The 57671-nt window shown below is 59.5% G+C and carries 49 protein-coding genes (2 of these 49 running past the window's edge); 25 read left to right on the forward strand and 24 right to left on the reverse strand.

All coding sequences use genetic code 11. The features are described from left to right. The 3 genes from ACE3NW_RS04105 to ACE3NW_RS04115 form a co-directional block, all read left to right on the forward strand. Nucleotides 1–492, forward strand: partial view of a sensor histidine kinase gene (locus ACE3NW_RS04105; protein WP_374280659.1) — the 3' portion only. Its footprint begins 174 nt before the window's first position; only the last 492 of its 666 coding nucleotides appear in the window; the start codon falls outside the window, past its left edge; the stop codon is at nt 490–492. A 39-nt stretch (nt 493–531) separates the two neighbouring features. Beyond that, nucleotides 532–1005, forward strand: a complete 474-nt coding sequence (locus ACE3NW_RS04110) for a response regulator (RefSeq protein WP_291332875.1) — start codon at nt 532–534, stop codon at nt 1003–1005. Nucleotides 1006–1115: 110 nt separating this feature from the next. Beyond that, nucleotides 1116–2342, forward strand: coding sequence for a response regulator (locus ACE3NW_RS04115; protein ID WP_374280662.1), 1227 nt, complete (start codon nt 1116–1118; stop codon nt 2340–2342). A 189-nt stretch (nt 2343–2531) separates the two neighbouring features. On the opposite strand, the gene ACE3NW_RS04120 is transcribed toward ACE3NW_RS04115, so the two are convergent. From ACE3NW_RS04120 to ACE3NW_RS04160, 9 genes are all read right to left on the reverse strand, one after another. Continuing rightward, nucleotides 2532–2927 (reverse strand): PaaI family thioesterase, encoded by a 396-nt coding sequence (locus ACE3NW_RS04120; RefSeq protein ID WP_374280664.1) that lies wholly within the window; start codon nt 2925–2927, stop codon nt 2532–2534. A gap of 78 nt (nt 2928–3005) precedes the next feature. Further along, nucleotides 3006–3938, reverse strand: a complete 933-nt coding sequence (locus tag ACE3NW_RS04125) for a Tim44 domain-containing protein (RefSeq protein WP_374280666.1) — start codon at nt 3936–3938, stop codon at nt 3006–3008. Nucleotides 3939–4149: 211 nt separating this feature from the next. Further along, nucleotides 4150–4905, reverse strand: coding sequence for a 4Fe-4S binding protein (locus tag ACE3NW_RS04130; protein WP_374280668.1), 756 nt, complete (start codon nt 4903–4905; stop codon nt 4150–4152). Between the two features lie 9 nt (nt 4906–4914). Continuing rightward, nucleotides 4915–6474, reverse strand: a complete 1560-nt coding sequence (locus tag ACE3NW_RS04135) for an NADH-quinone oxidoreductase subunit C (protein ID WP_374280670.1) — start codon at nt 6472–6474, stop codon at nt 4915–4917. Between the two features lie 61 nt (nt 6475–6535). Further along, nucleotides 6536–8032: a proton-conducting transporter membrane subunit gene (locus ACE3NW_RS04140; RefSeq protein ID WP_374280672.1), complete on the reverse strand. Its 1497-nt coding sequence runs from the start codon at nt 8030–8032 to the stop codon at nt 6536–6538. An 8-nt stretch (nt 8033–8040) separates the two neighbouring features. Beyond that, nucleotides 8041–8664, reverse strand: a complete 624-nt coding sequence (locus tag ACE3NW_RS04145) for a hydrogenase-4 component E (protein ID WP_374280675.1) — start codon at nt 8662–8664, stop codon at nt 8041–8043. A 2-nt stretch (nt 8665–8666) separates the two neighbouring features. Then, nucleotides 8667–9608, reverse strand: coding sequence for a respiratory chain complex I subunit 1 family protein (locus tag ACE3NW_RS04150; protein ID WP_374280677.1), 942 nt, complete (start codon nt 9606–9608; stop codon nt 8667–8669). Beyond that, nucleotides 9605–11662, reverse strand: coding sequence for a proton-conducting transporter membrane subunit (locus ACE3NW_RS04155; RefSeq protein WP_374280679.1), 2058 nt, complete (start codon nt 11660–11662; stop codon nt 9605–9607). The genes ACE3NW_RS04150 and ACE3NW_RS04155 overlap by 4 nt, the downstream gene beginning before the upstream one ends. A gap of 14 nt (nt 11663–11676) precedes the next feature. After that, nucleotides 11677–12633, reverse strand: a complete 957-nt coding sequence (locus ACE3NW_RS04160; RefSeq protein WP_374280681.1) for a UDP-glucuronic acid decarboxylase family protein — start codon at nt 12631–12633, stop codon at nt 11677–11679. Nucleotides 12634–12805: 172 nt separating this feature from the next. Here ACE3NW_RS04160 and ACE3NW_RS04165 point away from each other — a divergent pair, with 172 nt between their 5' ends. From ACE3NW_RS04165 to gcvPB, 5 genes are all read left to right on the forward strand, one after another. Continuing rightward, a complete protein-coding gene (locus ACE3NW_RS04165) occupies nt 12806–13627 on the forward strand; it encodes a TatD family hydrolase (RefSeq protein ID WP_374280683.1) in 822 nt (273 codons plus the stop codon). A gap of 248 nt (nt 13628–13875) precedes the next feature. Next, complete coding sequence (gcvT, locus tag ACE3NW_RS04170) at nt 13876–14958, forward strand: glycine cleavage system aminomethyltransferase GcvT (RefSeq protein WP_374280685.1); 1083 nt, start codon at nt 13876–13878, stop codon at nt 14956–14958. Between the two features lie 86 nt (nt 14959–15044). Continuing rightward, nucleotides 15045–15431, forward strand: a complete 387-nt coding sequence (gene gcvH, locus ACE3NW_RS04175) for a glycine cleavage system protein GcvH (protein WP_374280687.1) — start codon at nt 15045–15047, stop codon at nt 15429–15431. Nucleotides 15432–15720: 289 nt separating this feature from the next. Beyond that, a complete protein-coding gene (gcvPA, locus tag ACE3NW_RS04180; protein ID WP_374280689.1) occupies nt 15721–17052 on the forward strand; it encodes an aminomethyl-transferring glycine dehydrogenase subunit GcvPA in 1332 nt (443 codons plus the stop codon). Continuing rightward, a complete protein-coding gene (gene gcvPB / locus ACE3NW_RS04185) occupies nt 17049–18497 on the forward strand; it encodes an aminomethyl-transferring glycine dehydrogenase subunit GcvPB (protein ID WP_374280691.1) in 1449 nt (482 codons plus the stop codon). Before gcvPA ends, gcvPB begins: the two co-directional genes overlap by 4 nt. A 731-nt stretch (nt 18498–19228) precedes the next feature. On the opposite strand, the gene ACE3NW_RS04190 is transcribed toward gcvPB, so the two are convergent. From ACE3NW_RS04190 to ACE3NW_RS04215, 6 genes are all read right to left on the reverse strand, one after another. Next, nucleotides 19229–20362: a tRNA-specific 2-thiouridylase gene (locus ACE3NW_RS04190; protein ID WP_374280693.1), complete on the reverse strand. Its 1134-nt coding sequence runs from the start codon at nt 20360–20362 to the stop codon at nt 19229–19231. Between the two features lie 176 nt (nt 20363–20538). Beyond that, entirely contained in the window at nt 20539–21285 is a 747-nt protein-coding gene (locus ACE3NW_RS04195) for an amino acid ABC transporter ATP-binding protein (protein WP_374280695.1), read from the reverse strand. Beyond that, a complete protein-coding gene (locus ACE3NW_RS04200; protein ID WP_374280697.1) occupies nt 21272–22072 on the reverse strand; it encodes an amino acid ABC transporter permease in 801 nt (266 codons plus the stop codon). The genes ACE3NW_RS04195 and ACE3NW_RS04200 overlap by 14 nt, the downstream gene beginning before the upstream one ends. A gap of 179 nt (nt 22073–22251) precedes the next feature. Then, nucleotides 22252–22995 (reverse strand): basic amino acid ABC transporter substrate-binding protein, encoded by a 744-nt coding sequence (locus ACE3NW_RS04205; protein ID WP_374280699.1) that lies wholly within the window; start codon nt 22993–22995, stop codon nt 22252–22254. Nucleotides 22996–23066: 71 nt separating this feature from the next. Further along, entirely contained in the window at nt 23067–23804 is a 738-nt protein-coding gene (locus tag ACE3NW_RS04210) for a basic amino acid ABC transporter substrate-binding protein (protein WP_374280701.1), read from the reverse strand. Nucleotides 23805–24053: 249 nt separating this feature from the next. Continuing rightward, on the reverse strand, nt 24054–24809 hold the full coding sequence (locus tag ACE3NW_RS04215) for an NYN domain-containing protein (protein ID WP_374280703.1): 756 nt from the start codon (nt 24807–24809) through the stop codon (nt 24054–24056). Between the two features lie 105 nt (nt 24810–24914). Here ACE3NW_RS04215 and ACE3NW_RS04220 point away from each other — a divergent pair, with 105 nt between their 5' ends. Next, entirely contained in the window at nt 24915–26306 is a 1392-nt protein-coding gene (locus tag ACE3NW_RS04220; protein WP_374280705.1) for an O-antigen ligase family protein, read from the forward strand. 80 nt (nt 26307–26386) lie between these two features. Here ACE3NW_RS04220 and ACE3NW_RS04225 read toward each other — a convergent pair whose 3' ends face one another. After that, complete coding sequence (locus tag ACE3NW_RS04225) at nt 26387–27181, reverse strand: FAD-dependent thymidylate synthase (RefSeq protein WP_374280707.1); 795 nt, start codon at nt 27179–27181, stop codon at nt 26387–26389. Nucleotides 27182–27442: 261 nt separating this feature from the next. Here ACE3NW_RS04225 and trpB point away from each other — a divergent pair, with 261 nt between their 5' ends. Continuing rightward, nucleotides 27443–28654: a tryptophan synthase subunit beta gene (gene trpB, locus ACE3NW_RS04230; RefSeq protein ID WP_374280710.1), complete on the forward strand. Its 1212-nt coding sequence runs from the start codon at nt 27443–27445 to the stop codon at nt 28652–28654. 164 nt (nt 28655–28818) lie between these two features. After that, a complete protein-coding gene (gene uvrC / locus ACE3NW_RS04235; protein WP_374280712.1) occupies nt 28819–30729 on the forward strand; it encodes an excinuclease ABC subunit UvrC in 1911 nt (636 codons plus the stop codon). A 64-nt stretch (nt 30730–30793) separates the two neighbouring features. Here uvrC and ACE3NW_RS04240 read toward each other — a convergent pair whose 3' ends face one another. After that, nucleotides 30794–31840 carry an RsiV family protein gene (locus ACE3NW_RS04240; protein WP_374280714.1) on the reverse strand — a complete coding sequence of 349 codons (1047 nt, stop codon included), beginning with the start codon at nt 31838–31840 and terminating at the stop codon, nt 30794–30796. Nucleotides 31841–31937: 97 nt separating this feature from the next. Beyond that, entirely contained in the window at nt 31938–33158 is a 1221-nt protein-coding gene (locus ACE3NW_RS04245) for a sodium:calcium antiporter (protein ID WP_374280717.1), read from the reverse strand. Nucleotides 33159–33478: 320 nt separating this feature from the next. Between ACE3NW_RS04245 and ACE3NW_RS04250 the strand changes: the two genes are divergently transcribed. The 5 genes from ACE3NW_RS04250 to ACE3NW_RS04270 all read left to right on the forward strand — a co-directional run bounded on the left by ACE3NW_RS04250 (nt 33479) and on the right by ACE3NW_RS04270 (nt 41167). Then, the gene (locus tag ACE3NW_RS04250; RefSeq protein WP_374280719.1) at nt 33479–34825 is read left to right on the forward strand and encodes a YIP1 family protein; all 1347 of its coding nucleotides are present in this window, start codon (nt 33479–33481) and stop codon (nt 34823–34825) included. A gap of 8 nt (nt 34826–34833) precedes the next feature. Continuing rightward, a complete protein-coding gene (locus tag ACE3NW_RS04255; protein ID WP_374280721.1) occupies nt 34834–35178 on the forward strand; it encodes a hypothetical protein in 345 nt (114 codons plus the stop codon). Further along, a complete protein-coding gene (locus ACE3NW_RS04260; protein WP_374280723.1) occupies nt 35175–35936 on the forward strand; it encodes a hypothetical protein in 762 nt (253 codons plus the stop codon). The genes ACE3NW_RS04255 and ACE3NW_RS04260 overlap by 4 nt, the downstream gene beginning before the upstream one ends. A gap of 482 nt (nt 35937–36418) precedes the next feature. Beyond that, nucleotides 36419–39415, forward strand: coding sequence for a hypothetical protein (locus ACE3NW_RS04265; RefSeq protein ID WP_374280725.1), 2997 nt, complete (start codon nt 36419–36421; stop codon nt 39413–39415). A gap of 552 nt (nt 39416–39967) precedes the next feature. Beyond that, the gene (locus ACE3NW_RS04270; protein WP_374280727.1) at nt 39968–41167 is read left to right on the forward strand and encodes an iron-containing alcohol dehydrogenase; all 1200 of its coding nucleotides are present in this window, start codon (nt 39968–39970) and stop codon (nt 41165–41167) included. A gap of 146 nt (nt 41168–41313) precedes the next feature. Here ACE3NW_RS04270 and yedF read toward each other — a convergent pair whose 3' ends face one another. Continuing rightward, complete coding sequence (gene yedF / locus ACE3NW_RS04275) at nt 41314–41916, reverse strand: sulfurtransferase-like selenium metabolism protein YedF (protein WP_374280729.1); 603 nt, start codon at nt 41914–41916, stop codon at nt 41314–41316. A gap of 97 nt (nt 41917–42013) precedes the next feature. On the opposite strand from yedF, the gene ACE3NW_RS04280 reads away from it, so the two are divergent. After that, nucleotides 42014–43714 carry a bacteriohemerythrin gene (locus ACE3NW_RS04280; protein ID WP_374280731.1) on the forward strand — a complete coding sequence of 567 codons (1701 nt, stop codon included), beginning with the start codon at nt 42014–42016 and terminating at the stop codon, nt 43712–43714. Nucleotides 43715–43888: 174 nt separating this feature from the next. Here the strand turns inward: ACE3NW_RS04280 and ACE3NW_RS04285 are convergent, their stop codons facing one another. The 4 genes from ACE3NW_RS04285 to pdxS all read right to left on the reverse strand — a co-directional run bounded on the left by ACE3NW_RS04285 (nt 43889) and on the right by pdxS (nt 47836). Continuing rightward, nucleotides 43889–45643, reverse strand: a complete 1755-nt coding sequence (locus tag ACE3NW_RS04285) for a lysophospholipid acyltransferase family protein (RefSeq protein ID WP_374280734.1) — start codon at nt 45641–45643, stop codon at nt 43889–43891. Between the two features lie 102 nt (nt 45644–45745). After that, entirely contained in the window at nt 45746–46141 is a 396-nt protein-coding gene (locus ACE3NW_RS04290) for a TraR/DksA C4-type zinc finger protein (RefSeq protein ID WP_374280736.1), read from the reverse strand. A gap of 235 nt (nt 46142–46376) precedes the next feature. Beyond that, the gene (pdxT, locus tag ACE3NW_RS04295) at nt 46377–46955 is read right to left on the reverse strand and encodes a pyridoxal 5'-phosphate synthase glutaminase subunit PdxT (protein ID WP_374280738.1); all 579 of its coding nucleotides are present in this window, start codon (nt 46953–46955) and stop codon (nt 46377–46379) included. Continuing rightward, nucleotides 46955–47836 carry a pyridoxal 5'-phosphate synthase lyase subunit PdxS gene (pdxS, locus tag ACE3NW_RS04300; RefSeq protein WP_192113958.1) on the reverse strand — a complete coding sequence of 294 codons (882 nt, stop codon included), beginning with the start codon at nt 47834–47836 and terminating at the stop codon, nt 46955–46957. The genes pdxT and pdxS overlap by 1 nt, the downstream gene beginning before the upstream one ends. Nucleotides 47837–48066: 230 nt before the next feature. Here pdxS and ACE3NW_RS04305 point away from each other — a divergent pair, with 230 nt between their 5' ends. The 8 genes from ACE3NW_RS04305 (at nt 48067) to ACE3NW_RS04340 (ending at nt 56533) form a co-directional block, all read left to right on the forward strand. Beyond that, nucleotides 48067–48966, forward strand: a complete 900-nt coding sequence (locus ACE3NW_RS04305; RefSeq protein WP_374280740.1) for a hypothetical protein — start codon at nt 48067–48069, stop codon at nt 48964–48966. Continuing rightward, nucleotides 48963–49652: an HAD family hydrolase gene (locus ACE3NW_RS04310; protein WP_374280742.1), complete on the forward strand. Its 690-nt coding sequence runs from the start codon at nt 48963–48965 to the stop codon at nt 49650–49652. Before ACE3NW_RS04305 ends, ACE3NW_RS04310 begins: the two co-directional genes overlap by 4 nt. A 43-nt stretch (nt 49653–49695) precedes the next feature. Continuing rightward, a complete protein-coding gene (locus ACE3NW_RS04315) occupies nt 49696–49998 on the forward strand; it encodes a YggT family protein (protein ID WP_374280744.1) in 303 nt (100 codons plus the stop codon). 187 nt (nt 49999–50185) lie between these two features. After that, nucleotides 50186–50413 carry a DUF465 domain-containing protein gene (locus ACE3NW_RS04320; RefSeq protein ID WP_374280747.1) on the forward strand — a complete coding sequence of 76 codons (228 nt, stop codon included), beginning with the start codon at nt 50186–50188 and terminating at the stop codon, nt 50411–50413. A 26-nt stretch (nt 50414–50439) separates the two neighbouring features. Continuing rightward, nucleotides 50440–52131 (forward strand): biosynthetic-type acetolactate synthase large subunit, encoded by a 1692-nt coding sequence (gene ilvB / locus ACE3NW_RS04325; protein ID WP_374280749.1) that lies wholly within the window; start codon nt 50440–50442, stop codon nt 52129–52131. An 11-nt stretch (nt 52132–52142) separates the two neighbouring features. Next, complete coding sequence (ilvN, locus tag ACE3NW_RS04330) at nt 52143–52631, forward strand: acetolactate synthase small subunit (RefSeq protein ID WP_374280751.1); 489 nt, start codon at nt 52143–52145, stop codon at nt 52629–52631. A gap of 498 nt (nt 52632–53129) precedes the next feature. Then, the gene (ilvC, locus tag ACE3NW_RS04335; protein WP_374280753.1) at nt 53130–54131 is read left to right on the forward strand and encodes a ketol-acid reductoisomerase; all 1002 of its coding nucleotides are present in this window, start codon (nt 53130–53132) and stop codon (nt 54129–54131) included. A 602-nt stretch (nt 54132–54733) separates the two neighbouring features. Beyond that, the gene (locus ACE3NW_RS04340; protein WP_374280755.1) at nt 54734–56533 is read left to right on the forward strand and encodes a methyl-accepting chemotaxis protein; all 1800 of its coding nucleotides are present in this window, start codon (nt 54734–54736) and stop codon (nt 56531–56533) included. Between the two features lie 89 nt (nt 56534–56622). Here ACE3NW_RS04340 and ACE3NW_RS04345 read toward each other — a convergent pair whose 3' ends face one another. Next, nucleotides 56623–57671, reverse strand: partial view of a PLP-dependent aminotransferase family protein gene (locus tag ACE3NW_RS04345; RefSeq protein WP_374280757.1) — the 3' portion only. The gene runs 409 nt beyond the window's last position; only the last 1049 of its 1458 coding nucleotides appear in the window; the start codon falls outside the window, past its right edge; its stop codon occupies nt 56623–56625.

Consider the following 57671-nt stretch of genomic DNA (forward strand, 5'->3'; position numbering starts at 1 on the left):
GTGCAACGCTCCATCATTCAGGGAGCGGCCCTTTCCGAAGCCATGGACTACATGGCGCAGGCGGGCGGCATGGAACCGGGCGGCGCGGGGCCCTGCGATCTTGCGCGGGTGTGCCGCAGCTTTTGCCTGCTGGCGGCCCGTCAGGCGCGCGCCGCGCAGATACACCTGACCAGCGGCGAAACCGACGAACCCGTTTGGGCCAATGTACCCCCGCTGGCCGTATTGCGCTCGCTGCTAGAGGTTTTTGATCTCTGCGCTTCTGTGGGGGGGCAGGTAAATCTGCGCCTTACTGCGGGGCGGCGGCAAAAAGAAGAAGGCATCATTGTTGAAGCACAGGAAGGCGCCAACCGCGAAATGGCCCTTGCGGCCATGACTGGCAGCCCCATGCTCGACGGCATACGCCCTGGCTGGCGTGCCGTGCTCATGCCCTGGCGCGATGCCGGGCCAAGATTTTTCCTTTCCATTTCGGCCTGCGATAGCGAAGGCGAATAACCGGCACCGGCATGTGGCCGGGCCTTCAAGGAGTATTCCATGACCAAGGAAGACATCAAAATCCTGCTGGTGGACGACGAAAAGCAATTTGTGGACACTCTTTCCGAGCGTCTGGCCATGCGCGGCTTTGAAGCGCGGGTTGCCTACGACGGCCCGGAAGCCCTCAAGGCAGTGGAGCAGCCCACCGACGTTATCGTGCTCGACCTGCGCATGCCCGGCATGGACGGTTTTGAAGTGCTGCGCAATGTCAAAAAGAGCAATCCGCAGGTTCAGGTCATCATTCTTACGGGCCACGGCGGCGACGCCGAGGAACAGACCGCCTACCGCATGGGCGCGTACAACTTTCTCAGAAAGCCCATGGATATTGACGAACTGCTCAACAGCATCCGCATGGCCTACCGCGACAAGCTCGAAAACGCCATGGTGGCAGTTTCGCTGGCCGAAGGCGGCGACTTTGACGCAGCGCGTGACGTTATGAACGAAAAAGACGTGCTTGAAGAGCACGGCAAGTAAATCATGGTGCAGTGCAGGCCGTAAGGGCCGGATGAACGCATCCGGCCTGCGGCCTGAAAAGTGGCCTTCATGGCCCGTGTTTCGGCAGCGGTTCGTTCTAGGAGTTCGCCATGCGTGTGCTTGTTGTGGATGACGAACCCGCCTTTTCGGAACCATTGGCAGAGCGTTTGGCCTTGCGCGGTTACGATACCGCCACCGCGCAGGATGCAGATGCCGCCCTGGCCGAACTGGCGCGCAGCCCCCGCGACCTCATATTTCTTGATGTGGGGCTGCCGGGCATGGACGGCGTGGATTTGCTGAAAATCCTGCGCGAGCGTTATCCGCAGATTGATGTGGTGATGCTCTCTGGCGCTGGCGACATGGGCAAGGCCGTGCAGGCCATGAGGCGCGGGGCCTTGAACTGGTTGTCAAAGCCCGTGGGCATGGATGGCATCTTGGCAGAATGCCGCAAGGCCGCAGAGCGCGCTGGCGCACGGCAAGAAGCGGCACGGCTGGCCGAGGCCGCCCGCTGGCGCAGCTTTGGTCGGGTGGCCGAGGGGGTGGCCCACGAGGTCAACAATCCGCTGAACATCATGGTTCAGGCTGCGGGCCTCATACGCGACTGCCTTGAAGAGCCCGAAGCCGACGCCCTGCCAGATATTGATGAAGTGCGCGACGCCGTGGACACCATAAGAACGCAGAGCCTGCGGGTGCGCGAAATAACGCGCAAACTGCTTATGGTGGGGCACGGGCTTGATCCCCGCCTGGGCGCGCTGGACGTACCAGCCGAGGTGGGGCAAGTGCTGCGGCTGCTGGCCGAACGCATGGAAGCCGCGCAGATTCGCTGTGATGTGCAGCTTCCGCAGGGGCCGGGCGCACCGCGCCCATTGGGTTCTGCCCCGGAATTGCAGCAGATATGCCTGCATCTGCTTGAAAACGCGCTGGACGCCCTGAGCGATGTGGAAGCGGCCCCAACCCTTGGCGCAACTGATGGCGTACCGGCCCGCACGGGCATAGTTACTGTTGCTGCATCCACACGACGTGATGCGCAAGGGCGTGACTGGTACGATCTGGTTGTGAGCGACAACGGCCCAGGCATTGCTCCAGATATTATGCCGCACATTTTTGAGCCATTTTTCAGCACCCGCGCACTGCAAAGCCCCGTGGCCGCGCACGCAGCCGGTGGAAAAACCCTTGGCCGTTATGTGGGGCTGGGGCTGGCAGTGGCCCGCTCTCTGGCCCATGCTCGCGGTGGTGAGCTTGTGGCTGCCAACAGGCCGCAGGGTGGGGCAGAATTTTGCCTCAGTCTGCCACTTGCCGAGGGGCAATGCGCACTGCCAGAGGCGGCGCAGGCCTGACTGGATAAAGAAATTTTATGAATTGCGTGGCGTTATTTGCGTTAGCGCTACGTCCATCACCTCCTCGCCCCAAGCGTTTACGGTGGAAGCCCCTTGCCAAGGGTTCGGCAAGGGGCAATTTTTTTGCGTCCGGCAAAAAAAAAAGCCCCTGCTCAGGGCAGGGGCCGATAAAATGCAATGTGTGGCGGCCTAATCAGGCAGCGGCACATCGGTCTGAAAGCCGGCGGCAACGCACTTTGCTATCAGATCGCCGGAACCGTCATAGATTTTGACGTCATAATTCAAAATGTGCTTGCCGTTGCGCACCACAAAGGCTTCTGCCGTAAGGGGCGAAACCCTGCCGGGACGCAGATATTCAATGGTGGTATTGAGGCTCACAACGCCATAATCCTTGCCAGCATTGGCGGCAGAGCCAAAGGCCACATCGGCGAGGGCAAAGATTGCGCCGCCGTGGGCCATACCCATGCCGTTCTTGTGGTTATCGGTAATGGGCATGGTGACCTTGGAATACTCAGGCGTGGCCTCCACAATATCCATGTCGAGGTAACGCACCAGTTTGTCGTGCTTTTTAACGTAATTTTTCATGTCATCCCCGCACTATTAAAAAAGGCTGAAAGCCAAAGCTCTCAGCCCGGGCGTGATCGGAGCAAGGCGAGGGCAGGCTTATTCCACCTGCTGAATGCCATCCAGTTTCCAGTTGCCGCCTGTGGCGGGGCGCATAAAGTGCCACACTTCGCGGGCGGAAGAAGGGGTTTCCTGCGCCGGGGTTTCCCGCAGCAACACATCAAAGAACACCTGGGCGTACTGTTCTTCACCTTCGTTGGTCACACCCAGCAGCTGGGCATTGACCAGCAGAATTTCTGTGGTGCTGGGCTTGGGGTCGGCTTCCATCTGTTCGCGCACAGATTTTTGCACGGCCTCGGTGGTAAACTGCGCAATATCATTCATATCGCGTTTGTCCCACGAGGCTTGCAGGCGGGTGTAGGCCATCTTGGCACCGCGCAAAAATTCTTCGGCGTCAAAGCCGGGAGGCATGGGAATTTGCGGGCCGGGGGTTTCAGCCTGGGCAGCACCCTGACCGCGCAGAGCATCCCAGCCGTTGCTGCTGGTTTCTTCGCGCATCATGCCCGCCTGGGGCTGGGCTTCCTGCGCGTTTTGCGGGCCTTCTGCACCGGCTGCCGCCTGGGCGGGCCTTTGCGAACCCCGAAAGGCGGCAAAAAGCTTGAGACCGACAAAAATCACCAGGCCAAAAAGCAGAATATCCATAAAGCCGCCGCCAGAAAAACCGTGGCCGCCAAACAGCGATCCTATGAGTGTGCCTGCCAGCAGACCGCCCATGAGGCCGCCCATGCCGCCAAAAAGGCCGCCGGGACGGCTGGGGGCCGCAGATGGCTGGGCCTGGGGCTGGCTGGGGCTGGGCTTGCTCTGGAACGAAGGCTGCTGAGGCCGGGGCGCTGGTGCAGGCGTGCTCATAAAGGGCTTGCTCCCAAATGAGCTGCCGCCGCCAAGGCGGGCCGCCAGTGCGTCATCAGACAGGGTAAGCATGAGCGAACAGCAGAGCAGGACAAGAATCGACAAAAAAGCTTTTATTTGCATGAACATCTCCCATAAGGGCGGTGTTTGGTCATCTCCTTGATCGGCAGATATGACCGGAATGTACGTTCTGTACGGGCCTTATCTACTATAATCATTGTGCAGATTAAGGCAAGTCGGCCCTCGCGGCGGTGGGTGAGCAACACAGGTGCCCCTGCCGCTTTGCAGATTATTGTTGCGCGGCAAGGGTACAAGAGGTGCGGTGGCCAGTGAGCTATTTTTGCAGCGAGGTCAGGCCGTCCAGAATTGTCCACGGGTTGGGCGGGCAGCCGGGAATAAAAAGATCAACGGGCAGCAGATCGGTGACGCCCCTGTTGCACTGATCGCTGCCGCGAAACAGCCCGCCAGAAATGGCGCATGCGCCCACGGCCACCACCAGACGCGGTTGCGGTACAGCCTTGTAGGTATCAAGCAGCGCCAGGCGCATGTTTTCCGAAACCGGGCCGGTCACGGCAATGCCGTCTGCATGGCGGGGCGAGGCCACAAAGTCGATGCCAAAACGGCCCAGATCGAAAACCAGGGTGGTCAGCACGTTGCTGTCGGCCTCGCAGGCATTGCAGCCAGCGGCGCTGACCTGCCGCAGCTTGAGCGAGCGGCGAAACATGGAAAAACGGGCCGGAGTAGGTTGCGGCACGGGGGATTGACCGGGAACCACCAGCAGCCCCTCGCGCGTAAACGAGGCCATGCGGTGCTCGCCGGTAAAGGTAAATGCCCCCTTGGGGCAGGCCGTACGGCACGCGCCGCAAAAAGTGCAGCGGCCCATGTCGAGGGTTGGCGTGCAGTCTTCGCAGCCCGCCGTGGGCAGCAGCGCGCCCGCCGGGCAGGCCTCAAAACAGGCGCGGCAGGCCCCGCAGGCAACCGGCGCAAGCTGCGGGCGGCCCATATAGCGGGGCGAAAGCGCAGGCTGGCGGGTGGGATAATCCAGCGTGCGGTACTGTTGGTGCAGGCGTTCCTTGATGATGCGCAGCATGTCAAAGCCTCACAGGTCGTATCCGCAATACGAGAGGTTGAAACTCTTGTTGCAGAGCGGAAAGTCGGAAATCTGGTTGCCGCGCAGGGCCATGGCAAGGCCGGACCAGTTGTGGAACGAGGGGTCAACAGCCTTGTAGGCCAAAAAACCGCCGTCAGGCCCGGTAACGGCCACGTGGCATATTTCGCCGCGCCAGCCCTCTACCTGTGATACAGCAAGGGTATCGGGCGGCAGGGAGGCCGCGTCCAGCGCCTGGGTTTCTTCGGCCAGGGGCGGAATACTCGCCAGGGTTGTCAGGTCGGCTTCAAGCAGCCGCAGCGAGTCATCTATTTCATTGCTGCGCACAAGGGTGCGGGCCAGCACGTCGCCGGTGGATTCCAGACGTGGGGCGCAATCGCGGGTGGGCAGGTCTGCAAGGGGAAAATGAAAACGCGCGTCCAGCTTAAGACCGCAAGCGCGTGCGGGCATGCCCACAAGGCCCAGATTCTGCGCTGTTTCGCGGCTCACAAATCCTGTGCCGGTGAGGCGTTCAAGCACGCTCTGGCTGTGCAGCATCACGTCCACAGCGCCGCGCACGTCTCGCCCTGCGGCCTTGATGCGGGCCAGCATGTCGGCGCATTCACCGGCATTGAGGTCGTATGCCGTGCCGCCAAACCGCAGCAGGCCCCGGCCAAAACGGTTGCCGCACAGGCAGGCCGTGGTGTTGAGAAAATCGCCGCGAATACGGCCATTCCACGATGCCGTGGGCAAAAAGCCCGTATCGCCCGCAATGGCCCCAAGGTCGCCCGTATGGTTGGCAAGGCGCTCCAGCTCAAGGCCTACGCGGCGCAGGCGGTGGGCGCGCGGCGCAACCACACATCCGGCAAGGCGTTCGAGCAGCACACAATGGGCCGTGGCGTGCCCCACAGTGGTGTCGCCAGCGGCGCACTCCAGCAGGGGCAGGCAGCGCGAGAGCGGGCCGTGGAGCAGCATGTTTTCGATGCCACGGTGCTGGTAGCCAAGGGCTATCTCAAGGTGCATCACGTTTTCGCCGTGGCACTGAAAGCGGAAATGGCCGGGCTCGATCACGCCCGCATGTACCGGGCCGACGGCAACCTCGTGGACTTCTTCGCCTTCAATCTTAAAAAAAGAGTAGGGTTTTGGCCCGCTAGCCGGGGCCTCGCCCGTGGCTGTGGCCAGCGAGCCGCCTTCAGCGAGCGTTCTGGCGTGGGCCTCGGCGGCGTCGGGAATGCGGCGCACACTTTTGAGCCACGGATGTCCCAGGGGTTCGATGCCCCACTGCTCAAAAATCTCGCGTTCAAAAAGATGGGCCTGTGGCGCTGCGGGCGTCATGGAAGCGTAGGATTGCAGGGGCGCGGTGCGCAGGGCGGCAAGGTAGTGCGAACTGTCTTGCGCAAGCACGCAGCACAGACCGGCTGGGGCGTTTTTTTCGGACGACTGCGGCAGGCCAAACAGGGCCAGCAGCCGCCAGCCTTCAGCAATGTACCGGCGCAAAAAATCGCCCATTTCTTCGGCAGAAACCGGGGGCATGCCCGAAAGCGGCACGGTATCGCGGTAATCGAATAGCATCGGCCCTCTCACCGTTAGCGGCGTAAAACCCGTTGTGCGGGCTTTGCATCAGCCTTTGGCGCTACGCGCCTATGAGCGCGGCGGCGCGGTTAAGAAAACTCCACAGCCAGTCGGGAATCCACACGCCCAGTGTCAGCACGCCCAGCCCCAGGGCCAGCGGCGGCAAGATACTCAGGGCCGGTTCGGAATTTGAAGGCGGCAGATCCACAGGGCGGTTGCCCTGCACCATGCGCAGCACAGCCACCGACAGGCCCACAAAAATAACGGCCAGCAGCACCAGATACCCGGCAGAAATCCAGGGCTGACCAGCGGCCAGCAGGCCCTTGAAGATCAGCAGCTCGCTCACGAATATGCCAAAGGGCGGCGAACCGGCCACGGCCAGAAAGCCCGCAGTCCACAGGGCGGCAGTGGCGGGCATGGTCCAGCGCATGCCGTGTACGTCGTAGCTGGAATAGGTGTGGTAGCGGGCCAGAATATTGCCCGAAAGCAAAAAGAGCATGCACTTGGTAAGCGAGTGGCATACCGCGTGCAGCATGGCACCGGGCACGGCCACGCCGCCCACGCCAATGCCCAGGGCCAGAATGCCCATGTGCTCAACGCTCGAATAGGCCAGCATGCGCTTGTAGTGGCCCTGGCCGACAATAAAGATGGCAGCGATCAGCAGCGAAAGCAGGCCAAAAAATATCAGCATGCCGCCAGAAAGTTCGCCAAGCCCGGCAGCCAGCATGATCTGGTGGCCGCGCAGCATGCCCAGCATGGCGCAGTTGAGCAGCGCCCCGGAAAGCAGTGCCGAAACAAGCGAAGGGGCCTGGCTGTGCGCGTCGGGCAGCCAGTTGTGCAGCGGGGCAAGCCCCATCTTTGTGCCGTAGCCAACCAGCAGAAAAACAAAGGCCGCCTTGAGCCACGTGGGCTCGGCAAGGGCCGCATTGCGCACAAACCAGCCCACCTGATCCATGCCTTCGGCTGCGCCCTTGGCCCCTTCTGCCCCGTGAAAGGCCACGGCCAGCAGAATATTGCCCAGCAGCGCAAGGGCAATGCCCACAGAACAGATGATCAGGTACTTCCACGTTGCCTCAAGCGAACGCTTGTGCTGGTGAAAATAGATGAGCTGGGCGCTGGAAAGCGTGGTGGCCTCAATGCCCACCCACTGCGCGCCCATGTGCGGCGTGATGGTAACCAGGGTCATGGCACTGAGAAAAAAGCAGAGGCAGGCTGTAAAGCGGCGTTCCGGCGCGTTGGTGAAGCGCCCGTGATCCAGAATATTGGTATGTACGCCAATGCGTTCTTCTTCGCGCAGATAGTGCATGGCGTAGAACGAGGCCGCCAGAAACAGCAGGCTGGCCAGCACGAGAAAGAGCACGCCAAGAGCGTCGGGGGCCAGCAGGCCATCAAGTTCGGCCGGTTTTTCACCCCTGCCCACCCGCACGGCGGTCATGACTGCCAGAGCGGTGTGCGCCAGGGCCGTAAGGGGCAGGCCCACACGGCAGAGCACGGCGCGGCCCCACAGCAGCATGATGCAGCCCGCACACAGGGGAATGAGAATAAGCGCTGTAAGCATGGCGTTTCCTAATCTCGAAGGCTGCGGAACCGGGCCACGTCAATGGAGGCAAAGGAATCGCTGATGCGGTTGATGGCAATACCCATAACAAACACCGCCACAAAAACGTCCAGCAGCAGGGCCAGTTCAAACCATACCGTGCCCCCTGTCATGAGCGGCACGCCCAGCAGAAAGATGCCGTTTTCTGCCACCAGATAGCCAATTACCTGGGTAATGGCCTTGATGCGGCCAACAATGAGAATCAGCCCGCAAAACAGGGTGGCCAGCCCGGTAGGCAGCAGCAACGTGGGGTAAAGCCCCAGGGGCATGACCAGCTTGCCCTCAAGCCAGATGGAAAAAATCAGCCCGGCCATACCGGCCAGCACGCCCAGGCTCACCCGGCGGGCGGGGCACACAAGCGCATCGGCTGGCAGTCTTTTTTGCGTGCGCCAGAGCATGCCGGGCAGCAGCATGCCCTTGATAAGCAACACCGCTCCGGCCAGCAGGGCGTGGTCGAGGCTCAGCAGCAGAGCCGCCAGCAGCAGGCCTTGCAGGGCCGTCAGCCGGGTCATGCCCGGAACGCGCCGTGTGGCCAGCAGCAAAAAATTGCTCAGAACAAGCAAAAACAGACAGGATTGCAAAAGCGTGGTCATGGCTACCTCGCCTGGGTGAGAATGAGCGTCAGCATGCCCATGACTGCGGCAGCGCCCAGCAGATAGGCAATCCGCTCCATGCGCAAGCGCGCCATAACCGATTCCACAATACCCACCACCACGGCCAGCAGCAGCACAATAGCCACGCGCAGGCCCATCTGCTGCCACAGGGGCAGCGCAGGGGTAATCAGACCCGCAATAAGGGCGGCAAAAAACCACAGCTTGAGGGCCGCACCGTACAAGATCAGGGCCATGTTGGGGCCGGAGTGGTCGAGCACCATGACCTCATGGATCATGGTCAGCTCCAGGTGCGTGTTGGGGTCGTCCACCGGAATACGGCAGTTTTCCACCAGCAGCAGCACAAAAAAGATCACGGGCAAAAGCAGCAGTTCGCCCTTGCCTGTCAGCCACGCCCCGGCGGTTTGCCCGCTAAACATGGTGGAAAGGCTGAATGCCGTATCCGTGCCGTGCCCAAGGCCCAGGCACAGGCTGGTAAGCACCATGAGTGCCAGAAAAAATACTGGTTCTGCCAGGGCAGAGAACGTGGCCTCGCGGCTTGCGCCCATGCCTTCAAAGGCAGAGCCCGTATCCAGAGCGCCAAGCATGATGGCAAAGCGCCCCACGCCCAGCAGATAGGCCGCCAGCACAAAATCGCCCGCAAAGGCCAGTGGAGAAACCGCGCCCCCCAAGGGCAGCAGGGCCAGTGCGCACAGCGTGGCCGCCAGCGCAACAGAGGGCGCAGCGGCAAATGTCCAGGTGGTGGTGCGGCTGATGACCTCGCCCTTGCGCAGCAGCTTGGCGATGTCATAGTAGGTTTGCAGCACGGGTTTGCCGTGGCGGCCTGCGAATTTGGCCTTTACCCGGTTGATGATGCCGGGCAGCAGGGGGGCAAGCACCAGCGCAAGGGCAAACTGCGCCAGATAAACGGCGAGTTCGGCGTTCATGAGCGCAGCCCCCATACAAGCAGGCCCACCACGGTGGCCAGAATGTAAAGAATGTAGAAATGTATCTTGCCGTGCTGTATCACCTTGCAGGCATTGCAGATATTCTCCACAGCCATAAACAGCGGCGTAAAGAGGCCGCTTCGCAGACGGTCGGGGGCGGTAACGCTCAGCTGGCCGCCTTTGGAAAAAAGACCTTCGTCCATCTGTAGCCGGGTTTTAAGGCCCATGACCGGGGCAAATATCTTTGCCGTGGGTTCAGAGAAACCCACGTCGGTGTACTGAATGCGGGCAGAGCCCCCCTGAAAGCCGCAGCCCCAGGTGGGCATGGATTCCACCGCGCGGTTTTTGAGCAGCAGGCGGCGCACAAGCAGAATTACCAGCGCCAGCCCAAGACCGGCCCCGCCGATGTTTGCCACAGAGGCAAGGCTTGCGTGCGCCTGCGCCAGACCGGCCATCCCCGCCTGTTGCAGGGATTGCTGCACGGGCAGGGCACTTTGCGCGGCACTGGCGGCCAGATCAAAAACCCAGGGGGCGGCAAGGCCGCCAACAAGGCAGGCTGCGGCGGGCAGGGCGAGGGGCCAGAGTGTGCGCCACGAGAGCGGGTGTACGTTGGCGGCCTGGCTGGAACGGGGCTCACCCAAAAAGGCGATGCCGTAGGCCTTGGCGTACAGGGCAGCCGCAAGGCCGCTGATGCAGGCAAGGCCCGCCAGGGCAAGCAGCAGGCCCACCTGCCGTTCAACCCCAAAAAGGGCAGGGCCGTCCAGCAGCGAAAGGCCGAGCACCAGCTCGCCCGTGAATCCGTTAAAGGGCGGCAGGCAGGCTATGGCCGCAGCGCCCACGGCAAAAAAAGCGCCCAGCAGGGGCAGGCGTTTTTGCAGGCCGCCCAGATATTGCATACGCACGGTTCCTGTGGCGTGCAGTACCTCGCCCGCGCACAAAAACAGCAGCCCCTTGAAGGCCGAATGGTTGAGCATGTGCAGCAGTGCGCCAGAAAAACCCAGCACGGCAATCCAGGCATTGCCGCAGCTCTGGCCGATCAGGCCAGCGCCCAGGCCCATGACCATCAGGCCCATGTTTTCCACGCTTGAATAGGCGAGCAGGCGCTTGAGATTGCTTTGGGCAGTGGCCTTTAAAATGCCCATAAGGCCGGTGGCAAGGCCCAGCAGCAGCAAGGCCCAGCCCCACCATTCGGGTGCAGTACCCGCTGGGGCCAGCATGCCCACGCTGCGGATTATTCCGTAAAAACCGGCGTTGATCATTGCGCCGGAAAGCAGCGCAGAAACATGGCTGGGGGCTGCGGGGTGGGCTTCTGGCAGCCAGATGTGCAGGGGGGCAAGCCCGGCCTTGGCTCCAAAGCCGGCCACCGCCAGCAAAAACAGGGTGGTGAGCACGCCGGGGCCGGAATGGCCCATCTGTTCAAGCGCCCGCGCAAGCACCGTGCCGCCGTGCAGGGCATCAAGCGAGGTGTCGCCCGTGGTCTGCCACAGCAGGGTAAAGAAAGCCATAAGGGCCACAGCGCCCAGATGCGCGGCCACCAGATACACCCACGAGGCGTCGCGTACCTTGCTGTCGCCGTCGTTGAAATCAATAAGAAAGAAGGGCGCCAGCGACATGATTTCCCATGCCAGCATGAACAGCACGGCATCGCGGGCAGTCATGACCAGGGCAAGACCAATGAGCAGCATATGAAAAAAGAACCAGTGCGCCCCAAGATTGTGGCGTTCTGGTTCTTCGTGCCGCAGGGCAATGCCCCCTGCTGCTGCGCACACAAGGCCCAGCCCAAAAACTGGCAGCAGAAAAAGGCGGCTCAGGGCATCCATGCCCAGGGCGCACGAGCCTATGGGCAGAGCCAGGGGCAGTCGCAGACTTTCGTAGCCAGCCCAGGGGCCGGTCGCCACGGCGCACAGCCCGGCAAGGCAGCCCGCAAAGGCACCAGCAACACCAACCAGGCTGGCCGCGCGTCCGGTGGCCTTTGAGGGCGGGCGCACAGCCAGCAGGGCGCACAGGGCGGCCGAAGCCGCCAGAATGCCGATGGCCGTGATAAACAGAAGCATGACTGTCGAAAAACCTACGCCATGCCGTTTTTCAGCTGTGTTTCAAAGTAGGCGATGGTGTCGACCAGGCCCTGTTCCAGCGCAACCTTGGGTTCCCAGCCAAGCTTTTCACGCGCAAGGGTAATGTCGGGCTTGCGCTGCTTGGGATCATCGCCGGGCAGGGGTTCGTAAGAAATCACCGACTTGCTGCCGGTCATTTCCACAACCTTTTCGGCCAGTTCGCGAATGGTGAATTCGCCGGGGTTGCCCATGTTCATGGGGCCGATAAAATCAACCGGCGAGGCCATGAAGCGGATCATGCACTCCACCAGATCGTCCACATAGCAGAACGAGCGGGTCTGCGAGCCATCGCCGTAAATGGTGATGGGCTGGCCCTTGAGCGCCTGAATGATGAAGTTTGACACCACGCGGCCATCGTTGGGATGCATCTTGGGGCCGTAGGTGTTGAAGATACGGCCAACCTTGATGGGCAGGCCACCCTGACGCCAGTAGGCGAAAAACAGGGCTTCGGCGCAACGCTTGCCTTCATCGTAGCACGAGCGGATGCCGTTGGGGTTCACATGCCCCCAGTAGCTTTCCGGCTGCGGATGTATTTCGGGGTCGCCGTACACTTCGCTGGTAGAAGCCTGATAAATGCGTGCCCCAAGCCTTTTTGCCAGCCCCAGCATGTTGATGGCGCCGTGTACGCAGGTCTTGATGGTCTGCACGGGGTCGTGCTGATAATGTATGGGCGAGGCCGGGCAGGCCAGATTGTAAATTTCATCCACCTCTACATAGAGGGGAAAAGTCACGTCGTGGCGGATAAGCTCAAACCGGCGGTTATCCATAAGCGCTTCCACGTTGGCGCGGGCGCTGGAAAAAAAGTTGTCCACGCAGAGCACTTCGTGCCCTTCGTTGAGCAGGCGCTCGCACAGATGAGAGCCCAAAAAGCCGGAACCGCCGGTGACCATGATGCGTTTGCGGAGATGCATGATTCCCCCGAAAAAAGTATAGGAAGCCGGGATAAATCCGGCAAATCCCCCAAAGCATAGCCCCATTGTCCGGGCTTTGCAATGGCGGGTGCTGCCATTGCTGGCGGCAACGGCGCAGTTGCCTCTTGCAATCCGGCTGTGCCGGTTGCTATGTATCGGCGCGAGGTAAACAATGTCGAAAAAATCAGCCGACCGTATTGATCCCCTTACCCTGGCGCTGCCGCCGGTTGGTGTGGACAGCCACGCCCATCTTGACGGGCAGGAATTTGATGCGGACAGGGATGCCGTGCTTGAACGCGCCCGCGCGGCGGGCATAGCCCAGGTGGGCAATGTTTTTCTGGGGCCGGACGATTACCACGCGCGTCGCTGTCTTTTTGATGCGCACCCCGATGTTTTTTTTCTTATGGGCATACACCCTTGCGATGGGCAAAACTGCACGGCCGACCGCCTCGCTGCCATGCGCGCCGCATTTGCCGCCGATACGCGTCTCAAGGCCGTGGGCGAAATAGGGCTGGATTTTTACTGGCCCGACTGTCCAAGGGAAATACAGCATCAGGCCCTGCGTGACCAGCTGGCGCTGGCCCGGGCGGTGCAGCGGCCAGTGGTCATCCACTGCCGCGAGGCAGAAGAAGAAACGCTTATGACCCTTGAGGCCCAGGGCTTCGCCGGGTATCCGCTTTTGTGGCACTGCTTTGGCCAGGGGCCGGAAACAGCCCGGCGTATTTTGCGCAACGGCTGGCACATTTCCATTCCCGGCCCTGTAACCTACAAGGCCAACGAGGCCCTGCGCGAGGCTGTGGCGCTTGTGCCCGCCGACCGCCTGTTGCTCGAAACAGATGCCCCCTACCTTGCGCCCCTGCCGTGGCGCGGCAAGCGCAACGAACCCGCCTATACGGTATTTACCGTGCGGGCCATGGCCGAGGCGCGGGGCGAAAATCCCGAAGACCTGTGGCGCACCTGTGGCGAAAACGCCCGCCGGTTCTTCGGCCTTTAGCCATCTGCATAAAGGCCGTGATGGTGCTGCGCGAACCGTTTTGGCCGGGTCAGTTCTTGTGTCCATATTGCAGAAGTGATACCATGCCCAAAGCCACTCGGAACGGTGGTTTGAAGGTGTTTTTTTATAAATACTTCCGGGTTGATCCGTGCTTTTTGCCTTGTTTGTGCAAGGCGGCGGCATGGCTGACCCGGTGCGTCCTCTATAGCGCCAGCGCAAGCTGTTTGCCCAAATTCTAAGGAGATTCCATGTCGGATCTGCGTACCCCCCTCACCGCCTGGCACGAGGCGCATGGCGCAAAAATGGCCCCCTTTGCCGGGTGGCTCATGCCCATTCAGTACGAGGGTATCATTGTAGAGCATCAGCACACCCGCCAGCATGCGGGCCTTTTTGATATCTGCCACATGGGCGAATTTCTTATTTCCGGCCCCGGTGCTGATGAAGCCCTGGCAAAGGCCGTGAGCCACAACCTCCAGACCCTCGCCCCCGGCAAATGCCGCTATGGTTTTTTGCTCAACGACAAGGGCGGCGTGCTCGACGACGGCATCATCTACCGCTTTGGCCCCGACTCCTTCATGGCCGTGGTCAACGCGGCCTGCGCCGCCAACGATTTTGCCGTGCTGCGTTCGCGCCTGCCTGAAAGCGTAAAGATGGTCGATATCTCTGCCGATACGGGCAAAATCGATCTTCAGGGCCCTGAATCGCTGGACGTGCTCGAAAAGCTGCTGGGCCAGAATTTTCACGATCTCGGCTACTTTGGTTTTCGCGAAACCACCTGGCAGGGCACGCCCCTGTTGGTGAGCCGCACCGGCTACACCGGCGAACTGGGCTACGAACTGTACATCGCCTCTTCTGAAACCGAAGCTTTCTGGAATGCCCTGATGGCCGACGAGCGCGTAAAGCCCATTGGCCTTGGTGCGCGCGACACCCTGCGCCTTGAAGCCGGTTTGCCCCTGTACGGCCACGACCTTGACGAAAACCACAGCCCCGCCGAAGCCGGTATGGGCCGCATGATGACCAGCACCGCCGACTACGTGGGCCGCGAAGGCGCGCAGAAGATCGCCGAAGTGCTGGTTGCCCTGCGCATCGATGGCCGCCGCGCCGCCCGCCACGGCGATGTGGTTGCCGCCGCCAACGGCACCGAAGTTGGCCATGTGACCAGCGGTTCGTTTGCGCCCTCTCTGGGCTACGTTATCGCCTTTTCCTGGGTTGCCGCCGCCCACGCCACCGCCGAAAATTTTGTGGTACGCGCCGCAAGAACAGAGCTGCCCGCCACGCGGGTTGAAGCGCCGTTTTACACTCAGGGTACAGCGCGCAAAAAGCTTGCCTGATCTGGTCGCCGCCTTTGCGGGCAGCCCCCGCAGCCGGACGGCGTAATTTTTATAACGATTGAACCCAATTTTTCAGGAGTTTGCACATGGCTACCAATCCCGCCGATATTCTGTACAGCACCAGCCACGAATGGGCGCGCATTGAAGGCGACGAAGCCGTCATCGGCATCACCAGCTTTGCCCAGGAATCCCTTGGCGATATCACCTATGTGGAACTGCCCCCCGTGGGCGACCAGCTTTCTGAAGACAAGGAATTCGGCTCTGTGGAGTCGGTGAAGGCCGCCAGCGACCTTATTTCGCCCGTGGCAGGCGAGGTCATCGCCGTCAACGAAGCCCTGGAAAGCACCCCCGAGCTCTGCAACAGCGATCCCTTTGGCGAGGGCTGGATTGTGCGCGTCAAGCTTTCGCACAAGCCCGGCGGCCTCATGGACGCTGCGGCTTATGAGGCGCATTGCGCCACCGAAAAGCATTAGTCCGGCATGCGTGTCTTTTCGCTTCCGGCAGCGTCAGACAATTTTTTTATTTCGGTCGAGTACCTAAGAGTACACTCCCTGCATAAAAAAATCGTCTTCCTTGCCGGAACCGAAAATCCCCGGCATGCCGTTTGACACGGGCTGTGCATCTGTAATTGTTGCCCGCCTGTTTGTTCCCTTTCGCACCGGCTGGAGCAGCGTCGTACAACGGCGGGCTCCAGCCGGAGTCCCTTTCACAGAGGCTGCCGTCGCACACGCGATACAAATCGCCCGGCGGCAAGGAGCCAATATGCCATACATTCCTCATACGCCGGAAGAGTTGCATGAAATGCTCTCCGTAGTGGGCGTGCGCAGTCTGGATGAGCTTTTTTCCGACATTCCCTCCAGCATGCGCCCCCAGAGCTTTGATCTGCCCAAGGGGCAGGGCGAGGCCGAAGTTTGCGGCCATTTTGAAGAGCTGGCAGCCAAAAACTGCCCCGGTCATGTCTCCTTTCTCGGTGCTGGTTTTTACAACCACGATATTCCCAAGGCTGTGGACGCCCTTTCTGGCCGCAGCGAATTTTATACCGCCTACACGCCCTATCAGGCAGAATGCTCGCAGGGCACGCTTCAGGCCATTTTTGAATTTCAGACAGCCGTGAGCCGCCTGATGGAAATGGACTGCGGCAATGCCTCGGTTTACGATGGCGGAACCGCCATCTTTGAAGCCGCCATGATGGCCGTGCGCGCCACCCGCCGCCGCGTGCTGGTGGTTGACGAGGCCGTTAACCCCATCTGGCGCGACATGCTTGCCGCCTACACATCGAGCCTCGACCTCGAAATAAAGACCGTGCCGCAGCACAACGGTTGCAGCGACATGGACGCCCTCATGGCCGCCACAGACAATACCTGCGCCGCCGTTATGGTGCAGAATCCCAACTTTTTTGGCGCGGTGGCCGACTATACGGCGCTTTTTGCCAAGGCCCGTTCGCAAAAGGCCTTTGGCGTCATCTCCGTGTACCCGGTCATGCAGTCTGTGCTCAAAACCCCCGGCGAAATGGGTGCGGATGTGGCCGTGGCCGAAGGCCAGAGCCTGGGCATGAACCTTTCGTTCGGCGGCCCCTACCTGGGCCTCATGACCTGCCGCAAGGAACATATCCGCCAGTTCCCCGGCCGCATTGTGGGCCGCACCACAGATGTGGACGGTAAAACCGGCTATGTGCTTACCCTTCAGGCCCGCGAGCAGCATATCCGCCGCGCCAAGGCCACCTCAAACATCTGCTCCAATCAGGCTCTCTGCGCCCTGCGTTCGCTCATCCACATGAGCCTGCTTGGCCCCGAAGGCCTCACCCGCGTGGCAGAAAACAACATGGCCCTGGCCCGCTACGCTGTCGAGCGCCTCACCGCCCTCAAGGGTGTGGAACTGCTCAACAACGCGCCCTTTGGCTCAGAAGTGGCCCTGCGCCTGCCCAAGCCCGCCGCCGAGGTGGTCAAGGCCATGACGCCCAAGGGCGTTGTGCCGGGGTATCCGCTGGGCAAACACTATCCCGGCATGGAAAACGTGCTGCTGCTCTCGTGTACCGAGGCCAACAACCGCACCCAGATAGACAAGCTGGCCGAAATCCTGGGAGGTCTGCTGTGAAAACCATTTTCGCCAAATCCGTTGCCGGGCGTACCGCCTACTGCCTGAACAGCTCTGCACCCAAGGCTTCGGCCATGCTGCCCGCAGACCTTTTGCGCAAAAACGCCCCCCGCCTGCCCGAATGCTCCGAGCTTGAAGTGGTGCGCCACTTTACCCAGCTTTCGCAGCTCAACTACAGTGTGGATGCCAACTTCTACCCCCTTGGCTCCTGCACCATGAAGTACAACCCCAAGTTTATGGAATACGTGGCGGCGTTGCCGGGATTTACCCGTCTGCACCCCATGATGGCCCAGCTTGAGGGCGGTGCGGACTGCGCACAGGGCGCGCTGCAATGCCTGTACGAAGCAGAAACCCTGCTCTGCGAACTCACCGGCATGAAGGCCTTTACCTTCCAGCCCATGGCCGGGGCCAACGGCGAATTTACGGGCGTCAAGCTCATTGCCGCCTACCACGCCGCCAAGGGCCGCAACCGTAAAAAGATGCTCATTCCCGATGCGGCCCACGGTACCAACCCCGCCTCTGCCGCCCTTGCCGGGTTTGACACCATCAACATCGAATCGCGTGACGGCATGGTGGACCCCGAAGCCATCGTGGCCGCCATTGCCGAGCACGGCGAAGATGTGGCGGGCCTCATGATGACCTGCCCCAACACCCTGGGCCTCATGGAAGTGCATCTGCCCCGCATTGTGGCCGAACTGCGCAAGGTCGACGCCCTGCTGTACTACGACGGCGCCAACATGAACGCCATCATGGGCAAGATGCGCATGGGCGATGTGGGCTTTGACGTGGTACACCTCAATGTACACAAAACCCTGGCTACCCCCCACGGTGGCGGCGGCCCCGGCGCTGGCCCTGTGGGTGTGACCGACCGCCTGATGCCCTTCATGCCCGCCCCGCGCGTGGCAAAGCATCCCGATGGCCGCTTCTTCCTTGATTACAATCTGCCGCAGAGCATCGGCCCCATCGGCCCCTTCTACGGCAGCTTTGGCGTGGTTATCAAAGCCCTGGCCTACATGCTGCGCCTCGGCGGTGAGGGCCTCACCCGTGCCTCTGAATACGCTGTGCTGAACGCCAACTACCTCAAGAAAAAGCTTGAGAACGTGCTGGAAATTCCCTTCAAGGACCGTTTCTGCGCGCACGAATTCGTGGCTTCCGCACCCCAGGGCCTGCGCGCCCTCGATATTGCCAAGGCCCTTTTGCAGCGCGGCATCCATGCGCCCACCATCTATTTTCCGCTCATCGTCCACGAATGCCTCATGGCCGAGCCCACGGAAACGGAAGACAAGGCAACCCTGGACGGCTACGTTGAAGCCCTTCAGGAAATCATCCTTACTGGCAAGGCTGATCCGCAGTCCCTTCAGGATCTGCCCACCAATCTGCCTGTGCGCCGCCTGGACGAAACCGCCGCAGCACGCCAGATGGTGCTGACGGAAGATATGGGGTAGAAATAATTGGGGAAAGGGGCGCTCTCGCCCCTTCCCCCAAACCCCCTTCCCCGCAAAAACTTTTATTACGGGCCTTGGCTGATGCCGAGGCTCGTTTTTTTGTTTGCGGTTGGGGAAACATTTTTGGGTATACGGCCCGGCGGGCATGGTGTTTCGCCTTATGGCGAGGTTGGGACGCCTTCCCGGCGTGGGGCAAAGGGGGCCTGTTAGGGGCTGCGCCCCTCCTTGGCCCCCTCTGCACTCCCCCCGGAGCACCCCCTAAGAGAGTTTTCAGCTTCCGCAAAACAGCGAGGGCACGCGTCTTGTGCTGCGGGAGCTTCCTTCCCTCGCTACGCTCGCTCAGGTGATCTCCCTCCGCGACGCGTAAATGCCAAAGTACGCTCGCACCTTGATCAAAATCCGCTTCAGCCGAATATGACCTGCTACAGTGGCTTCGCAGTGTGTCCTCAGCATCTGAGTGTATTGAAATTCAGGGATCGGTGATGAGGCAGACAATTCGTGTTTAGCAGAAACACTAGCCCTTCATCAGAAGCGGGTCGTGACTTCGCCTTCCTTAAATTCGCCGGAGCAGAGCGGAGGCGATGGGTGGTGTTGGGCGAATTTGCAAAATACTTTTTTCGTGGACTGAGAAGGAAAAAACCGGTTTCAGACGCATTCAGGTCGTAAAAGCCGGGTTTGCGTAAATCAGCCTGACAGGCTCATCCAAACCCAAGGTGCATAGTGTTATGTCCCTACGCCATTTCTTCCACCACGCCAGCTGCCAGCACGCGGCCATCTTCATCATAAACCGCAGCCACCTGACCGGGAGCCGTGGGAAACTGTGGCTCGTCAGCCAGTATGTGCAGGTAGCCGTCTTCAACCCGCACGGCGGCAGGGCAGGGACGTTGGCGATGGCGCAGGCGTACCAGCAGTTTTGCAGGCCAGAGGGGCTGCGGCAGGGCAATGTTGGCTGGCCCTGTAACGCAACGGCGTATGCCAAGCAGGGCACGCGGCCCCACCACCAGCGTATTGGCGGTACTGTCCTTGGCAAGCACAAAGAGTGGTTCCGAATGGGCAATGCCCAGGCCCTTGCGCTGCCCCTCGGTATAGCGCCACAGACCTTTGTGGCGGGCGATCTCCCGCAGGTGGCCCTGCGCATCACGCAGCAGCACTGGCCCTGGGCCGGGCGCTACGGTTCCCGCCGTCAGCCAGTGGCGCTCCAGAAATGGCCGGTAGGCCTCGGCGGCTGACATGCCCGGCTGCACAACGGGCGGTGCAAAGCAGATGTCCTGACTCTCTGAAGGCAGAGGCACGGCCAGACCTGCCGCCGCCACAAGGGCGCGGGTGTGATCCTTTGTTTGCCCATGCAGGGGAAACAGGGCACGGCCAAGGCGTTGGCGCGGCACGAGGCTGAGAAAATAGCTCTGATCCTTGGCGGAATCCGTGGCAGATGCCAGCAGGGGTAAGGTTTGCGCAGCGTCGCCTGCCTCCATGGCAGGGCCGGGAACAAGGCGGGCATAGTGGCCGGTGGCAAGTTTGTCTGCCCCCAGTTGCAGTGCCGTGTCGAGCAGCACGCCAAACTTGATGGCCCGGTTGCAGTAGGCGCAGGGATTGGGCGTGCGTCCCTGGGCATAGGCGGCGGCAAAGGGGGCAAGCACCTCGCGCTGAAATTCGGCGCGCAGGTCAGCCACATGCAGGGGTACGCCAAGAGAGGCACAGGCTTCGGCCAGCCCCGCCGGTGCGCTCGTGGGGCCATCGGGCAAAAAAAGGCCGTGCAGAGCCAGCACGCGATAACCAGCGTTGCGCAGCATGACCAGAGCGCACAGGCTGTCTACGCCGCCGCTCACAGCAACTGCCACTGTAGTGGAAAAAGTGGGGGTGTTCATGAATGATTCTCCCTTGCCGAAACGCGTAAGGGACAGCAAACAGTGGGCAAGTGTAACGAGTGAATCAGGCTGCTATGGCAGAGCGCAGAAAAGCGCGGAGGGGCCGAAAAAAAGCTGGTTTGCAGCCATGCAGACAGGGAATCCGTGGGCGGATTCCCTGTCTGCATGCAAAGGATTTACAGAATCTGGTTCAGGAACTGGCGCAGGCGCGGATGCCGGGGGGCCGTGAACAGGGTTTCCGGCTTGCCCATTTCCACAATCTGACCCTGATCCATAAAGATCAGGCGGTCGGCCACGGTGCGTGCAAAACCCATTTCGTGGGTCACGCAAACCATGGTCATGCCTTCTTCGGCCAGTTTTACCATAACGTCCAGCACTTCGCCCACCATTTCGGGATCAAGGGCCGAGGTGGGTTCGTCAAACAGCATGATGGAAGGCTGCATGGCCAGGGCGCGGGCAATGGCCACGCGCTGCTGCTGCCCGCCAGAAAGCATGGCAGGATACACATTGGCCTTGTCGCTGATGCCCACCTTTTTTAGCAGGGTTAGGGCACGGGCATTGGCCTCTTCGCGCGAGAGCTTGCGCAGATGGCGCGGTGCGAGGGTGAGGTTTTCAAGCACTGTTTTGTGCGGAAACAGGTTGAACTGCTGAAAAACCATGCCCAGGTTCTGACGCATATCGTTGATGTTGTTCTCATCGCTCTGAATGTCTTGCCCCTGAACGATGATGCTGCCCTGGTCGATCTGCTCGAGCCGGTTGATGGAGCGCAGCAGGGTAGACTTGCCGGAACCGGAAGGCCCGATAATGACCACCCGTTCGCCGGGCGCAATATCCAGACACACATCCTGCAAGGCAGGCAGTGAGCCAAAGTACTTCCAGACGTGATCAATGGAGATAATGGGGGCGGCGCTATTTTCCGTCATAGTAGTTCAGCCTGGATTCCATGATGCTCACGGCCTTGGAGAGCACAAGGGTGATGATGAGATAAATAATGGCCACCAGAGTGTACGTTTCAAAGTACAGGTAGGTGGTACCCACAAAGCTGCGCGCGCGCTGCATGATATCGGGCACGGCCATGATGGAGACCAGCGAGGTATCCTTGAGCATGGCGATACATTCGTTGCCTACGGGCGGCAGAATGGTGCGCATGGCCTGGGGCAGCACCACAAGACGCATGGTCTGGTAGCGGTTGAAGCCCAGCGAGCGCGCCGCTTCTGTCTGGCCCTTGCTGATGGCCGTGATGCCCGCGCGAAATACTTCGCCCATGTATGCGCCGTAGCAAAAGCTGATGGCAACAACCGCAGATGTTACACCGCTGACCTGCACAAAGCGCGAAAGTGCGTAGTAGATATAAAATATCTGCACAAGCAGGGGGATACCGCGTATCACTTCTACATAGGTAGAAGCAATAAGATTGATGATGCGGTTGTCTGATATGCGGCCAAGACCCGTGAGCAGGCCCAAAGGAACAGCACAACAGATGGAAAGCATGGTGATTCGGAATGTGATCAGCACACCATCCGGCAGATACAGCAAAATGCGCAGGTAGGGCTCGGGCCAGAGAGTGCAAAGGGCAAACAGGGTTCCGATAGCGCCCACCAGGGCAATCGACCAGGCATTGATCAGGCGCCATTCGCGCGGATCAGGGATGGACGCTCCATCCGTGACCATAATGATGTTGCCTTTGCTTCCATCTTTTTTGTCGTGCATCGCAGTCCTTCATGGCAACGCGTTTGAGGCTGGCGGCTGCATTTTGGCAAGGGCCAAAGATGTGCAAGCCGCTTTTTGATGTGGGCAAGGCCTCTGTTACAACAGCGTTGCCCCGGTTTACGCCAAAGGCTTCCGGGCTATTGCCCGGAAGCCTTAACAAAAAAACGCTAAAAAAAAGGCTACTTGGAAACACCCATCCACTTTTTGAGCAGCTGGGCTTCCACGCCGGAAGCTTTGACTTCCTTGATGCCCTTGTTCAGCTTTTCCACCAGATCCTTGCGGCCCTGGCGCACGGTAAAGCCGTAGTATTCTTTTTCTTCAGTCTTGAAAGAAATATTGAGCTTGCCAGCGGTGTCGGCCTTCTTGTTCACATAGTACAAGGCAACCGGGTCATCGCAGATAACGGCGTCGAGGCGGCCGCCCAGCATGTCCTGAATGGCCAGGCCCACATCGTCGTATTCCTTGAGGTCAACTTCCACGCCAGCCTTGCGGATAACAAACACGCCGGTGGTGCCGATCTGGCCGCCAACCTTCTTGCCCTTGAGCTCTGCCAGGGTCTTGATGCTCTTGCCGGTGGGCAGCACCACAGCCTGGGCAACTTCGTAGTAGGGATCAGAGAAGTCGAACTGCTTCTGGCGTTCTTCGGTAATGGTGGTGGCAGAGGCCACAATGTCGTACTGGCCGGTGGCCACGCCGCCGAAAATGCCGTCCCAGGCGATGTTGCGCACATCAACCTCAAAACCGGCAGCCTTGGCAACGGCCTTGATGAAGTCCACATCAAAACCTTCAGGCTGCTTTTGGTCGTTCAGCATTTCCATGGGGGGCCAAGTGCAGTCTGTGGCCACAACAAATTTTTCCGCAGCCATGGCCTGGCTGCAAAGCAGGGAAACGGCAACCAGGGCCAGCAGTATGCGACGAATCATGTCCACTCCTTAAAAAAATACGGCGGGGCGCTCAGGACAAGCCCGAACGCCCCGCGAAAACGGAACGTTAGTTATTTACCAAGCCACTTTTCGGCAATCTTGCGGTCTTCGCCAGAGGCCTTGACAGCGGCAATGCCCTTGTTCAGCTTTTCAACCAGGTCTTTGCGGCCCTTGCGGACGGTAAAGCCGTAGTATTCCTTTTCGTCGGCCTTGAACGAGATGTTCAGCTTGCCAGCGGTGTCGGGCTTTTTGTTGACATAGTACATGGCAACGGGATCATCGCAGATAACGGCGTCAAGACGGCCGCCCACGAGGTCCTGAATGGCCAGACCCACATCGTCGTATTCCTTGATGTCAGCGCCAGCATTGGCCTTGCGCATAACAAAAATGCCGGTGGTGCCGATCTGGCCGCCGACCTTCTTGCCCTTGAGCTCGGTCAGCGACTTGATGGACTTGCCAGCGGGCAGCACAACGGCCTGCACCACTTCATAATAAGGGGCAGAGAAGTCGAACTGCTGTTGGCGCTCGGGGGTGATGGTCACCGAGGAGGCCACGATGTCGTACTGGCCAGTGGCCACGCCGCCAAAAATGCCGTCCCACGCGATGTTGCGCACTTCTACTTCAAAGCCAGCGGCTTTGCCCATGGCGCGGAGGTAGTCGGTGGAGAAGCCCTCGGGCTGCTTGTTGGCGTCAAGCATTTCCATGGGGGGCCAGGTGCAGTCGCTGGCCACAATAAACTTTTCGGCGGCAGCCGCGGGCCCGCAAAGCAGGGCGAGGGAAACCAGAGCAAGAATTACACGGCGAAACATAGGACCTCCTAACCAGGTTTTTTATGATTCAGGCCCGCCGCTGTATGCATCGTGGGGGACGCTGCGCCACAGCACACCAGCCGTAATCACTGAAAACGGCAGCAGGCTGCAACGGTCCGTGGTTCGCCGGAAAGCGCGGTGTGCACCAGTAGGGCGGGCTACCAACCAGAAAAGAGCGTCTCACTTTTTAGCGTTGGCGGCCCCCGGCGTCAAGCGCTTCTGGCCATTGGGCCGACAGTTATCGCGTATTTACCACGCATTGCCCGGCGAGGGGCCTTCGTCTTCTTCGTCAATGGCCGGTGCAGCCGGAGCTGCCGGAGCCGCCTGATGGCCGCGCGCGGCAGAAGGCGTGGGCGTAATGGCCGAAACCGGCGCGCTCGATGCAGATGCGGCCGGGGCCGAAGCCGTAAGCGGGGGCGTGTGTGGCACAGGCACAGGCTGGTCGTCCACATCGTCTGTGCGTTCGTCGCGCAGGGCCTGCTGCAAGAACCAGTCTTCGCGGATACGCCAAGAGGCGGCAGCCGTGTAGGCGGGTGACGAATAGCCTACCGAAAGCACCAGGGTGCGGCGGGCGTGTTCCTGCAAGCGTATGAGCAGGGGCGTAAAATCGGCATCGCCAGAAAGGATGATGAATTCGTCAAAATGTGTGGAGTGCGAAAGGTCGTCCATGCAGTCCATGACAAGGTGAATATCTGTGCTTGTTTTGCCGCGAGTGGTCAGCGGCGGGCAGTCTACCACCTGAAAGGCGCTGCGGATAAAGGGATTGCGGTATTCCTGATATCTTTGCGGGTTGAGGTAGCACATGCGCTTGAGAATGCGGCGGCGCACACCTTCTCCATAAAGAATGCGCAGTGCGTGATTTTCTATCCAGCGCACCCACCTGTAGGGCACAGAACCAAATGCCCGCGCAGCCTCCGGGTCGATCTCAAGAAAACGGGTGTAAATATTGTCAAAATCAACGTATAGCGCACTGAATACTTCGTCAAAACCGGTAAATCTGGCCATATGTACCTCAATGGTGAATAATTTATCGCAAAAGTATATTTTGCATGTTCCGCTAATGCAAGGAATTTGCTGCCCCTTGAAATAATGCCCGCCTACGGATACATCTTGCGCCGTAATCCACACTCAAACAAGGGTGAAAGCGTTGTGCTGAACATATTTGCCGAAATAAAAAAATACGGTCTGCTGATGAGGCAGGTGTTGCGTTATGCAGTGCGCGACCCTGCAACTGTGCCGTGGGGCCGCTGGCTATATTGGTCATTCTGGGTTTCGCTGGCGACCTTTCCCATCGGCTATGGTGCGCGCGAAGTTTTGCCTGTGGTCAGCTTTATATTCCTTTTATTTTACTACCGCTACAGCTGGCACAAGAGCGTGCTGCACAGGCTTGATGCTCGTCCCCTTTTTTACTGCCTGTGGGGCATGATCGCCATTGGCGTTGTTTTTTCGGAACATGTCTGGGTTTCGGTGCTCCATGCGGGTACTGGCATCAACAAGGGTTTTATCCTGCCCTTCATTGCCATGGAATGTGTGCAGGGCGAAAAAGATCTGCGCCGCCTTGTGTGGGCTTGCGTACTGGCCTGTTTCTGGCAAGGGCTCGATGGCCTGCATCAGGCGCTCACCGGCGTGGATTTTATATTGGGTTATGCCTGTAATGCGGGCAGGCTCACCGGCAGCCTTGGTGACTACACCGTGGGCAACTATATAGCACTGGCCCTTATTCCTTCCTTTGCCATGTGGTTTATCCTGCGGCGAGGCCTGGCCCCTCTTGCCTCGGCCCTGCTGTGTTTTGCAACACTGTGGCCCGCGTTTTTTCTGCTGGTGGGGGCGGCCAGCCGCAGTGGGGCACTGGCGGTTGCCGCATCGTTTGGCCTGTGGATACTGCTGCGCGGCGGGCGTGCCCGCTGGAAGCTTGCCGCTGCCTCGCTGGGCATTCTGCTTTGCGTGCTGCTGTTGCAGGGCCGGGCCGGTATTGGCGCGGTAGAGCACGATGGCCGGTGGAGCCTGTGGCGCATGGCATGGCAGGTTTTTAGCGAGCACCCCTGGCTGGGAGCCGGGGCTGGCCGGTATAACGAGGCATTTCGCGCTTTGGGGCTCGCGCCGCAGAATGATCCGATCACCATCAGCCACCCGCACAATCTGTATCTCGACATGCTCTATGCCCACGGCAGTATCGGCTTTGCGCTGGGCATGGTTTTTTTGCTGGGTTTTGTATGGTGGGGCTACAAACGCATCCGCCCCCGGCTGCTGGCCGAAATTGAGAGCAACAGCCCAAGAATCTACTGGCGTATGACGGCGTGGTTCTGGATCGGTTTTGGCGGCTGGCTGGTCAACGGCATATTCGGGCACGATTTTTACCGCATCTGGTGGCTGGCCCTTGCCATGAGCCACCTTGGCGTCATGATCGGCGCGGTGGTAAACGGGCTGGATGCCAGCCCCGAAGACCTTGCGGATCAGGCCCGGCGGGGCGATGCGCCAGCCGCTGGCTCTGCCGCCCCCTAGAATTTTTTTGTCCTTGCGATAAAAAAACGGTTCCGCGCGCCACGCACACGGAACCGTTTTTATATGCGGCCAACCAGAGGCTACTGGTCGGTAAAGTCTTCGGCGCTGGCCTGCTGGCTGCCGTGGGAGCGCAGAACTTCCATGGCCTGTTCCTTGGTGAGCACGCGGCCCACGCAGCGCGAATGCTGGCGCTTGTTTTCGGGGCAATAGCCCATCTGCACACAGCTTGGGCCAGCCCCTGCAAACAGGTCGGGCGCGGCCTTGCGGCTGAGGCGCAGCATCTGCCATGCCAGATGGCGTATTTCGTGCTGGGCATTGCGGCAGCAGCGTATGGCAAACCAGTCGAGCAGGGCGTGGGCGTTCATGCCTATGATGGCCTTGAATTCCGTGGCCTGGGGCTTGAGGTAGCGCAGGTCTTCTTCCGGTAGGCCCGCATTGAGCCCTTCATCGTACCACTGGCGCGAAATTTCGGCCAGATCATGCCCGCTCAGGCGCGTGGTGTGTCCGTCCGGCAGGGTTACGGGCGCGGTAAATGCTGCCACGCTGCGCGGGTACACCACAGAATAGCTGCGTTTGCCGTTCAGCTCTGCCCGGCCAGACTTGATGAGGTACGAGGCGAGGCGCTTGCGCACCAGCTGGGTTTCGGTAACGCGCGAATAGCCCTCTACGCCAAACAGAAAAAAGTCGAATTCAAGCGCAGCCCTGTGGCCAGAATCGAGTATGTTCTGCACGATCTGGCGTGAGTAGGGCGAGGCCACAATTTCTTCCAGATCGCGCTCGCTGCGCACAAAGCGGGCGGCAATATCCGTATAGATTTTTCCGCCACCTGCCAGCAGCACAACTTTGCCGTTGCCGGTGAATTTTTCTTCAAGCATGGTACTCCGCCTGTTTGTTATTGAGAGGGCACTATAGGGCAAAGAGCCCGGACGGGCAAGGCAGCCTGCCAGCTTGTGCCAGCCCTCTGGTTGTCGTAAAAGGCGCATTCCGTGCGGGTTTTTGGGGGTAGGTGTCTTGACATGCCGCAGGCAAAACGACAGAGTTACAGAGTTTTTTACGCTACCTGTGTTTTGCTCTGCCAAGGCAGAAAACCGCAGGCCGCAGACTTTGCAGAACCCCAGCACCACGAAGGAGATCGCATGAGCCAGCATTCCGCCCCTTACGGCAAACCCGACAGCAACGGATTTTTTGGGGCTTACGGCGGGCAGTTTGTACCTGAGCCCCTCAAGACCCGTCTGGACGAAGTGGCGGAAGCCATGAAGGCCGCCGAGGCGGATCCCTCCTTTCAGAAAGAGCTGGATTATTTGTGCTCGCACTACACGGGGCGGCCCAATCCCGTATTCCACTGTGCCAATCTGAGCCGCACCCTTGGCGGCGCGCAGATATGGCTCAAGCGCGAAGACCTCAACCATCTGGGCGCGCACAAGATCAACAATACCCTTGGGCAGTGCCTGCTGGCAAAGCGCATGGGCAAAAAGCGCGTTATCGCCGAAACCGGCGCGGGCCAGCACGGTGTGGCCACTGCCGCCACCGCCGCCCTCATGGGGCTTGAATGCACCATCTGCATGGGCGAAGTGGACATGGAACGCCAGCACCTCAACGTGATCCGCATGGAAATGTTGGGCTCACGCGTGGTTGCCGCCAAAAGCGGCCAGCGTACCCTCAAGGAAGCGGTGGACGAAGCCCTTGGCATGTGGATTGAAGACCCCAAAATGTTCTACGTGCTCGGCTCTGCCGTGGGGCCGCACCCCTACCCCTACATGGTGCGCGTGTTCCAGTCTGTGGTGGGGCGCGAAGCCCGCGCCCAGATGCTGGCCGAAACCGGGCGTCTGCCCAGCGCCTGCCTTGGCTGCGTGGGTGGCGGCTCCAACGCCATCGGCCTGTTCGCGGGCTTTCTGGACGATGCCGACGTGCGCCTGCTGGGTGTGGAACCCGGTGGCCGTGGCAACTGCTACGGGCAGCACGCGGCCTCGCTGTGCCTGGGCGAACCCGGCGTCATGCACGGTTTCAATTCCTACATGATCAAAGACCCGACCGGCGATGCGGGCGAGGTGTATTCCATCTCTGCCGGGCTTGATTACCCCTCTGTGGGGCCGGAACACGCCCTGCTGAAGGATATGGGCCGCGCCGAATATGTCAGCGTGACCGACAAGGAAGCTCTGGACGCATTTTTCTCCCTTTCGCGTCACGAGGGCATCATTCCGGCACTGGAATCTTCGCACGCTCTTGCCCACGCCATGAAGATGGCCCCCGACATGCCCAAGGACGACATCCTGCTGGTGAACCTCTCTGGCCGTGGCGACAAGGACGTGGCCCAGGTGGCCGAAATGATGCAGAAGGGGCAGATATAGGGGATTACCCCGTAGTTGACTGATTGATTTACGGCCAGCCGGGGTTTGACCCCTTGCGCATGCGCCGTAGCGTACATAGTTTGCAGGAGGAGCGCGGGGGATGAGGTCTTTTGGCCTCTTCCCCCGCACATTCCTTTGTATCCCCTTTCACCCCTCATGCATCCATGCAGAAGCCCGAATCTTCCAGTATTCCCCTCACGCCCGGCGTATACCTTTATAAGGATGCCAAGGGCCGCATCATCTATGTGGGCAAGGCACGCGTGCTGCGCCGCAGGGTGCTTTCGTACTTTCGTGCAGAGGGTCTGCCTGCCAAGACCCGCGCCATGCTCTCGCATGCCGTGAGCATCGAGTATCTGACCACCACCACTGAAAAAGAAGCCCTGCTGCTCGAAGCCAGCTGCATCAAGAAGCACCGGCCCCACTACAATATCGTGCTGCGCGACGACAAGCAGTACGTGCTTTTTCGCATCAATCCCAAGCATCCCTTTCCCCGGCTTGAAATTGTGCGTCAGGCCCGGCGCGACGGCGCGCGCTATTTTGGCCCCTTTACTTCGGCACTGGCCGCGCGCGAAACGTGGAAGCTCATCCACCGGGCCTTTGCGCTGCGGCGCTGCACCGACAAGGCCATGAAAAACCGCGTGCGCGCCTGCCTGTACCACTTTATGGGGCAGTGCCCCGCGCCCTGCATGAATCTGGTAACATCTCAGGAATACAACGAAAATGTGCGCAAGGTGACTGATCTGCTTCAGGGCCGGTCGGCAGAGCTGCTTGGCAGCCTGCGCGCTGCCATGGAGCAGGCTGCCGAGGAACTGGAATTTGAACGGGCTGCCAGCCTGCGCGATCAGATACGCGCGGTGGAAAGCACGGTGGAGCGGCAGGCGGCAGTGTTGCCCGGCGGCGGAGATATGGACGCCGTGGGCCTGTTTGCGGCAGACAGGGGGCTGGCGCTGGGGCTGCTTTTTGTGCGCAACGGCGCGGTAACCGACGGGCGGGCCTTTTACTGGCCGGGGCTGACCTTTGAGGATGCGCCGGAACTTTTGTGGTCGTTCATGGGCCAGTATTACAGCCAGGCCACGCCGCCCCCGCGTGTGCTTTTGCCGTGGATTCCTGCCGATCAGGAAGAAGCTGAGGACGTTGACGGCAGCGGGACAGACGAGGCCGTGCCAGCCGAGGGCCTGACAAAAAATGGGACGCATTCTGGCGGGCTTTCTGCCCGTGAAACGCTAGAGCAGACCCTGGCAGACCGCCGTGGCGGGGCCGTGCGCATTGTGCCGCCGCAGAATGCGGGCGACAACCAGCTCATCGACCTTGCCCAGTCCAACGCGCGGGAAGAAGCCCGGCGGCAGGAGCAGAAGACAGAGCTGAACATTCTGGAGCGGCTGGCCAAAGCCCTGCACCTGCCTGAACCTCCAGCGCGCATAGAGTGCGTGGACGTTTCGCACACCGGCGGCCAGCAAACCCGTGTGGGCATGGTGGTGTTTGAGGACGGCAAGCCGGAGCGTTCTCAGTACAGGGCCTATGCCATGCCCGACAGCGGCGACGACTACGCAACCTTGTACGCCTGGGTGGCGCGCAGGCTTGAGAGCGGGCCGCCGTGGCCGGATTTGCTGCTCATAGACGGCGGGCGCGGCCAGCTTGGCGTGGTGCAGCGGGCCCTGCGCGAGGCGGGCAGGGAAGACCTGTTTGCCCTTGCCGCCATTGCCAAGGCAAGGGATGAAGAGGGCCATGCCGACCGCCGCGCAGGCAATGTGGCCGACAGAATTTTTGTGCCCAACCGCGCCAACCCCTTGCCGCTGCGCGAGGGCGGGCCCGAACTGCTTTTTTTGCAGAATGTGCGCGACAACACGCACCGTTTTGCCATTGGGCGTCATCGTCGTGCGCGGCAGGGCGCGGCCCTTTCGGGTGAGCTCATGCGTTTGCCGGGCATTGGCCCGGCCACGGCGCGCCTGCTGTGGGACAACTTTGGCAGTGTGGAGGCCATGCGGGCCGCAAGTGTGGACGATTTGTGCAAGATTCCCGGCATCGGCCCGGCCAAGGCGGCCCTGCTGCGCGAGAAACTGCGCGGCCTGAACTGAAGTAAAAAAAGCCCCTTGCGGGGCTTTTTGCATATCTGAAAGGGGCTGTTGGGGCCACGCTGCCCTATTTGCCCCAGAGCAGCAGCAGAGGGTGGGCGGGGCGCAGCTCCTCAAGGGGGATATCTATTTTTTGCGCGCCAGCCATGCCGGGGGCAACCTGATAGGGCTGAAAATTGATGCGTATGCCAGAGGGAATCAGGGTCAGGCTGGCGAAATTTTCCGGCACGGGGTTGAGGCCCGTGCGCAGCATCTGTTCCTGCCGCATGCCGCCCAGGCGCTGGGTAAGCTCCTTGCGCGACCATGCAGACATGATGGCCAGCGCGGCATCGGGGTCTTCAAAAATATCCACCAGACCAAGCCGCTGGCCGCTCACAAGGCTGTAGTTGAGGGTCATGACATCCAGATTGCCCTGCGAGCCGCCGGTGTATGTCCACACTTCAAAGGTGATGCTCAGCGCCTTGTCTGAAGGGTGGCTGACGGCATACGAACACCACAGTTCGGGAACCGGGCGGTTCTCGTCCGGGTACAGCCCCGGCGAATTGAAGGTCTCCTCAAAGGCATCGGCAATGCCGCTGGCCCAGTTGCGAATGCTGGCATCTATGGCGCGCACGCCCACAGAAGGATAACTGAGGGTGATGTCGGGCTTGTCCTCCCGGTTGGTGCGCACGATCTGGTGCTCAATGACGCCGGGGCGGCGGGAGCCGGAAATAATGGCTGCTGCGGTATCCTTGTCTGTCTTTGGCTGGGCCTTGCTGCCCGAATTCTGGCTGCCCGAATTCTGGCTGTCTTGTTCCGCATTATTCAGGGCCGGGCTGGCGGCCAGTTCGCGGCCAGGGGCGGCCAGGGGCTGGTCGGCATTGTCTGTCTGGTTTGCCACGGAGGGCGCTGACTGATCTGCCTCGCCCTGCGGGTGAGGCTCGCCAGCATTGGCAAGCAGAGGGTTGCCGGGCGCGGCAGCAGCCTGAGGCCGGGCGGGGTTTTCTTTATTGCTCTGTACGGCAGCCCCGGCTTTTGAGGGGCCCGCAGCCTGTATTTCTGGCAGGCGGGCGGCAGGGGCGGTCTGCGCAGAAAGCAGCAGCATGAGAAGCAAAAAAGAAACAAGGCGGGGCATAGTCATCCATGTAGCGGCCACGCAGACGGGCCAACGGGGGTTGCGGCAAAGCCCGCATGCGGGCCACAGGGCAGGCATGCGGGCATGAAATACAGTGTTAAACCTTAAAACCTTCACGCAGGCGCAGCAGGCCGCGCCAGTTGCGCAGCAGCAGCACAGCCGCCAGCACCAGATACACCTGTGCAAAGAAATAGTGCAGGCGCAACGGGTCGTGTACAAGGCCCAGCAGGGCTTCAAGCTGCACATCGTACAGGGGCGAGAGCAGCTGGGCAGCGAACAGAACAAGCAGCCACACGGCCTCACGTACCTGAAGGCGCAAATCCACAAGCAGGGCCACGGCAAACAGGGATTGTCCGGCCGTCAGTAGTATTTCCTGAAACTGGTGGGTGTCAAGGTTTATGGAGGGCGAAAGAGAACCAAATGACGCGGCGTAGACACCGGGAATCATGCCCACAAGCAGGGTCCACTGGTTGAGCTTGGACGAAAGCAGGCTGCCCAGTGCCAGCGAAGCGTTGCCGCGTGCGGCAAACATGAGGGCAATGATGAATTCGGGCGATTCAGAGGCAATGGGCGCAAGCCACTGCACCAGCAGAAATTCGTTGATGCCAAGCAGTTTGCCGCTGGCCACCAGACTTTCGCTGAAGGGCTCGGCATTGCACAGAATCACCAGCGCAGAGAAAAGAAAAATACCAATGACGCTGCGCAGACGAACTTTTTTGGCAAAGTGGGCCAGCAGGGCGGCGGGGCCTTCGGGTTCTTCTTCTTCCACAGGCCTGCGCGCGATGATGCAAATGTACCAGATGTAGATGCCCAGCAACACCAGGCCGTCAATCCAGGTCAGCGAACCCTTGATGGGGATAAACAGGGCGTAGAGTGTGGCCAGGCCAAGAAAGAGCACGTCTGTACGCTTGTCATCGGGCAGGGAAACACCGGAATGAAATTTGCCTGCAAACACCAGCACAATGGCCGACCAGCCCACACCTATGAGCAGCCGGTTGGCGCCTGTCATGTTGGCAATGGCGTAGTGCGAGTAGGCACTCTCAGGGTGTTGCCCGGCCATCCAGGTAAAGTACATGTCCACGGCGTATTCGGGCAGCACGGCAATAAAGGCCACCACGGCCACGGCCACGGCCTGCGGAATATCCATTTGGGCAACCTCGCACGCCCAGGTGAGCAGAAACGATGCGCCAAGAATGGCCATGCCCGAAAGCAGCGCCACAAGCAGGGGTGACACATCGGGGTGCAGAAAACGCAGGCAAAGGCCGGGCACGGTCATGCCAACGGCAATAATGTAGGGGCGCAGGGCGCGAATTGTCATATGCTCTCCTTAAAATAAAAAAAGACCTTGGCGTTGACGCCAAGGTCTCACTAATCGGCAGAACCGATGGCGACACCAGGCCAATGGCCATGCTGTTGATGTCGCCGGGGTTTCAAGAACCCAGTTACTCCCCTTGAGCTGTTAAAATAGCCCCTGCGGCCTCTGCTGTCAATGCGCCTAAGCGTCAAAACCGCACCAGAGGCCGATTTTACGGTTATGTACACATTGCGGTTGCGGCGGCACTTGCCAGCACTGTGGGCTGCGGCTAGAGTGGCGGGGAATCATGCGTCGGTTTTTACCGGCCAGACTAGGAGTTTTTTGTGAATATTACATGCCCGCGTTGCGGCTTTAGCCGCGAATTGCCTGCCGATCGTGCGCCTTCCAAGGCCGTCATCGCCACTTGCCCCCACTGCGCCTGCCGGTTCCGTTTTGTGCCCGGCACTGGCGTGACGGATGTTATTTCAGAACCGCAGGAACCAGCGTTCAACGACGAGCAGCCGGGCGGCCAGCCTCAGGCTGTTGATTCCGGGTATTCCCGGCCAGCCGGCAGCGCAGGCCAGCAGCCACCGCAGGGTGGCTGGCATGGCGGCGACGATGACCCCCTGCCTCCGGGCGCTATTGTTCCCGGCAGTTCCAGCCCCCGTTCCGGCGCAGATTCTGGCGCAGGCTCTGGCACAGGCTCTGGCGCAGGCTCTGGCGCGGATTCCCAGCCCGATGACGAGCCGCGCTATACAGCAGGCGCGGGCAACCGCAAAACCGGCACGGCAAAAAACCTGCCGGGCAGCGGTGAAGAAAAAAATCTTGGCAACCTTTGGGGGCTGCTGGGCGGCAAAAGTATTTTTGGGCAGCGCGGCAGCAAGCAGCAGGATGACCGCAGCCGGGATGCCGACAGAAGCAACGGCAGGGATGAAGACGACCGCGAGGGCCGCAACCAGCAGCGCAGTATTTTTGGCGCTGGCAACGACCATGCGGATGAAAACCGTGCTGCCAGCGAGGCCTATGCGCGCGAAGCTTCCCGGTTTGAAAGTCAGGAGGATGACAGCCACCACATGCCTGCCAATCCGTGGGATGCGGCCCCGGAGCCGGACGGCTGGATTCCCGCCTTTTACCACACCTGCATGCGGGTCATGTTTGGAGCGCACAACTTTTACGACCATGTGCGGGCCGATACGCCACAGGTGCGGCCCCTGGTGTTTTATCTGATCATCAGTGTGGTGCAGGTTATTATTGAAAGGGTCTGGTCGGGCATCTTTTTGTCGCTCATGTCGCCCAGCGCAGCATCTGATCCTGAGCTGGAAAAAATGCTCATTCTGCTGTCGCCCCAGCTCAGCCTGCCCATGACCATTCTGCTCAAAACGGGTGTTTCTGTTGTACAGCTTTATGTGCTCACGGCCCTTATGCATTTTACCTATGGTTTCATAACCGGCAAAAGGCCGGAATTTTCGCTGGTATTTCAGGTGGCTGCCTATGCTGCTGCGCCCTCGCTGCTGTGCGTTGTGCCGTTGCTGGGCTCCATAGTGGGCTTCATTTGGATGGTTGCCTGCGTGCTGGTGGGCTGCCGTACTGTTCTGAACCTTACATGGCCTCAGGCATTCATGGGGTTTGCGCCCGTGGTGCTGCTGCTTGCGCCCCTACTGTTGCAGGTGATGAAGGCCGCCCAATTCTGAGGATTGCCATGGCCCGCTTTTGGCGAAGGATTGCGCAATTCTGGCATGAATTTCGCAATCGTCGTAAATATGGCGCAATCATAAGGCCAGACTCCATCCGCGCCCAGGCCGAAGACCTTGGGCATCTGGCGGAACTGGCTGGCCGCAGCGTTGCGCTGGCAGAAGTGGAGTCGCGCCAACTGGCGCAGCTAGGGCGGGAAATGCGCAGCCTTGTGCTCATGACCCGGCAAACCTCGTTTTGCAGTATCCCCGCAGAAAAACGCAGGGAGCTGTACGAAAGTTTGTCGCAGGCCAGGCAAAAGCTGCTCGATTCCATGCAAAAGGCACGTCTGGCCTCGGAGAAAACGCAATGATCCTTCTTCAGAATGACCGCCCGGGCAACAGCCGGGGCTGGCAGGTGTGCAGGCGCGTGGCACTGGTGGCCTCTCTGGTTGTGGTAATGCTGCTGGGCGGTTGCGCTTCCCCAACCGACGACAGCTACCAGACCGTGAATGTTACCGGCAACTTTGGCACGCCCTTTCAGGTGCAGATAAACAATTTTGTGCGCCGCCAGCCCCCGGCCATCTATGTGGCCCCGCAGTCGGTGCTGGGGCGTCGCCCCCGCGCCCTGTTTGTCCCCCTGCGCGCCACCCAGCAGATAGCCAATCCCGTGAGCTTCAGCGAAATGCTTTCGCGCCAGGTATGGCAGGTGTGGCTTTCGCTCAACGCTTTTCAGGCGCTGGAATACGCCCCGCAGGGCGCGCCCTTTGAGCCCTCGCGTGCCATTGCACTTGCCCGTCAGAAGGGCGCAGAGATGGTTGTGGGTGGGTATATCAATCATTATATGGATGGCGGCAGCGGCGGCACCAGCTCCATTTCGCTGGCAATAGAAGTGTACGATGCCCGTTCCGGCACGCTGCTGTGGTCTATGGCCCAGGGCGGCATGATGGAAGCGCGCCAGGTACACGATTTTTACCTGTTCTCACTGCGCGAGCGTAATCCTGGGGATCCCTCGGGCTTTATCGCCCGTTCGCTTGCATGGGACATGGGGCGCGAGGTTCTGGCCTGGGTTGACCCTTCATCCAAGGAAAAATCGTTTTTTGACACCTTGTTTGGCACCAAGGCCTTTTAGCTCTGAACCACATTTTTTTGAACAGACCCGGCCCGCTCTGGTGGGCCGGGTCTGTTTTTTGCGTTGGGCAGCAAACAGGGTGGCGGGGGAGGACGGGCCCCAAGAATATTTGCACTGACCCTGATTGTGAATTTTAAAACAATTGCGAACGCAACTAAAAAATTATTAAATTTTACAGCATGATACAAAAGAGAATTGTGGCAGAACCACGTAAGGGCAGGGCCAGTCTGCCTTTTTTTGTTTTTTGCGCCCGCAAAGGAAAAAGCACTGTTTGACGAAGCCCTTGCCACAGGTTAAGTAACAATAAATACTAGGGCTGTTCACTTCGTCACAATCTGCCTGCCGATAAATGACAGGCCAGGGGTACATGTATGGTGTGCCTTTGTTTGCCCAGAAGCAGATTGTGATGTAAAAGTAGTTCCTTGCCGGTCATTTCCCATGTCGGGTTACGTGTAAGGGAAACGGCAGAAAGGAGATCCGCCGTGTGCGCCAAGATGCAAGGCATATATTTTGACAAGCAGGACAGAGACATACTGGCTCTGGTCAACCGAATTCTGGAATCCGACGGCAAACAGTCGGATACCTTTCTGTTTGACCCCAGCCTGCACCCCCACGGCATCAAGGAACTGGTGGCAACGCCGGTTTCGCGTATGGCCTATGCGGTCATAAACCTGCTGCGCAACCTTCAGGCCGGGCGCACCCAGGCCCGCGACCGTCTGCTTGCCCTCAAAACCTTGTACGACGAGGTGCTCAACAGCGCTCATTCTGCCCTGCGGCGCAATACGGCGCGTGCGCTCATGCAGATCATGAAAAGCATGGTGCGCGCCCACGGCAACCATCTGGAGCAGCTCAAACTGGCCCACGATTTTCGGCGTACCGTGCAGGGAACCCCCCGCGTGGTGCGCCGCATGCTTGCCCGCTACCATCTGCCGGAAATGCCCGAAAGCTGGAACCAACTGGCCTTCGACGACCACGTGTACGACGCCAATACCAAGGGGCGCAAAACACCCACCCACCTGATCATGGATGCCTGGATCAAGGGCATGCGGTCGCTTACGGTGGCATACGAATACTGGGTGCAGCCAGAGGCTGCGCGCGAGATTTTGCGTGCGGCAGAAATCACGGGCATTGGCGTGCGTATTGGCCTGGAATTTCATTTGCCGTTTTATGGCCGGTTTATCAGTTTGTTCTGGATTCCGCGCGGTTTCAGTTCCAACGAAGATTTTCTGGAATTTTTGCACAGCCCCAAGATGGCCGAGCTCATGAAGCGCGGTCGTGAGGTGCTGCGCTGGCGGCGCGAGCGCGTGCTGGAAAGCCTGGCACTGTGGAACGAGCACCAGCGCCCGCAGCTTGAGGCGCAGTGGGAAGTGCCCGTGCCGGAAATGCCCGGCGTGGACTTTACGCGCCATGTGGCCCGTGGGCAGGCATCGGGGCTGCATCTTGCGGAAGCCCTGCACCACCATGTGCTGCCCTCGCTGCGCCAGCGTGCGGCCCTGTTACAGGAACGCGGCGGCGAAGAGGCCGCCACCGAGCTGGCTTTTCTGGAAAACCTGGGCGTCGAGTATATTGCCGACCACTGGCTATCGCCCGTGGAACACCCGGAAATGCCCGATCTCACCAACCCCTGCGCATACAGCGAGCTGCCGCCGCTCATGCAGCTTTCTGTGGGCGAGCTGACCCGCGAACTGGCAGAGCTTAACCCCGGCTACCGGCTTGTGCTCACCACCAAGGGCCTGAGCGTGGAAGACGTGGCCGAACTCCTGTGGGACAGCCAGGGCAGCATCAGCCATCTGGAAATTTTCAACATGCGCGGCTGGATGGAAGGCAAGCATTCCTGCCTCAAGGCCATCAGCGAATTGCAGCAGGCTCTTAACGAAGGCCTGGGGCCTCGGGTAAAGCAGATGATTCGCATGATGGTGCGGCGCATGGATACCCAGGACGAGGCGCGTGCCGCCAAGTTCAAGCATATTCTGCACAACGTGCCAAAATTGTGGGAGCATTACCGCAACAAGCCTTTGGGCTCACGCCTTGGCACAAGCTCCATGAGCCGCGATTCTTACGGCATGGGCTTTGTGCTGCGCGAAACCCTGCCCGCACGAAGCCGCAAATTTTATGCCCGCGACCACAAGCAGCCCGAAATTCCCGTGTGTTCGCCGGTTGAGGAATGCGTGCGCTACATCAACCCGCGCAATCCCTCTCCCTGGCAGCGCGCCTTGAGTTTGCTGAGCCCACTGCCGGGCTGCCGCCATCTGGGCATGGAACGCCACACGGTTTGGAAAACCGCCAGCGTGGATTTCAGGGTGTGCAACAAGGGCAATGTGCTCAATCTGGGCGGTCTGAGCCTTACGAGCGGCAACGGGCTTGTGGCCAAGCCCGAAACAAAGGAACATGGCCCTCTGGGCACGCCCTACCTCAACAGCACCATTGGCAACTGCCTTAAGGTGTTGCTGGGGTTTTGCCCCGCGTTTTTTTCGTTCATGTACACCCAGAATTTGTGGTTTCTGGCCTGGTTTGGCACGTTTATCTGGTTTGGCATCACGGGCGTGCGCAATGTGGTGCAAATGGTCATGGCCGCCAAGGGGGCCACGCGATCCACGCTTATTCACTGGCGCGATCAGGTAAACGTGAGCCGTCTGTGCGATTCGCTCATGTTCACAGGCTTTTCGGTCTTGCTGCTTGAAATGCTGGTGCGCGTGATGCTGCTGGACAGAACGCTTGGTATTACCGCAGCCCAGAATCCCTGGGTGGTCTTTGGCGTGCTCAGCCTTGTAAATGGTATTTACCTGTGCGCGCACAACGTGTTTCGCGGTTTTCCCAAGGAGGCGGCCATCGGCAACCTCTTCCGCAGTGTCATGGCCATTCCCATTTCGTCGCTGTACAACTGGGTATTGTACCAAACCGCCTTTCTCATGGGGGTTGATAACCCCGCCATGTACCTGGTGCCCAGCGCGGCGGTCATTTCAAAAACCGCATCAGACACCGTGGCGGCAATTATTGAAGGTTATGCCGACAGCCAGGTGAATCTGCGCATGCGCCGGTGGGATTACCGCAGCAAGCTGATCAATGTTTTTGACTGCTACACACGCCTTGAGCTGCTGTTTCCCGATGAGGATGCGCTTATCAAGCTGGCCAAGCCCGGCGGTTTGCAGGGCAGCGGCGGCGTGATGGGCAAGGAGATTGAGCGGGCCTTCATTATTAATGCGCTCGATCTGATGTATATATGGTTTTACCAGCCGCGTGCGCAGGATGCCTTTCGGCAGATGGCCAGAGCCATGCCAGAGGCCGACCGCAACGTGCTTGCAAGGGCCCAGCTTGTGCTCACGCGAGAGCGTGAGGTGAGCCAGATGCTGGTGGATGGCCTGCTTGGGCGCAATTTTTCGCGGCCTTTGGCCTTTTATCTGGATAAACGCAAGGAATATCTGCGCCGGTTGAGCCGCATGTGCCGCCCCGGAAAAATGCGCGAACCCGGTACATTTTAACGAATCGAAATTTTTTTAGGGCTGGTCAAAGCCCTTTAAAAGTGCTATTTAAATTTGTAACAGATTGTTTTTACACAAAATCGGCAAGGTTATACTTGGGGAGCTAATTCACAATCTCACGTTGCAAATTCGGCGCACAACGCCGCAGACGGGCCTTGCCCCGCCATACATGCGAAGTATGGGAACGACGCGGTTCCCTTCTTCAGGCCACCGACAAAAGGCAACTTTTGTCGGTGGCTTTTTTGATTTTTTTTGGGGCGGGGATAGATAGCATGGCAACAATCCTGTTATATCACGGTTTTGATTTAAGCGGGCGTATTGTGTGTTCAATCAATCAAAGATGCATATTGCAGTATGAAATAATCAACAGCAAAAGATTGTGCAAAAAAGAACATATAAATGTGAAAGTAAAGACAAAAAAAGAACTAAACAATTGCGCTGATATGCTTGCATTGCCATTTTATATGGGATATTTTTATCCACAGGAGTAATTCATACTACGACAGAGCAATTACATACTGATGTTGCCCTGTATAACAAAAGGAGTCACGAATGAGTACAGATCTTAAGAGCATGCATATGGGTCAGATCACCTCGTTCTTTATCCCCAACGTCACCCTGGTGGGCGAAGGGTGTTCCAAAGAGATTCCTGTCCGTTTGAAGAGCATTGGCGGTGAAAAGCCTCTGGTTGTTACCGACCAGGGTATCGTTAATGCCGGTATTCTTAAAACGATTACCGACATCCTTGATGCCGCCAAGATGAAGTATGCCATATACGATAAAACAATCCCCAACCCCACCGACAACAACGTTGCTGAAGCCTTTGAAGTATACAAAAAAGAAAAGTGCGACAGCATCGTTACCCTTGGTGGCGGCAGCTCGCACGACTGCGGCAAGGGCGTGGGCTTTCTGGCCGGTAACGGCGGCAAGATTCACGACTACGAAGGCGTGGACAAGTCCAAAAAGCCCTTCCCCCCGTATGTTGCCGTAAACACCACTGCTGGTACGGCCTCGGAAATGACGCGTTTCTGCATCATCACCGACACCTCGCGCAAGGTTAAGATGGCCATTGTTGACTGGCGCTGCACGCCCAGCGTTGCCATCGACGACCCCGTTCTGATGATGGGCATGCCCCCGGCGCTTACCGCCGCCACGGGCATGGACGCTCTGACCCATGCCGTAGAAGCCTATGTTTCTACTGCCGCCACGCCCATGACCGATGCCTGCGCTGAAAAAGCCATGGAATACATCAACCGCTATCTGCGCCGCGCCGTTGCCAACGGCCGCGACAAGGAAGCCCGCGAAGGCATGTGCTACGCCCAGTATCTGGCCGGTATGGCCTTCAACAACGCCAGCCTTGGCCACGTACACGCCATGGCCCACCAGCTCGGCGGTTTCTACGATCTGCCCCACGGCGAATGCAACGCCATCCTGCTGCCCCACGTGTGCGAATACAACCGCATCTCCAGCCGCCGCCGCTTTGGCCGTATCGCCCAGCTGCTGGGTGAACTTACCCAGGGCATCAGCGCCGACGAAGCTTCGCGCAAGGCCATTACCGCCATCAACATCCTGTCCAAGGATGTGGGCATTCCTGATGGCCTGATCGCCCTTGGCAAAAAATATGGCAAGGAAGTGCGCGAGTCCGACATTCCTACCATGACCGCCAACGCCCAGAAGGACGCCTGCGGCCTCACCAACCCCCGCTCCATGACCGATGCGGCTGTGGCTGGCATTTACAAGGCGGCCCTGTAGCCGATTCAATGATTCCGCAAGCCTGAGCTGCTGCTTGTGGCAGACGGGCTGAGGCTTGCGGAACCTATAAACGCAAAAAGCGGCGTGGATTGAATCCATGCCGCTTTTTTGCGTTTATGGGCAAACCGTACCCGTGAAACCAACCCTCAGGGTCGTATGACCTTGCCCGCAAGATCAAGACTGGTGACAATATCAAGCATGTTTGAGGTGTCGCCCACGGCCTTGGCTTCCAGCAGGCCAAAATGCGCAAGGCACGTGCCGCAAACGAGCACCGATACCCCTTCCGCTTCCATTTTTTTAAGCGCATCAAGGGCGGGCCCAGGGCATGAGGCCAGTTTTACGCCGCCATTGATCAGCACAATGCGCCACAGCCGCGCGCCCAGTTCTGGCAGCGTGGCCAAAAAATTGCCCATGAGCTTGCCGCCGAGCACATCGTCACCACGACCAATGGTTTCTGTGGTTATGAGCACCAGGGTGCGGCTGTTGCCCTCTGCGGCGGGGGCCGCCTGTGCGGCCTGCTGCGGGGCGGTGGCGGCATCGCCTGCGGTGGCGCTGATTCGCCAGCAGTCGGGGCCCTCCTGACTTGTGGCAACGCTGAAGCCGCGCCCTTCAAAAAAACGCCGCACGTTTTCACGCGCAGGTTCGTTGTCTACCAGCACTTCAAGGGCCTGGGTTCCGCCTGCCAGGGCATCGCGGCTGCGCATTACCGGCTGGGGGCAGGCCAGCCCACGGCAATCAAGCTGTTCCATAAGTGTTCTCCTGCTAAGTAATATGAGATTTACAACTATTAAGGCTAAGGGTAGAGAGAAAAAAGCCGATAAGCAAGATAAACTAAGGTAGGCATATATGGGCATTGCGCTTCAGGTAATAATAATTGCCGCTCTGGCCGGTCTGGCCCTGCTGGGCGGCATACAGGGCATGGGCTGGCTGGTTGCCGGCATTATTTTTGTTTGCACCGCTGTGGACATGTGGCTGTGGGTGAGCGGGCGCAACCGTGCGGCAAGGCTGGCCCAGTGCCTGGATGCCGCGCCGGGCGCAGTTTCCGGCACAGGTTTTGGCTCCGCATCCTCTCTGGCGGGCGAGAGCAGTGTGGAGCTGCGGGCCGTGCAGTGCATTGATGCACTGTGTGAAACGCTGAAAACCAAGGTTGACCAGCAGGTTGTGCAAAATTTGCAGGCGCGCAGCAACGCGCTTGAGCAGAAGCTTCAGGAATCAGAAGACCTGGTGCAAACCTTGCGCAAAAGGCGTGAAAAGGGCGTCATGGCCCTGAACAATGCCCACGAGGTATGCAAAAGGCTTTCTGGCGACATGCGCAAGCTAGCCAGCCTGATCAAGGATGTAAACGGCAGCGTGGCCGTGCAGCGCAACAGGCTTGAGCACACCAGCGCAGCCATGGAGCAGGTGGCCGATACGGCCAGCCATGCATCCCTGCGCGTGCGAGAGCTTTCAGAGACCGCGCAGAGCTCCAGCGCCAGTGCTGCCACGGGCGAGCATGAGGTTGAGGGCGCTGTGGGCTCCATTGACAGCGTGCGCGACACCATTGTGCAGCTCAAGGAGGCCATGGCAGGCCTGGGCGAAAAGGCCAGCAATATCGGGCAGGTCATGAGCGTCATCAATGAGGTGGCCGACCAGACCAATCTGCTGGCCCTTAATGCCGCCATCGAGGCTGCCCGCGCTGGTGAGGCCGGGCGCGGCTTTGCCGTGGTTGCCGACGAGGTGCGCAAACTGGCCGAAAAAACCATGGGCGCCACCAAGGAAGTGGAAGAGGCCGTTAAGGCCATACAGGATGAAACCCGGCGCAACGTGCTGACCGTGGACAAGGCCGCCCAGCTCAGTGTTGAAGCGGCAGACAGGGCCACCAATGCCGGTGACGTAATGCGCGTCATTCTGCAAAGCATGGCCGATACCGCCGGTCACCTTGGCAGCATTGCTGCCGGTGCGGCAGAGCAGTCCGAGCGCAGCGCGGGAACCAACGACGCACTTGAAGAAATACGTGACGCGGCAGAAAGCACCTCCAAGAATATGGAAGTGTTCACCGCGTCGCTGCTGGCCTTCCAGAGCGGCATGGAAGAGCTTGATATGATCGTCAACGCCCTTGTGGCGGGCGACTATGATCAGGCCACTTCCAGCAAGTTTGTGGAGTGGACACCCAAGCTTGCCCTGCATGTACCGCTGGTGGACAGGGAGCACAGGCTGCTGATTGATTACATCAATGAGCTGCACCAGGCCATGACGCACAAAAAGCCTATTTCTGAAATGATTGCTGTGCTCAAAAAGCTGCGCGACTATACGGCCACGCACTTCAGCGACGAAGAAAAGCTGTTCAACGTGCCCGCCTACAAGGCCGCCGCAGAGCACATGCAGATACATAAAAAGTTTGTTGCCAAACTGGACGAGGTAGAAGAGCAGCTGCGCCTCGGTACAGCCACGGTGAGCATGGATCTGCTGACCTTCCTGAAAGACTGGCTGGTGCAGCACATCATGGGCACAGATCCCACCTATCTGCCCTTCCTGCGTCCCGAAGACAAGGAGCCTGTCTCCAGCTAGCAGTTCTGGCTGGTGGTTTGATGATGATCGGGAGGCCCCTTTGGGGCCTCCTTTTTCATTTCTGGAGATTGGTATTATGCGCAAAAAATGGGGCCGCACCACCGGGCTGTGGTGTGGCCCCCTGTGCGCCATGCTGGCGCCTGCTGCCGTGAGGGACGGCTGATTGCAACGTGTCTATACCGGGCAGGAACCGCTGCGCAGCTGGCGCATGCCTTCCTCGCCCACATAGCGGCGCAGCTGCTTGTCGGGGGCGTTGAGCAGATCCACCACGAGCAGGGCATCGAGCGTGCCAAAGGTGCGGTCTTCGTGAAAGGCGGCTATGCGCCCGCCCAGTTGCAGATAGTGCTTGAAAAGTATGGGCAGGGTGCGTCCGCCTTCCATCTGCCGCACCAGAGTGTTGACGGCCTTGTAGTCGAGGTGCTGGGCAAAGGGCAGTTCTTCGCGCAGTTTGCGGGGCTGCCTGCCGCGCACAAGGGTGGCCAGCGGGGCATCCCAGTGGCGCAGCCGCAAATGCCGCCACAGCAGATCTACAGATTGCTGGCGGTAATTCAGGCCAATGCTGGCAGGCCCAAAGAGTGTGCGCACCTTGTTGCGCAGGGCCAGCTGGCCGATGCCCTTCCACAGCAGAAGCAGGGGGGTGTAGTCGCGCTGGTATTCGGGACAGACAAAGGCGCGCCCCAGCTCCAGAGCATTGCCGCACTGCTGGAAAAATTTTGGCTCGTAGTCAAAAAGTGATGCCGTGTAGAGGTGCTTTTTGGTGCAGAGGCGCGTGTCCTCGGGGCGAACCACGCGGGCGCGGTAAGAACCGGCAATGCTCTTACCCTCCACATCAAGCAGCACAAGGTGCGAATACTGGGGATCGTAGCAGTCCGTATCGCGCGATTGGCCAGAGCCTTCGCCCAGTGCGCGAAAGGCCTCCTCGCGCCTTCTGGTCAATTCGTCCAGCAGCAGGGGCGATTCGTTGCCTTCCACAAGATATACGGCGTAGCGGCCTTCGCGGGCCAGCAGGCGGTTTTCGGGCAGGGCGGCCAGGCTGACCATGATGTCCATTTTTTCCGCAGCCGGGGCCAGAGGGGCGCACTCTTGGGCGTGCCTGTCTGTGCTGCCCTCAGCGCCAAGGGCAGAGCGGCACATGCCAAGGCAGTGCGTGCGCTGTTCGTGGCTGAGGCCTGTCAGGGTATCGGCGGGTATGGCTTCGCCCACAACCATGCGGGCGTTGCTGCCCCTTTGTCTGAACAGGGTGTGGGGCAAAAGCACTTCGCCAAGGTTTTCGCGCAGGGTGGTGGCAGCGATAAACAGCGGGTTGTAGCGCACAGACATGTGCAGGGGAATAAAATTAAGGCCGGGTATGTCCGCTTGGCGGCCGCCAAGCCTGCTGAGCAGGCGCGACCACGGCTGCTCGGCTATGCCGCGCCCAAACTGCCAGCGGGCCACACGCCCTGCGGGGAAGATTCCAAGAGCCCCTCCCTTGCGCAGGTGGCTCATGGCACTGCGCAGCACCGCAGCATTGGCCGCAGCACCGCCAGAGAGATCAAGGGGCAGCAGCATGGGGGCCAGCTGGGCCAGTTGCGGAATGCGCAGCAGGGCCGCGCTGGCAAGAATTTTGAGGTCTGGCCGCGCCCTGCCACACAGGGCGGCCATCATCAGGCCTTCCAGCGCGCCGGAGGGGTGGTTGGCAAAAAGAATGACAGGCCCCTCGGCGGGGATGCGCCCAAGGTCGCCGCGCAGGCAGTCCGGGTTTACATCGAGCGCGGTGAGGCAGGCCATGGCAAAGGTTTGGGGGTCACCGCACTGGGGAAGCGTAAAGGCCATTTTTTCCAGCCGGGCAAAACCCGAAAGCTGGCGGGCCGTAGCGCGGGCCAGCCGCCCAACACTTCTGACCAGCGGGCGGCCAGGCGCAAGGGATAACGTATCTGCATTGCCGGGCATGTGGAATCTCCTGTGCTTGGGCCAGGGCGCGCGAGGGCTGCGCCGAACTGGCGGGTTCCAATTCTGCAAACGTTGATGACGAGTGGGCTGTAACGGGCCGCGCTAGCAGTATTCTGCGCAGCTCTCAGCCGAAAAGTGCATTTTTTTCATCTGGAGCATGCCTATCTGCATGTCGTTTTCGACATTCTGCTGGCACTCGCAGCAACGGGTTGCCCCGGGTGCGGCCATAAGGCGTGCAAGGGGAATTTCTTCGCCGCATTCTTCGCAGCGGCGCGGGCCGCCGTGGCGCAAGAGGTTCACGAGGCTCTGAAGTTCCAGGATGCGCTGCGAACTGCGGCGGGCGCTGCAATGGGCTATGTGGGCCGCCTCAAGGTGGCTGGCCGCGTCCAGCTCGTCCGCGCAGTGCTGTGCCTGAAAAACAGTGCGCAGCTGGGTAAGACGGTGCATTTCATCGTTCAGTTCACCCTGTAGACGCTGCAAAGTGTGCATGTTGTCCATGGTATGCCTCCTCCGAAAGTGCTCCGGTGGTTGAACTGTTGCTCTTGGGGCATCATGAACGGGCTGGTTTGCGTTACGGTGACGCGCATGTGAATTTGTGCGTCATGTTGGCGGCAAATTTGTGGAGCGGGCAGGCTGGACTTAGCGGGGTATTCGCGTTGATGTTTCAACGCTCAGAAAGCCTGCCCCGCAAAGCGGGACAGGCTTTCTTATATCTCTATCTGGCAGCTTGCAGCTATTTGCCGCAAAAAGACAGAAAGTAGCTGTGCATGCGCGTGTCTGGCGTAAGCTCCGGGTGGAATGACGTGGCCAGAATGTTGTTCTGGCGCACAGCCACAGCCTGGCCGTTCACTTCAGCCAGCACTGTCACCCCAGCGCCCACGCCGGTGAGCACTGGCGCGCGGATAAATACCGCAGGAATGGGGTCGGCCCCAATCTCGGGTATGTTCAGGTCTGTTTCAAAGCTGTCCACCTGCCGTCCAAAGGCATTGCGACGCACCGTTGCGTCCAGCACGCCCAGGCGGGGCTGGTCCGAGTTTTCAATTTCGCGGCACAGCAGAATCAGCCCGGCGCAGCTGCCGTAAACGGGCATGCCGTCGAGTATGCGCTGGCGCAGGGGCTCAAGCATGTTCCATTCGTTGAGCAGTTTGCCCATGGTGGTGCTTTCGCCGCCGGGAATAATCAGGGCGTCGATGCCGTCAATATCCTTGAGCTGACGCACCTCGCGGGCCGTTGCACCCAGGCGGGTAACAGCGGCCACATGCTCGCGAAAGGCTCCCTGAAGAGCCAGAACGCCTACGCAAAGCTGCGACATTACCAACCCCGTTCCTGCATGCGCTCGGCAGAAGGAATGGTGGAAATTTCAATGCCCACCATGGGTTCGCCCAGATCGCGCGAGATTTCGGCCAGCATGGCAAAGTCATTGTAATTGGTCACAGCCTGCACAATGGCCTTGGCGCGCTTGGCGGGGTCGCCAGACTTGAAGATGCCGGAGCCGACAAACACACCGTCGCAGCCGAGGTGCATCATCATGGCGGCGTCGGCGGGGGTGGCAATGCCGCCGGCGGCAAAGTTCACCACGGGCAGGCGGCCTTCCTTGCGCACGGCGTAGCACACTTCAAGGGGAGCGCCGATTTCTTTGGCGTAGTTGGCAACTTCTGCTTCGGGCAGGCTGCACAGCTTGCGCACGTCGTCCATCACCTGGCGGCAGTGGCGCACGGCTTCAACAACGTTGCCTGTGCCGGGTTCGCCCTTGGTGCGGATCATGGCAGCGCCTTCGGCGATGCGGCGCAGGGCTTCGCCCAGGTTGCGGCAGCCGCACACAAAGGGCACGGTGAAGTCGCGCTTGTCGATATGATATTTGTCATCGGCGGGGGTGAGCACTTCACTTTCGTCGATATAGTCCGCGCCCATGGCCTCAAGAATACGGGCTTCAACAAAGTGGCCGATACGGGCCTTGGCCATGACGGGAATGCTCACCACTTCCATGATGCGCTTTACAATGGTGGGGTCGGCCATGCGGGCCACGCCGCCTGCGGCGCGAATGTCGGCGGGTACGCGTTCCAGGGCCATGACTGCGCAGGCTCCCGCTGCTTCGGCGATTTTGGCCTGTTCGGGAGTGGTGACGTCCATGATCACGCCGCCTTTGAGCATTTCAGCGAGGCCTGTCTTCAGGCGGATGGTGCCCTGTTCCATATCTTTCTACTCCTTCTGAGCCGTGGAACGGCTTGTGATAAATGTCTGCGTGCCGCCCAATCGGCGGCTTTGCTGGCGTGTATATATGTCAATACGCCGCACCTGACAATATGATACCTTACATGATCCGCCCCCGGCGCACTCGACGGCAAAAAACTTTTGCTCCGGGCCCCTGCGGCTTGCGCTTCGGGCTTCCTCTGGCTATGCTTAAGGCCTCAAAAGGAAGTATGATGACAGAAAGTTCCCCCATTCTTTTGCCATTGCTTCGCGGCCCACTGCCTTTGCAAGCGTTTGAAACGCCCGCGCAACCCGATCTGGCCCCGGTAACCGGGCAAGGATCAGCCCCCCGGTGGCGTGGGGCTTTGCGCCTTTGGCCCGGTTTGCCCGATGCCCCCGCTGATTGTTTCTGCCCGGACAAGTATCCTTTTTCGCCGCGCGAGGCCCAGGCCTGCCTTGGTGACCTGCAACAGATGGGCGACGCTGCCCTCTCCGGCTTGCCGGTAGGGGCCGCCGCCACTGGCAACGCGCGTGCCGCACGCCGCGCCTCCGAAATGGCCCTTATCAAGGGGCTCGACAATTCGGGCGGCAATGCCGCAGCAGCCCTGGCGGCAGAGGCTGCCCGCAAGGAGCAGCTGGCGCTCTGCCAGGCGCAAAAATCCCTGTTGTGGGCCTGGCTGCAAGAGGAAAGGCTGACCGAGCTGGCCGAGCTTACGGCCAGTTTTGCCCTCAACGCGAGCGGGCTTACCGCTGCCCTGGGTGTTGACCCCGACGAAGAGATGGAAGGGCTTGCGCCCGATGCCCTCACGGGTGACCTTGTACGCCTTGGTACGCCCATTGCGCTGGATGCCGGTCTTGTGCCGCCCTGGCGGCTGGTGACTGCCAACGCGCTCTACTTTGCGCCAGCAGACGCCCCCCTGATTGTTGAGGGTTCCATGCGCGAAGATATGCTTGAAATACTTGATTTTATCCCTGCGCCCCGCTGGCAGGGCCTGCTTGAGGGCGCTGTTGCAAACACCGTGGCGGTTGAAATTCGCGCCCCCGGCTGGCAGGTGCTTGGCCATACCCGGCCCACCGGCCAGGCCCCGCTGGATGCGGAGCGCCTGTGGATAACCTGGAGGATTGAGGCGTGACAGAAAAGGCGCAGCCGCTCGACGCTCAGGCCTTGTTTCCCCACGGTATCGCGGGCGTGATTTTTGACTGCGATGGCGTGATGATCGACTCGCGCGCGGCCAACAATATTTTTTATAACCGGGTGCTGGCCTATTTTGGCCTGCCGCCCATGACCCAGGAGCAGGAAGACTACAGTTTCATGGCCACATCGCGTCAGGCCCTGCTGCACATTGTGCCGCCGCACCTGCACCACGAAATAGATTATGTGACAAGAAACGAAGTGGTTTACCAGCGTGATATTGTTCCCATGCTGCGCTTGCAGCCCGGATTCATGAACTTTATCGACAGCCTGCGGAGCAGGGGTGTGCGCATGGCCGTACACACCAACCGAAAGCTCGATGGAATACAAACGGTTCTGGACATTTTTTCCCTGCCCTCCTATTTTAATCCTGTGGTCGCGGCGGATACAGCCGCACCCAAGCCTTCGGCAGAGGGCACGCGGCACATATGCGCCGTATGGCAATGCCCTCCGCAGCACGTGCTGTTTGTTGGCGACAGCGAGCACGACAAAGAGGCTGCCAGAGGGGCGGGAGTGATATTTGCCGCATTTAACGGCGGCCCGTTACGGGGAGAGATTACGGCGGCAGATTATACTGCCCTGCACAATACGCTTGATGCGGTGTTGCCGCCAGTTTCCGGCCTTTAGGCCGACCCCGGCGAATTATAAAGAAAGCCACGCTGGAGGGCTCATGATTGTTCTTGCCAATACCCTGAGCGCCGTTGCCCTGGTGTTTGGGTCGCTGCTCAGCCTTTATTTCTGGATTGTCATCATCGCGGCCCTGCTCACATGGGTGCGCCCCGATCCATATAATCCCATTGTGCGCGCCCTGCGCACCATGACCGAACCCGTGTTCTTCCGTGTACGTAAATGGTTGCCCTTTACCTATTCGAGCGGCATGGATTTTTCGCCCGTGGTGGTGCTGCTGGCCATTGAACTGTTCAACAGGATTGTTGTGGCCTCGCTGGCCCAGTATGCCATGACCCTTCATTAGCAGGGGGGCGCAGCAAAAATTTTAGCTGCTCCATGCGGATATTCTGAGAATCCGCGCCGGGAGATGCCCAGACTTTGCAGTGCCGCCAGCAAGAGCAGGCGGGCTCGGGCAGGGCGATCTACCAGGGCAAAAGCCTCAGTTGATGCGCAGGCAAAAGCCTATGAACATCTAACACTGGAGATTTCTTATGGATCAGCAAGAACTGAACCTTCTGGAAACGTATGCTGCCACTGATCCGGAGCTGAAATCCCTTTGGGAAGATCACGTGCTCTATGAAAAGCAGGTTGAAAAGCTTGAACACAAGGCTTTTCGCTCGCCCACTGAAGAGCAGACGCTCAAGCAACTGAAAAAGCAGAAGCTCGAAGGCAAAACCCAGCTCATGGCTGTTCTGGATCGTCTGAAGAAACAAGGATAGCCGGGCTTTTTTTTAAGGAGTCGGACATGGAATGTACTGGTGCGCAGATTCTCCTTGAGTCCATGAAGCGAGAGGGCGTGGATGTGCTGTTCGGGTATCCCGGCGGTGCGGTCATTGACATTTACGACGAACTACCGCGCCATCCAGAGCTACGCCATGTGCTTGTACGGCATGAGCAAGGAGCTGTGCACGCGGCTGACGGCTATGCCCGTGCCTCTGGTAAAACCGGCGTTTGCCTGGTTACCTCTGGCCCGGGAGCCACCAACACGGTCACGGGCATAGCCACGGCCTATTCCGATTCAATACCGCTGGTGATTTTTACCGGGCAGGTTCCTACCCAGCTGATCGGCAACGATGCCTTTCAGGAAGTGGATATCGTGGGTATTACCCGGCCCTGCACCAAGCACAACTTTTTGGTTAAAGATATCAGCAAGTTGGCGCTCACCATTCGCCAGGCCTTTTATCTTGCCCGGTCGGGACGCCCCGGCCCGGTGCTGGTTGATCTGCCCAAGGATGTCATGCAGAAGCGGACAGAGTTTGTCTGGCCCGAAGATGTCTACATGCGCAGCTACAACCCCACCTACAAGCCCAACCTCAACCAGTTGCGCCGCTCTGTGGAAGAACTGGCCAGGGCTGAACGCCCGGTTATTCTGGCTGGCGGCGGGGTTATCATGTCCAATGCGGCCGAGGCCCTCACCGGTCTTGCCCGCAAGCTGAGCATTCCCGTTACCTGCACGCTCATGGGGCTTGGGGGCTTCCCTGCCACCGACCCCCTGTGGCTGGGCATGGTGGGCATGCACGGAACCTATGCGGCCAATCTGGCCATCAACAACTGCGACGTGCTCATGTGCGTGGGCGCGCGCTTTGACGACCGCGTTACCGGCAGGCTGGCGGCCTTTGCGCCCAAGGCCCGCATTGTACACATTGATATAGACCCCACCTCCATTCGCAAAAACGTGGAGGTGCAGGTTCCTGTGGTGGGCGATTGCCGCCTGGCGCTTGAGGGCATTGGCGAAATCTGCGATGCCAAGCTGGAGAACAAGGACTGGGCGGGCGAGCACGCCGCATGGCTTGCCGCCGTGGCCGAGTGGAAGTCGAGCAAGCCTCTGTGCTATCAGGATAATGGCAACATCAAGCCGCAGGCGGTTATTGAAGCCCTGTACGACATAACCGGCGGCGATGCCATCATTGCCACCGAGGTGGGCCAGCACCAGATGTGGGTGGCCCAGTTCTATTCATTCACCAAGCCGCGCACCCTGTTGACCAGCGGTGGCCTGGGAACCATGGGCTATGGCTTTCCCGCTTCGGTGGGGGCGCAGTTTGCCTTTCCCGACAAAAAGGTCATTGCCGTGGCGGGCGACGGCTCGTTGCAGATGAATATTCAGGAGCTGGCAACCGTGGTGAGCAACAAGTTGCCCATCAAGGTTGTTATTCTGAACAACCGCTATCTGGGCATGGTGCGCCAGTGGCAAGAGCTCTTTTACAACAACAACTACAGTTCCACCAACATGGAAGCCCAGCCCGACTTTGTGAAGCTGGCCGAGGCCTACGGGGCCGAGGGCTATCGCATTGAAAAGGCTGAGGACATGCGGGCCGTGCTTGAGAAGGCCCTGGCTTCGCCCAACCCTGCCTTCATCGACGTGGTGGTAGAGCGCGAAGAAAACGTGTACCCCATCGTGCCCGTCGGTGCGGCACTTGATGAAATGTTGCTGGTGTAAGGGAGATGGCTATGCAACGACATGTGCTTTCCGTGCTGGTGGAAAACGAACCCGGCGTGCTTTCTCGCGTGGCTGGCCTGTTCAGCGGGCGCGGCTTCAACATTCATTCGCTCAATGTGGCTCCGTCTCTCGAAGAGGGCGTTTCGCACATGACCATCACCACCGATGGCGACAGTCTTATTCTGGAGCAGATCATGAAGCAGCTCCACAAGATTGTTTCGGTCATCAAGGTGGTGGATTTTGCGGATATTCCTGCTGTTGCGCGTGAAATGATGTTTGTCAAAGTGCAGGCAGAGGGCCCCATGCGGGGCGAAATTCTGCGAACTGTTGAAATATTCCGCTGCAAGGTGGTGGACGTGAGCCCCAATGAAATGACCATTGAGGCCACCGGCGACCAGAACAAGCTGGACGCCATCCTGAGCCTGTTGCAGCGGTTTGGAATCAAGGAACTGGCGCGCACCGGTGCGGTGGCCATGCGTCGTTCCAAGAAAACGGATTAGGGGCAGTTTACTCTATGGTTTTTTGTCCTCTGCTTGCGAGAGGCGGCCTTTGTTATTTTAGCTGAGTACCCAAAACGGGTACAGAGCTTACATGCAAGGGCTCCCTTCCCAGGCAGGGAACAAAATTTCTCATGGATTAAACAGCCCCGTGGGTTTCGGGACGCAAAGCGCAGCCTTTTGCCGGGGTGTTTTGGCACAAGAACACCCCACACGGCACGGCCTGCCTGCGCGTAAAGAGCCCTGTCGCGCGGCCTTGTGCCGCTGCGGCACAGGAGCGTTCAGCCCGTGCGCGGGTCAATGGCCCACAAGGTCTTCTTGACAGCACGCATGAGGTCGGGGTGGTGCGTATATCCATTCAAGCCACACCGGGTCATTGGCAAAGCGTCCCTCAGGCGGCCTTGCCCGCCGTATCCTGTTGGCCCCCCTCTGTCCTTGCCGCAAGGGCGGTAAGGAATGTATTTTTTTGTCTAACCGTGAGTGATCTCAGAGGATGTTCAGATGAAAGTTTATTACGATCAGGATGCAGACCTTAATTGTTTGAAAAACAAGACCGTTGCCATCATTGGTTATGGCAGCCAGGGCCATGCCCATGCCCAGAATCTGCGCGATTCTGGCGTTAAGGTTGTGGTGGGTCAGCGCCCCGGCGGCGCCAACTACGAGTTGGCCAAGGAACACGGCTTTACGCCCGTTTCTGCCGCCGAAGCCGCCGCTCAGGCCGACCTGATCATGATTCTGCTGCCTGACGAAGTACAGGCCGCCGTGTACGAAAACGACGTTAAGCCCCACCTGACCAAGGGCAAGGCCCTGTTGTTCGCCCACGGCTTCAACATCCATTTCAGCCAGATCCAGCCCCCCAAGGATGTGGACGTGTTCCTCATCGCTCCCAAGGGCCCCGGTCATCTGGTGCGCCGTACCTTCACCGAAGGCGGCGGCGTGCCCTGCCTCGTGGCCATTCATCAGGACGCCACCGGCGAAGCCCTCAAGATTGCCTTGGCCTATGCCAAGGGCGTGGGCGGCACCCGTTCGGGCGTTATCGAAACCACCTTCCGTGAAGAAACCGAAACCGACCTCTTCGGCGAACAGGCCGTGCTTTGCGGCGGCGTTTCCGCCCTCATCAAGGCCGGTTTTGAAACCCTGGTGGAAGCTGGCTATCAGCCCGAAATGGCCTACTTTGAATGCATGCACGAAATGAAGCTCATCGTTGACCTCATGTACGAGGGCGGCCTTTCCCGCATGCGTTACTCCATCAGCAACACCGCTGAATACGGCGACTACGTCACCGGCCCCCGCCTGATCACCGAAACGGTGAAAAAGGAAATGAAGGGCGTGCTCAAGGATATTCAGAGCGGCGTGTTTGCGCGTAACTTCATTCTTGAATCCCGCGCCAAGTACCCCATGTTCCTCACCACCCGCCGCAACGAATCTGAACACCAGATCGAAAAAGTGGGCAAGGAACTGCGCGGCATGATGTCGTGGCTCAAGAAGGACAAGAAAGACTAGTCTGGCCTGATCTGATCAAGCCGTAGACTCTGGCTTTATGAAGGCCTTTCGTGTTGCAAGCGCGAAAGGCCTTTTTTTTGCCGCAGACCAGTTTTGTGCAATGGAAAAAGTCGTTGGGGCAGTAGTGTTTCATGACACGCCTACGCTTGGCGCTGCCAGTTGGCGGCCATAGTCGTAGTGCTTTGGTATATTTTATCCGCTTTTGCATGTTGCCAAAATAATTACTATTTGCCACAGTGTTGCCATGCGGTTTCTGTATCAGAAACTAATGTTTTCCATGCGCCGGTTTTTCTCCAAGGCTGACCGGTGTGCCGTAGTGTACGGGCATGGCTTTTAGCTGTTTCGGCTTGCCAATGCATTTATTCCTGCCTGATTTCTGCATTCCTATTCCACACTTTTTGTGTGCAATTAGCCCCTTCACCTGTCCCTGCGCACAACATGCGCAGCGTGGCAAATCCGTGCATATGCGCCCGTGGCCTTCAAATTGCTGTGCAACAGATGCGGCATCCCGCAGTGTCAGCTCTGCGGCAGGGCCCTGTTCTGCTGACCCTGCGCGTGCGCTTTCAGGCCAGCCTCACCGTGCTTATTGAGGAGATTCATACGTGCTTAGAAATTTCAGCATCAGCCAGCGGATCGTTTTTTTTGTCATCATCATGATCGCCATGATCATTTCCACGGCGGCAGTGTCGGTGCGCATGACCGAGGGCATCATTGGCGATGGCACTGCCCTGGCCAAGGAAATGCTGCTTGATGCCCAAAAGGCGCGCATCAAGGACATAACCCATTCGCAGGCGCTTGGACTGTCGGCCCTTGTGGCCGGGCAGGCCGAAGAAGAACAGCTGCGAACCATAGCGCAGTATGTGGACAAGGTTCGTTTTGAAAACGACAATTCCGGCTACTTTTATGTGTACAAGGGCACGGTCAACGCTGTCCATCCCACACAAAAGCAGCTGGTGGGCAAGGATCTTGCCAATACCGCAGACAGCCGGGGCGTACACTACGTAAGCGAGCTCGGCAAGGCCGCGCAGGCAGGCGGCGGCTTTGTGGAATTTGTGTTTCCCAAGCCGGGGGCGGGCGAGGTGCTCAAACTGGGCTATGCAGAACAGATAGGGGGAACGCCCTTCTGGATCGGAACCGGCGTGTACATCGACAATGTGGACAAGGCCGAAAGCCAGCTGAGCACCACCATGCGCGTCCTGCTGCACGGCAGGGTGGCACTGTACGGCGGCATTTTTCTGGCAGTGCTGCTGCTGGTTATCTGCCCTCTCTCCTATGTGATGGTCATTTCCATCACCAAACCGCTGGCAGGCATCACCCTGCATGCAAGGGCCGTGGCTCAGGGTAATCTGGATGAAGAATTTGAGGCCACGGGCCGCGACGAAGTAGCCACCCTGCAACAGGCCCTGAAGGCCATGGTGGTCAAACTCAAGGATTTTATCGCCCACGCCGAGAAACAGAGCAGCCTGGCGGGCAAGGCCGCCAGTGAAGCACAGATTGCGCAGGCAGAAGCCATTGAGGCCGAACGCAAGGCAAAGGATAGAACCGCCGCCATGGTTCAGGCCGCCCAAAGACTGGAGCTGGTAGCCCAGGCCGTGAGCACGGCCTCTACCCAGCTTTCTGCCCAGATAGAGCAGTCGGACAAAGGAGCTGCGCATTCGGCCCAGCTGCTCACAGAGGCGGCAACAGCCATGAACCAGATGAATGCCAGCGTGCAGGAGGTGGCGTTGAGCGCCTCCCATGCCTCGGATGCCGCAGGCCGCACCCGTGAGCGGGCTCTTGCTGGCGCGGGGATTGTGGAAAAGGCCGTGCAGAGCATTGGCAGCGTACATGAGGTTTCGCTACGGCTCCGCGAGGGCATGGCAGAGCTGAACAGCCACTCGCAGGCCATTACGCGCATCATGAATGTTATTTCAGATATAGCAGACCAGACCAATCTGCTGGCGCTCAATGCGGCCATCGAGGCTGCGCGGGCTGGTGACGCCGGGCGCGGTTTTGCCGTGGTTGCCGACGAGGTACGCAAGCTGGCGGAAAAAACCTTGGCTTCCACTCAGGATGTGGGCAATGCCATTGCTGCCATTCAGGAAAGCACTGCAAAAAGTGTGAGCGATATGGACAAGGCTGTTGGACAGGTGCAACTGGCAACGGATTTTGCCAACCAGTCGGGCAAGGCACTGGAAGAAATTGTTTCTACGGTTGAATCAACGGCCAGTCAGGTAAACGCCATTGCCGAGGCCAGCGGGCAACAGTCTGCGGCCAGCGATGAAATCAACCATTCCATCGACAACGTAACCCAGGTGGCCCACCAGACAGCCGATGCCATGGGCCAGGCGCAAAAGGCCGTGGCAGATCTGGCCCAGCAGGCCAGGGGACTCGCCGAACTTATTGTGGATATGAAAAACTAGTTCTGCTCGCGGCCTGTCATCACGGGCCAGCAGATGCTCCCAAACATCGGGGCTGCTGCGCAGCATGGGCTGCCAGCGGCCCCGATGCGCTATTCCAGCCATTGCGCCCAGGCGGCCTTGAGACGTGCAACACAGTCGGGAATGTCCTCAATGCGGATTTTGCCAAAGCCCAGAAACAGGGTGTGCGGGGGGCATTCGGCTTTCTCCTGCCAGAACTGCATGGTGGGGTACACGCGCACACCGTGGGCCATGGCCTGCGCTATCAGAATCTGCTGGTCTGTACCTTCTGGAAAGCGCAGCAGAAAATATTGGCCTGTGCCGTTGCCTGTTATGCGCACGCCAGCTCCCAGGCATGAAAGTTCCTTGATGAACAGCGCAAGCCGGTTCTTGAAAACATGCCCCAGGCGGCGGATGTGCCTGTCGTACTGGCCGGTTTCGAGCAGGCGGCCAATGATATACTGGTTGAGCACGGGCACGGTGCTGTTGTATTCGGCAAACATTTCGGCAAAGACCGCCGCAAGTTGCGGGGGCAGAATCATGTAGCCCATACGGATTGAGGGCGAGATACCCTTTGAAAATGTGCCAAGGTAGATGACCCTGTTTTCCGCATCAATGGATTGCAGCGAAGGTATGGGCTTGGAATAGTAGCGAAGTTCGCTGTCAAAATCGTCTTCAAGAATGTAGACGCCGTTGCGCTGCGCCCATGCCAGCAGGGCGTGCCTGCGCCCGATGGGCAGGGTTACCCCTGTGGGAAACTGGTGCGAAGGCGTGGCATACAGGGCAAAGGCCCCTGTCTGCGCGGGCAGGTTTGCCACGGTAAGGCCGTTTTCGTCCACAGGTACAGTCTGTATGGATATATGGTTGCTGCGAAAAACGGCTGCGGCCTTATTGTAGCCGGGGTCTTCCATCACGATGGTCTGTCCGTGACGGGCGGCAATTTTGCAAATGTATTCAAGCGATTGCTGAAGGCCACAGGTAATGATGATCTGCTCTTCTGTACAGCGAACCCCCCGGATACGCTTGAGGTAGGCCAGCAAGTGCCGGCGCAGATAGAGTTCGCCCTGCATGGTCTGAAGGGCAGAAATTTTTTCTTCGCGCTCCAGCATCTCAAGGCACTCAAGCGTGTACTTTTTCCACA

The sequence above is a fragment of the Desulfovibrio sp. genome, assembly GCF_041907885.1.
Lineage (GTDB): Bacteria > Desulfobacterota > Desulfovibrionia > Desulfovibrionales > Desulfovibrionaceae > Desulfovibrio.

What these genes read in the sequence shown, in the direction of transcription:
- ACE3NW_RS04110 (WP_291332875.1), top strand. Translation starts at nt 532, where the DNA reads ATGACCAAGGAAGACATCAAAATCCTGCTGGTGGACGACGAAAAGCAA.
- ACE3NW_RS04115 (WP_374280662.1), top strand. Translation starts at nt 1,116, where the DNA reads ATGCGTGTGCTTGTTGTGGATGACGAACCCGCCTTTTCGGAACCATTG.
- ACE3NW_RS04120 (WP_374280664.1), bottom strand. Translation starts at nt 2,927, where the DNA reads ATGAAAAATTACGTTAAAAAGCACGACAAACTGGTGCGTTACCTCGAC.
- ACE3NW_RS04125 (WP_374280666.1), bottom strand. Translation starts at nt 3,938, where the DNA reads ATGCAAATAAAAGCTTTTTTGTCGATTCTTGTCCTGCTCTGCTGTTCG.
- ACE3NW_RS04130 (WP_374280668.1), bottom strand. Translation starts at nt 4,905, where the DNA reads ATGCTGCGCATCATCAAGGAACGCCTGCACCAACAGTACCGCACGCTG.
- ACE3NW_RS04135 (WP_374280670.1), bottom strand. Translation starts at nt 6,474, where the DNA reads ATGCTATTCGATTACCGCGATACCGTGCCGCTTTCGGGCATGCCCCCG.
- ACE3NW_RS04140 (WP_374280672.1), bottom strand. Translation starts at nt 8,032, where the DNA reads ATGCTTACAGCGCTTATTCTCATTCCCCTGTGTGCGGGCTGCATCATG.
- ACE3NW_RS04145 (WP_374280675.1), bottom strand. Translation starts at nt 8,664, where the DNA reads ATGACCACGCTTTTGCAATCCTGTCTGTTTTTGCTTGTTCTGAGCAAT.
- ACE3NW_RS04150 (WP_374280677.1), bottom strand. Translation starts at nt 9,608, where the DNA reads ATGAACGCCGAACTCGCCGTTTATCTGGCGCAGTTTGCCCTTGCGCTG.
- ACE3NW_RS04155 (WP_374280679.1), bottom strand. Translation starts at nt 11,662, where the DNA reads ATGCTTCTGTTTATCACGGCCATCGGCATTCTGGCGGCTTCGGCCGCC.
- ACE3NW_RS04160 (WP_374280681.1), bottom strand. Translation starts at nt 12,633, where the DNA reads ATGCATCTCCGCAAACGCATCATGGTCACCGGCGGTTCCGGCTTTTTG.
- ACE3NW_RS04165 (WP_374280683.1), top strand. Translation starts at nt 12,806, where the DNA reads ATGTCGAAAAAATCAGCCGACCGTATTGATCCCCTTACCCTGGCGCTG.
- gcvT (WP_374280685.1), top strand. Translation starts at nt 13,876, where the DNA reads ATGTCGGATCTGCGTACCCCCCTCACCGCCTGGCACGAGGCGCATGGC.
- gcvH (WP_374280687.1), top strand. Translation starts at nt 15,045, where the DNA reads ATGGCTACCAATCCCGCCGATATTCTGTACAGCACCAGCCACGAATGG.
- gcvPA (WP_374280689.1), top strand. Translation starts at nt 15,721, where the DNA reads ATGCCATACATTCCTCATACGCCGGAAGAGTTGCATGAAATGCTCTCC.
- ACE3NW_RS04190 (WP_374280693.1), bottom strand. Translation starts at nt 20,362, where the DNA reads ATGAACACCCCCACTTTTTCCACTACAGTGGCAGTTGCTGTGAGCGGC.
- ACE3NW_RS04195 (WP_374280695.1), bottom strand. Translation starts at nt 21,285, where the DNA reads ATGACGGAAAATAGCGCCGCCCCCATTATCTCCATTGATCACGTCTGG.
- ACE3NW_RS04200 (WP_374280697.1), bottom strand. Translation starts at nt 22,072, where the DNA reads ATGCACGACAAAAAAGATGGAAGCAAAGGCAACATCATTATGGTCACG.
- ACE3NW_RS04205 (WP_374280699.1), bottom strand. Translation starts at nt 22,995, where the DNA reads ATGATTCGTCGCATACTGCTGGCCCTGGTTGCCGTTTCCCTGCTTTGC.
- ACE3NW_RS04210 (WP_374280701.1), bottom strand. Translation starts at nt 23,804, where the DNA reads ATGTTTCGCCGTGTAATTCTTGCTCTGGTTTCCCTCGCCCTGCTTTGC.
- ACE3NW_RS04215 (WP_374280703.1), bottom strand. Translation starts at nt 24,809, where the DNA reads ATGGCCAGATTTACCGGTTTTGACGAAGTATTCAGTGCGCTATACGTT.
- ACE3NW_RS04225 (WP_374280707.1), bottom strand. Translation starts at nt 27,181, where the DNA reads ATGCTTGAAGAAAAATTCACCGGCAACGGCAAAGTTGTGCTGCTGGCA.
- trpB (WP_374280710.1), top strand. Translation starts at nt 27,443, where the DNA reads ATGAGCCAGCATTCCGCCCCTTACGGCAAACCCGACAGCAACGGATTT.
- uvrC (WP_374280712.1), top strand. Translation starts at nt 28,819, where the DNA reads ATGCAGAAGCCCGAATCTTCCAGTATTCCCCTCACGCCCGGCGTATAC.
- ACE3NW_RS04240 (WP_374280714.1), bottom strand. Translation starts at nt 31,840, where the DNA reads ATGCCCCGCCTTGTTTCTTTTTTGCTTCTCATGCTGCTGCTTTCTGCG.
- ACE3NW_RS04245 (WP_374280717.1), bottom strand. Translation starts at nt 33,158, where the DNA reads ATGACAATTCGCGCCCTGCGCCCCTACATTATTGCCGTTGGCATGACC.
- ACE3NW_RS04255 (WP_374280721.1), top strand. Translation starts at nt 34,834, where the DNA reads ATGGCCCGCTTTTGGCGAAGGATTGCGCAATTCTGGCATGAATTTCGC.
- ACE3NW_RS04260 (WP_374280723.1), top strand. Translation starts at nt 35,175, where the DNA reads ATGATCCTTCTTCAGAATGACCGCCCGGGCAACAGCCGGGGCTGGCAG.
- ACE3NW_RS04270 (WP_374280727.1), top strand. Translation starts at nt 39,968, where the DNA reads ATGAGTACAGATCTTAAGAGCATGCATATGGGTCAGATCACCTCGTTC.
- yedF (WP_374280729.1), bottom strand. Translation starts at nt 41,916, where the DNA reads ATGGAACAGCTTGATTGCCGTGGGCTGGCCTGCCCCCAGCCGGTAATG.
- ACE3NW_RS04280 (WP_374280731.1), top strand. Translation starts at nt 42,014, where the DNA reads ATGGGCATTGCGCTTCAGGTAATAATAATTGCCGCTCTGGCCGGTCTG.
- ACE3NW_RS04285 (WP_374280734.1), bottom strand. Translation starts at nt 45,643, where the DNA reads ATGCCCGGCAATGCAGATACGTTATCCCTTGCGCCTGGCCGCCCGCTG.
- ACE3NW_RS04290 (WP_374280736.1), bottom strand. Translation starts at nt 46,141, where the DNA reads ATGGACAACATGCACACTTTGCAGCGTCTACAGGGTGAACTGAACGAT.
- pdxT (WP_374280738.1), bottom strand. Translation starts at nt 46,955, where the DNA reads ATGTCGCAGCTTTGCGTAGGCGTTCTGGCTCTTCAGGGAGCCTTTCGC.
- pdxS (WP_192113958.1), bottom strand. Translation starts at nt 47,836, where the DNA reads ATGGAACAGGGCACCATCCGCCTGAAGACAGGCCTCGCTGAAATGCTC.
- ACE3NW_RS04305 (WP_374280740.1), top strand. Translation starts at nt 48,067, where the DNA reads ATGACAGAAAGTTCCCCCATTCTTTTGCCATTGCTTCGCGGCCCACTG.
- ACE3NW_RS04315 (WP_374280744.1), top strand. Translation starts at nt 49,696, where the DNA reads ATGATTGTTCTTGCCAATACCCTGAGCGCCGTTGCCCTGGTGTTTGGG.
- ACE3NW_RS04320 (WP_374280747.1), top strand. Translation starts at nt 50,186, where the DNA reads ATGGATCAGCAAGAACTGAACCTTCTGGAAACGTATGCTGCCACTGAT.
- ilvB (WP_374280749.1), top strand. Translation starts at nt 50,440, where the DNA reads ATGGAATGTACTGGTGCGCAGATTCTCCTTGAGTCCATGAAGCGAGAG.
- ilvN (WP_374280751.1), top strand. Translation starts at nt 52,143, where the DNA reads ATGCAACGACATGTGCTTTCCGTGCTGGTGGAAAACGAACCCGGCGTG.
- ilvC (WP_374280753.1), top strand. Translation starts at nt 53,130, where the DNA reads ATGAAAGTTTATTACGATCAGGATGCAGACCTTAATTGTTTGAAAAAC.